The sequence below is a fragment of the Amycolatopsis sp. NPDC026612 genome (assembly GCF_040638285.1).
Taxonomy (GTDB): domain Bacteria; phylum Actinomycetota; class Actinomycetes; order Mycobacteriales; family Pseudonocardiaceae; genus Amycolatopsis.
On record NZ_JBEZYB010000025.1, the window covers coordinates 1 to 57,523 of the forward strand.

The window sequence follows — 57,523 nt, forward strand, 5'->3', positions numbered from 1 at the left end:
GGCCCCCGGGTACCGGATCCGGTCCCGCTTCTCCCCCGACCGCCGCACCGACGAGCGGTGGTGGGCGGGGGCGATCTCCCACCGGTCGCGCCGGGGCCCGGCCGGGCCCCGGCGGTCCCGCAGCGGGACCACCACGTCCGTCAGCGCCTCCGGGTCCGCCGCCGGCAGGCTGAGCGTGGTGGCCTGATGACCGGCGTACTCCTCGGCGGCGAGGCCGACGTAGTCGCCGGGACCGCGGATCACGCGGACGCCCAGCAGCCCCGGCTCGGCGGCCGGCCACAGCCGCGGGATGTCCGCCTCGGCCAGCACCAGCCGCACGCGGTGGCCCGCGGCGACCTGGTAACACGTCGGGTCCAGCCGGACCTCGACGACTTCGTCGCGCCGCGCCAGGTCCACCGTGCCCGCCGAGACGAGCAGCGACCGGTCCTGCTCGTCGACGTCGGTCACCTTGAGCACGCACCGGGCCGCGGTGGTGCCGGGTCCGAGCCGCAGCCGCACGGCCGGGCGCCCGGCGATCACCAGCGGCTCCGGCAGTGGCGCGCTGGTGAACGCGAGCGTCCGGGCGTCGTCGTCGTGCTGGTCCAGTGGGTAGCCGAACCGGTCGGTCGGGTGCTTCGTGAGGCCGCTCAGCGCACCCACCGTCGGGTCGCCCCGGCCGGTGACCGTGGCGACCGCCGACGGCCGGCCACCCGGCTTGGACCGGTAGAGGTGCCCGGACCGGGACGCGACGAAGACGTGGTCGGCCTTCTTGTCCGGCGGGAACTGCTCGGCCCGGACCCACCGGGCACCCGCACCCTGGACGAAGAACGTCGCGGTCCGCTCGGAACTGCCGGCCCGGGGGGCCCGGCCGTGCAGCCAGCGGTCCCACCAGGCGCAGGCGAGCACGGCCGACGGGAACGGCCCGACCGGCGCGACGTCCGGGAACGTGTGCAGCCACGGCCCGGCGATCAGCTGCTTGGGGGCCCGGATCTGCTGGTAGGCGGCGATCATCGCGTCGCAGAACAGGTCCCGCCACCCCGCGACGCACAGCGACGGCACGGTGATCCGCCGCGCGTCGATCCGGCGTTCCGCCCACACCGGGTGGCCCGGTGGGTGTTCCCAGGCGTCGGCGAACCACGGCTCGAACTTCTCCAGCCGTTCCTTCCAGAGGCTTTCGTAGTTCTCCCGGTCGGCCTCGCGCAGCGGGGGCAGCAGGGCGCAGAAGATGTTGTACAGGCTCAGGTGCCCGAACATCCCGATCCCGCCGCGCTGGCCCGCCGGGTGCACGAGGTCGCGTTCGACGTCGGTCCAGCCCATCACCGGGAAGATCGCCTTGAGCGCTGGCGGGCGCTCGGCCGCGACCGCCAGCGTCATCAGCCCGCCGTGCGACAGGCCCCACATGCCGACCCGGCCGGTGCACCACGGCTGCGCGGCCGCCCATTCCACCACCGACACGCCGTCGGCGACCTCGCCCGGGCTGAGCAGCGGCCGGGGCGTGCCCTCGGACGTCCCGATGCCGAAGCTGTCCACGTACAGGACCGCGTAGCCGCGTTCGGCGAAGTAGCGCAGGTACCGGCTCGCCGCGATACCGCCGAGGCCGTCCTTGCGTCCGGTGTGGAGGGTCACCAGCGCCGGCACCCGGTTCGCCGTCTTCGGCAGGTAGAGGTCGGCGCCGAGGGCCAGCCCCGGTTCGCTCGACGGGATGCGCACGTCGCCGAGGAACTCCACGTCGTGGCGGGGTGGGCGGGAGCCCGGCAACCGCACCGGTGGCCGCATCACCGCAGCTCCCCGGGCTGGCGCGGGCGGGTCCAGCGCAGCGTGGCCCCGCCCCAGCTCATGCCGCCGCCGAAGGCGACGAGCAGGACGATGTCGTCGTCGAACAGCCGTCCGGCGCGGACGGCGTCGTCGAGGGTGATCGGGACCGAGGCCGCGCCGGTGTTGCCGTACCGCTCGACGGTCAGGTGCATCTGCTCCGGCCGCAGGTCCAGCGTCTTCGCCAGGTCCTGCAGCATCCGGCCGTTCGCCTGGTGCGGCACGATGAGGTCGATCTCCGACACCTCGAGTTCCGCCGCCTTCGCGACGTCGACGACGAGGTCGGGCAGCACCCGCGAGGCGAGGTCCCGGACCTGCCTGCCGCGCATGGCGAAGTAGTGCTCGCCCGCGGCGACGGTTTCCGCGCTCGCCGGCCGACGGCTCCCGCCGCCAGGCACGGTGACGAAGTCGGCGGTCGTGCCGTCGGACCCCAGCGCGCTCGAGAGCAGGCCGCGGCCGTTGCCGCGCTTGCCGAGCACGACGGCACCGGCGCCGTCGCCGAAGAGCACGCAGGTGCGCCGGTCCTCGTAGTCCAGGATGCGCGAGTACGTGTCCGCGCCGATGACGAGGGCGTTGCGCGGCAACGGATCCGCTTCGAGCAACGCGTGCGCCGTGACCAGCGCGTAGACGAAGCCGCTGCACACGGAATCGACGTCGAAGGCTGCGGCGCGCATCGCACCGAGGTTGGCCTGCACGGCGCAGGCCGTGGCCGGGATCGGCTGGTCCGGTGTCGAGGTCGCGACGATCAGCAGGTCGATGTCGGTCGCGACCAGGTTCGCCGCGCGCAGGGCGTGTTCCGCGGCCCGCGTCGCCAGGTCGGACGTCGCTTCTTCCGGCGCGGCGACACGGCGTTCGGCGATGCCCGTCTTGTCGTGGATCCACTGCTCGCCGAGGCCGAGGCGGCGGCCGAGTTCGGCACTGGTGAGGACGGTCTCCGGCAGGTACGAGCCGGTACCGAGAATGGCGGTGTTCATGGGGTGACGCCTTTCTATTCCGCGAACTTCGTCCGGTCGCACCAGACGAAGACGGCGCCGTCTTCCGGTACTCCGTGGCTGGCGGTTTCGGGGACGAAGTGCTCGTAGCCCGCCCGGTACGGGATCTTCAACCGGGTGTCCGAGAGGTCGGTGAAGCGGACGAGCACGGTCTCGGGCATTCCGTCGGGTGCTCCCTTCAAGGTCACTTTCACGGTCGGCTCGGCTGAGCCCATGGCCGGTTTCACCTCTCCGTCATCCGACGCGCCGGTGGTAGGCGCGGATCGCCAGGGGGAAGAACACGAGCAGCACGCCGGCCGACCAGGCCAGCGCCCCGGTGAGCGCGCCCGTGACCGGGCCGCCGTTGAGCAGGCCCCGCACGACGTCCACGAGCAGGCTGACCGGGTTGACGGCGGACCAGGCGCGCAGCCAGCCGGGCATGGTCCCCGCCGGCACGAAGACGTTGCTCGCGAACACCAGCGGCATGAACAGCGCGACGGCGCTGCCCTGCACCGCGTCGCGGTCCCGCAGCACCATGCCGAGGAACACGGTGACCCAGCAGAAGCACAGCCCGGCGGTCACCAGGACCGCCGTCGCGGCCAGCACTTCCGGCGCGCCGGTCCGCACGCGGTAGCCCAGGACCGCGCCCGCGGCCAGCAGCACCGCGATCGCGACCAGGTAGCGGACCGCGCCGGCGAGCACCACCCCGGTCAGCGGCGCCGACCGGGCGATCGGCATGCTCCGGAACCGGTCGAACACGCCGCTGCCCGCATCGCTGTTGAGACCGACCCCGGCCGAGAGGGTGGCCATCAGCACACTCGGCACCATCAGTCCCGGCACCAGGTCCTGCAGGTAGGCACCCGGGCTGCCGGCGACGGCGCCGCCGAACAGGTACCCGAACATGACCAGGAACAGCAGGGGCTGCACGGTCACGTCGACCAGGTGCTCCGGGTTGCGGCGGATCTTGAGCACGCCGCGCCCGGCCAGGATCAGCCCGTGCCGCACGGCGTCCGCGGGACCGACCCGGCCGCTCATCCGGCGCTCCCTTCCCGCGCCGCTGGGGCCGGCACGTCGTCCGGTGGCCGCTCGGCCGGTTTCCCCGTCAGTGCGAGGAAGACCTCGTCCAGGCTGGGCAGCCGCAGGGCCAGTTCCGCCACGGCCAGGCCCGCCTGGTCGAGCTTGCGGACCAGGGTGGACAGCACCATCGGGTCGGCGGCCGGTGCGGTGAGCAGCCCGGTGCCGAAGTCCCGGGCGGGGGTGGTGCCGGTCAGCTTGCCCAGGATGCGCGCGGTGGCGTCCATGTCGTGGGCGAGCGCGGGCCGCACGTGCACGGTGTGGCCGCCGGCCCGGCGCTTGAGCTCGTCCGGGGTGCCGTCGGCGACGACGCGGCCGGCGTCGAACACCGTGATGCGGTTCGCGAGCCGGTCGGCCTCCTCCAGGTACTGGGTGGTGAGCAGGACGGTGACGCCGTCGGCCACCAGTTCCCGCACGACCTGCCAGAGCTCCCGCCGGACGTACGGGTCGAGCCCGGTGGTCGGCTCGTCGAGGCAGAGCACCCGCGGCCGGCCGATCAGGCTGGCCGCGAGGTCCAGGCGGCGGCGCATGCCACCGGAGTACGTCGCCGCGGGCCGGGCGGCGGCCTCCCCGAGCTCGAAGCGCTCGAGCAGGTCCGCCGCCCGGTCCCGCGCCGCGGGGCGGGACAGTCCCAGCAGGCGGCCGAGCAGCACCAGGTTCTCCGTGCCCGTCAGGTCCCCGTCGACCGACGCGTACTGGCCGGTGAGCCCGAGCAGAGCGCGAACCCGCGCCGGTTCCCGCTCCACGTCGAGGCCGCCGACCCGGACCAGGCCGCGGTCGGGCCGCAGGAGCGTGGCCAGTACCCGGACCATGGTCGTCTTCCCGGCGCCGTTCGGCCCGAGCACGCCGACCACCGTGCCCGCCGGGACGGCGAAACTGACCCCGTCGAGCGCGGTGGCCCGCCCGAACCGCTTGACCAGATTCTCGACCCGGATCATCGGTGGCACTTTTCCTCCCTTGTGCGTGCTCGTTTCCGGCCGGGACGCGAACGACGGTGGAAACAGACTCCCGTAACCCGCCCGTCCGGCCCGATGTCCATGATTCCCGGGTGGCGCGGATCGGGACATCCGAAAACCGAAGAAGTTGCCCCGAACCGCGCCGGCCCGGCAGGGGAAACAAAATCGGGTGCCGGCCCCGAACGGCCGGCACCCGATCGATCAGGCGCCCGGATTACGGGTGGACGTCACCGCCGGAGCGTTTCCGACGGGCGTTCGCCGAACCGCTGCTGGTACCGGGCGGCGAAATGGCCCGCGTGCAGGAAGCCCCATTCCGCGGCCACCTCGGTCACCGTGACGGCGTCGGACTGCGCCGCCCGCAGCTGGTCGCGCACCCCGCGCAGCCGGATCTCGCGCAGGTACTCCATCGGGCCCATCTTGAGGTGCTTGCGGAACCCCAGCTGCAGCGACCGCTCGGTGACGTCCGCCTCCCGGGCCAGGCTCGCCGTCGTGTGGCGCGACCTCGGGTGGTTGTCGATCCACTCCAGCGCGATGCTGACCGCGCGGGTCGGTGCGGCCGGGACCTCGCCGTCGAGCATCCGGGTGTAATTGCTGGGCTGTCCCATCAGCAGCGCGGTGGCCAGGGTGCGCTCGAACATGTCCGCGACCGCGTACCGCTCGATCAGGGATCCCGGACGATCGAGCTCGGTCAGGAGCATGCGCAGGCCCCGCCACCAGCTCCGGCCGTTGCCCGAGTCCACGGCCAGCACGGGGGCGAACCGCAGCGGACGGCGCAGCGGCGCGCCGAGCAGTTCGCTCAGCCTGGCCTCCATGCCGGCCCGCTCCAGCCGCACCACCAGCTGGGCGCAGTCACCCGGCCAGCGCAGGACCACCGGATCCGCCGGCGAGAGCACCGCGGCGGTCGTGGTGGTCAGCTGCACCCGGTCGCTCCCGAACCGGGCCTCGGCCTCGCCGGCGAGCGGGACGAACACCGTGAAGAACGTTTCGGCGGGCCCGGCTTCGAAACGCACTGGTCCGCCGTAGCGGATGACGCTCATCGACAGGTCGCGCAACCGCACGTAATGCATTCGCGCGTCGAGCCGGGTATCACCACCGAGCACCCGCAGGGTGTGCGGCGCCAAAACCCGGCTCACCTCGTCGCGCACATGATTCGGGTCACAAGAACGGAAGAGCTCGTAACGCGTGAGCGGCAATCCCGACGCGGAGCCGTCTTCCCAGGACAACACGGACCTCCGTCCATTCTTCAATGATTTTCCGGGCCGGAAGCCGCGCCGGTGCGCCTTCCTCATGCATTCTGGGCACCCACGTGACCGGCGGACTCCGCCGGAAGGGTGAACCGCTGATTCACCGTTCACGCTGGGCTCACGAAACGACGGCCGGGGCCCGGGATGCGGGACCGCGCCGGCCGGGAATCATGGTATGAGGACCGCCGTCGCGGCCACATCGGTCGAAAGAACGAATATCCGCCCCGTTCACACGAGGCCGAGATCGCGGGCGAGGGCGGCGAGCTGGGTCCGGCTGCGCAGGTCGAGCCGGGCCAGCATCCGGGACACGTGGGTCTTGATCGTCGACTGGCTCAGCCCCAGTTCCGCCGCCACCTCCAGGTTCGAGCAACCTTGGGCGACGAGCCGCAGCACGCTCAGTTCCCGTTCGGTCAGGGGAATCCGCGTGCGTTCCGGCAGCCGATGCCATGCACGGGCGCGGAATTCGCCGAGCAGCTTCCCGGCCGCGGCCGGGGCCAGCCAGCCCCCGCCGGCCGCGACGGCCCGGACGACCGCGGCCCACGAGACGCCGCCGGCGGCATCGACGACATAGCCCCGGACGCCGGCCTTCGCGGCCGGTAGCACGTCTTCCGGGTCGTACGCGTCGGCCAGGAGCACGACAGCGGGTGGCCGCTCGCCGCGCGCGATGTCCCCGGCGACACTGACGCCTTCGGCGTTCAGCACACCCCGGTCGAGCACGACCACCGACGGCGCGAAGTCCTCCAGCGCGGTCACGATGTCACTCCAGGTTTCCGGAGCCTGGCAACGGGCCTCGATGTCCCCCTCCTCGGCGAGCTGCCGCCGGATCCGGCGGGAACGACGGGCGCAGGACAGGATCAGCAGGACGCGGATCACGATCGCGGCGACCCGCTTCCCCCGCCTCGCCGGCGCCTTCTCGAGTAATGGTACAGACCAATGGTCCTGGTCAAACCGCGTCACCTCCGGGATCGAGCCGGCCCGGGCGCCCGAACAAGCCCCGGCCGACGACTCCGGAAAGTAGCGCAGCGGCAACGTAGCGCACCAGCGGCACACCGTGGATCTTCGTCCCGTTCCCGCACATCACCGGTTCGCCGCAACGGCGCTGGACGTTGCGCCCGGTGCCACGGGTCAGCTGCCGTGGAAGACCTGCCCGACGATGATCGCGACGGTGATCCCACCGCGCTGATCAGGACCAGCACCACGATCAGCCCCCACGGAACCGGCGCCGCGACCGCACACTCGCGTGCGGTTCGGGGTCCGCCGGCGGGCGCGGTGGTGGCGGTGGCGGTGCTTTCGGCGGCGGCAGGCTGTGACTGCCCGGCACTTGACGCGCCTGCTGCCGTGGGACCGCCGCCGTGGACGCCGGAGTGGCCGGGACCGACCAGCGGGGACGTGGCCCGCTGTGCGCGCCCGACGGCCGCCGCTGCGCCACCGGGCCCGGCGGCGGGCTGGGGCTCGGCGCGAGTGCGTTCAGGGCTCGGGCCCAGCAGGCGGACAGGACGCCGTCGACGGTCCACGCCGGGGCTTGGGCGCGGTAGCGGTGCAGGACCTTGCGCAGGCTGGGGGCTGGGCCAGGGCGACGTCGATGCCGTTGCCCGCCAGGTCCTTGCCCGGCGGCAGCTCGATCGCCCCGGTCGCGGCGAGCACGACGAGGCCCGGATGAAGCTGTCCCCGCCGCCGGGGAGGCCGGCGAAGGCCTTCTTGACCGCGTAGACCCCGGCCTTGACCTGCTCGCCGGGATTGGGGAGCCCGGCGAGCGCGTGGATCGCCGCGGGATCGCCCTCGACCAGCCACGGGCCGTTCGGCGGGACCGCCAGCCCGCCGATCGCGTGCGGGGCGCCGTGGGCCCAGCCGGCCAGCAGGTCGTGCACCTTCGCCTCGGCGCCGGAGAGACCGTGCGCGGCGGTCCCGGTGCCCGGTTGCACCCGCACGAGCATCTACGCCGCCCCTTCCGCGCACAGTGCTGCACCGCCCGGTGCCTGCTCGTGATCGACGGTACGAGCATGTGCTCGGGTGGGGCTGGACCGGCTGCTCGGTCACCTTTGCGGCCCGCAGACGGGCCTGCCGACCCCCGTCGAGAACTTCAGCGAACGGCCGGCTTCGGCGCGGAATGTCGAGCCGTTGTCGTGGCTGTACGCCTCGCCGCCACCCGGGTAGGGCGCGGAGTCGTTGTACGCCAGGCCGTAGCACCCGGTGGTGGTCGCCGAGCGGACCATCAGCCCGTAGCGCTGTCCGGCCGTGACGGTGACGCCCGGAGCCACCGAGACGTCGCGGGGCGACCACCCGATCGCCGATGCGGGCACCACGGTCGAACTGAGGGCGGCGCCGGTCGGCTGGAACGCGTCGTTCGCCCGGTAGACACCGACTTCCAGGCCGGCGTTCGGGTTGCCGGCCTGGAAACTCGTGTACGACACGCGGGACAGCGTTCCGGTGCGGCTGGGTACGAACGTCTGGAACCGGGCGACGCCCGAGCCGACGTCGCAGTAGGTGCGGAAGCCGGACACCCCGTCGGCCTGGTCGGTGTCCGGCGGTGGGGTCTGGTGCCCCGCCGCCCCGGTGGCCAGGTTCAGGGAGAAGGAGTTCCGGCACGTCAACGGGGCGATCGCCCCCGCGGCGGTGAACTCCAGCGGGGCCCAGTAGTAGTTCGCGAGGGCTTCGTTGCGCTGTGCGTTGTTCCAGAGGTCGCCGGCGTAGAGGTAGGTGGTGCCCGAGGTCGTCGGGATCGTCGAGACGAACGCGGGCTGGCCGCCGCACGAGTTCTCGCTGATCTTCACCGGCGCCGACCACGGCCCCAGCGGGCTCGGGGCCGTCCGGTAGGAGGTGCCGGTCCCCGGGCAGTAGCCGCAGTTCGGATCGGAGTAGGTCAGGTAGTAGACGCCGCCCCGTTCGAACAGCGCCGGCGCCTCGGTCCGGATCTGCCCGAGCCGGGTGTACTGGCCGGTGCCGGTGAGGTAGGTCGCGGAAAGGCGCTCCACGACGATGTCCCCGTTGCTGCGCCAGTCCGTGTAGGCGAGGTAGCCGGTGCCGTCGGAGTCGACGAAGAGGTCGTGGTCGCCGTTGTTGACCCCGCCTGCCGGGGCGTCGTTGTTCACCGCGAGCGCCGGCACCGGCGCCTCGGTGAACGGCCCGGCCGGGTTCGGGCTGGTGAGCACCCGGAACCCGACGCTGTTGTCGTAGACGTTGACCCAGAGCACGTACTTCCTGCTGTGCGCGTCGTAGCCGACGTGCGGCCGGAAACATCCGTAGGTGGCGCCGTTGCACCGCTTCTGCCACACGCCGGTGGCGTCGAAGAGCCGGCCCCGGTCGGTCCAGTGCACGAGGTCCGGCGAGGTGTACACCTTGAACCCGCAGAACGGCGAAGTCGTCGCCTGCCAGGCGAAACCGCAGTCGTAACTGGTGCCGTACAGGTAGTACGTCCCTCCGAAGAGGGCGATTTCGCCGTCGTGCGCGTCGACGGCGTTGCCTTCGGTGTCGAACCGGACGACCTGGTTGCCCTGCGCGTCGAAGGTGGTGACCGTCGTGGTGTACGGGTGCGGGTGCGCCGCCGCGGCGGGCTGCGTCGCCGCGAGGGCGACGGCCAAGACGAGGATGATCGCGTGAACCAGGCGCCAAATTCTCATGCTGTCGGCCTCCTTGCCGAACATGAAACGTTTCAAGACCGTGGTGCGCTCACCGTAACGTCCTTGCCGTGCTCAGCGCGACGCTCTGCCGCGGACCTGTCCGGTTCCTGACTCGCGACGCGGCGCCAGGCTCTGGTAGAACGCGCGGTGCCGATCGGCGGCCGCGGCCCAGGTGTAGCGCCGGGCCAAGGCCCGGCCGGGCGCCGGGTCGGCGTCGTCGAGCGCGGCCCGCAGTTCCCGGGCGAAGCCGGGTGGGCCGGCGGCGAACCGTGCGGCGCCGCCGAAGACCTCGCGCAGCACGGGCAGGTCGCGGGTCACCACCGGCACCCCGGCGGCGAGGGCCTCCATCGCGGCCAGCCCGAAACCCTCCTTCGTGGACGGGAAGGCGAACACCGCCGCCGAAGCCACCAGCGAGGGCAGCTCGTCGTGCGCAACCGGGCCGAGCACCACCGGGGAGACGCCCAGCTCGGCGGCGCGCTCTTCCCAGCGCGTCCGGTAGCCGCGGTAGTCGAAGAGCGTCTCGCCGCCGGCGATCAGCAGGCGGACGTCCGGCTCGGCCAGCAGCGCGTAGGCCTCCAGGAGGTCGAGCGAGCCCTTGCGCGGCTCGATCCCGCCCACCGCCAGCACGTACCGGCCGCGCTCCGCGGTGCGCGGCGCGGTCGCGAACCGGGCGTAGTCGACGCCGTTGGGGATCACGGCCGCCTCGATGCCCCAGCCGTCCCGTACTTCGGTGGCGACGGACGCGGACACGCAGACGTGCGCGTACGGCCGGACGATCGCGCGCTCGTGGCACGCGGCCAGCTCGGGCGTGGTGAACGTGTCGAGGTGGTGGATCGTGCGGACGCACCGGCCGGCGGCGTTCGCGCTGATGCAGTCCTGCGCGTGCACGACGTCGTAGGCGTCCGGGGTGAAGGCGGCGCGCAGCACGGCGATCGACCGCAGGATCCGGTCGCCGACGGACTCGTCCGCGACGTCGGGGAACGGGACGATCGCCAGCCGCACCCGCGGGTCGACCGGCCGGAAGAACCCCGCGTCGCCACCGCGCCCCAGCGTCCACACGGTGACGTCCTCGCCGAGTTCCGCCAGCGCCTCGGCCAGCGCGAGGGTGTGCACGACCCCGCCGCGGGGTTTCGTCGAGTAGCTCAGCAGGGCGATGCGCATCAAGCCTCCCGGTACACCGACGGTTTTCGTTCCCCGAGGTGGTGCAGCACGCGGCGGGCGTTGGCGAGCTCCTGCCCGACGTCCAGCGCGGCCACCGCGATGCCCGCCTTCGACCACGTCCGGGCGAGGATCTCGCCGCCGGGCCCGACGACCTTCGCCTGGCCGAGGAACCGCATCCCGCCCATCGCGCCGGTCTGGTTGGACGACACGAGCACGACCTGGTTCTCCGCGGCCCGGGCCTGGTCGTAGAGGTCGAACAGCCGGGACTGCCGGTCCTGCGCCATCCGCGGCGCGCGATTGGTGATGCTCGTCGGCCACGCGCTCAGGCAGGCGACGATGTCCGCGCCGTCGACGGCCAGGGACCGGGCCGATTCCGGGAACGTCTTGTCGTAGTCGATCAGCATGCCCAGCCGCCCGACCGGCGTGTCGAACGCGGCGAACTCGTCACCCGCCTCGTAGGCGACGCTCTCCCCCGGCGGCTGGTGGACCTTGCGATGCCGCCCGAGGACGCCGTCGCCGGTCACGCACATCGCGGAGTTGTAGCGGCGCGGCCCGTCGGCCTCGCAGTAGCCTACGCAGACGACCATCTCCGCGGCCAGCGACCGGATGGCCTTCAGCTCCGCGCAGTCCGGGTCGAGCGCCGGCGGCAGCGCGTCCGGGTCCGGATGGCGCAGGTCGGCGAGGTAGCCGCCGAGCGCGGCGTCCGGCAGCACCAGCAGGTTCACCCCGGACGAGCGCGCGTGGTCGATCAGCGTCGCGATGCGCTGCAGGTCGAAGTCGAGGTCGCGGCCGAAGTGCGCGGCGACGGCGGCGATCCGGATCTGCCCCATTCACGGGACACTAACCGGGTAGGCGTCGGGCCGTCGGTCCGCCAGGTGCCCCATCGACCGCCGGGCCGTGGCCAGCGCCGCCGGGACGTCGAACTCGGCGATCGCCATGCCCTCGGCGACGCCGGTGTCGGCGACGATTTCGCCGCCGGGGTCGACGATCTTCGCGCCGGCGACGAACCGGAGGTCGCCGAAGGTGCCGGACTGGTTCGCCGAGAGCCAGACGACCTGGTTCTCCAGCGCGCGGGCCCGGTCGAACAGGTCGAACCGGCGCTTCCAGCGGTCGTCGGCGAGGTCGGCGGCCGGGTTGGTCCGGCTGCCCGGCCAGGCGCTCATGCAGACGACGATCTCGGCGCCGTCGAGCGCGAGCGCCCGCGCCGACTCGGGGAACGCCTTGTCGTAGCAGATCATCATGCCGAGGCGCCCGACCGGCGTGTCGAAGGCGGCGAACCCGCGGCCGGCGCCGTAGCTGGCGTTCTCGGCCAGCGGCTGGTGGACCTTGCGGTGGTGGCCGAGGACGCCGTCGCCGGTGACGCACACCGCGGAGTTGTAGCGACGGCCGCCGCTCAGCTCGCAGTACCCCGCGGTGACCACGAGCTCCCCCGCCAGTGCGGCCAGCCGTTTCAGCTCGGGTCCGTCGGCGGCCAGCGCCGGGGGTCCTTCGGCGCCGCCGTCGAGGTTGGCGAGGTAGCCACCGAGCGCCGCCTCGGGCAGGGCGAGCAGCCTCACGCCCTCGGCCTTCGCCTCGCCGATCAGCTTCTCGATGCGGGCGAAGTCGCCGTCGAGGTCGCGGTCGAACGGCGCGGCGACCGCGGCCATCCTGATTGTCGTCATGAGTTCCCCAATCCGGTGACGCCGCCGTCGATGGCGGGCGTCCGTTCGCCGTCGGGCCAGCGCAGCGTGACGCCGGTGCCCTCGACCAGTTCGCCGCAGTCCGCGGTGACCGCCGGGCCCGCGGGCGCGGACGTGCCGGTGGTGAGCATCGCGAAGCCGGGGAAGCAGGTCAGCCAGTCCCCTGTGGACGCTCCCTGCGGCCTTGGCACCTTCTCGACGTCCAGCACCGCGCCGCAGCCGGAGGCCTCGGCGAGCATGCCGAGGGTGCCCGCGATCCCGGCCATCGAGACGTCCTTGGCCGCGGCCGGTCTCGTCTTGGCGACCGAGCCGAGCAGCTCGCGCAGTTCCGGCGTGCGGCGGAAGCTCGTCGAGTCCCACTGGCGTCCGGTGTAGCCGGGCCGCCAGCCGCCGCCGAGGTCGGCGGTGAGCCAGACGCGCTGCCCGGGACGCCCGCCGCCGCCGGGCACCGGGTCGGTGGTCCGGCCCAGCGCCGTGACCGACAGCGAAGCCGGGACGCCGAACTGGGTGTGCCCGCCGAGCACCGGCACGCCGTACGCCTCGCTCGCCTTGCGCAGTCCATTGAGGACGCGGGCGGCGAAGGACGCGTCGCGGGCGCCGAGTGCGTCGAGCAACCCGATCGGGGTGGCGCCCATCGCGGCCAGGTCGTTGAGGTTGACCAGCACCGAGCACCAGCCCGCCCATTCCGGGTCGCGCTCGACCATCGACGGGATGATCGCGTCGCACGCCGCCACGACGTCGGTGCCGGGCAGCGGGACGCCGTCGTCGCCGACGAAGCCGGGCACCCCGGTCAGCCCGCGCAGCAGCGGGCCGAGCGCGGCCTTCGTCGAGCGGGCCAGCGCGGCGATCCGGCCGATCGGCCACCGCATCAGCACGTGCTCGCGGCCGGCGACGGGCACCGGGCGCACCCGCTGCCAGCCGAGCCGGGTGAACAGGCGCTCGGTGCGGGTCTGCACGGTCGCCTCGAACCGCAGCGCGCCCTCGGTCTCGGCCCGGGCGCAGGCGGCGTGGACGAGCGCGGAGCCGGTACCCGGTGGCGATCCGAGGGCGACGACCAGGCGGCCGCCCCGCCACCAGCCGAGGTCGGGGCCGTCGGTGACCGGGCCGAGCCGGACGCCGCCGAGCACGGTGCCCGCGGTGTCCCTGGCGACCAGCACGACGGTCCGGGGGTCGGTGTCGTGGTCGTCGAGGTCGTGCCGGGCGAAGAGCCCCTGCCGCGCCACGAACGCCTCGTGGCGCAACGCGCGGTACGCCGTCAGTCCGTTTTGGTCGGCTTCGGCGATGGAAAACGCCGGGCGCGCCGCGACGCTGCGGACGTCGCCGAGCAGCGCCAGGATGTCGTCGTCCACGTCAGCCTCCCGCCGCGCTGAGCAGGCCGCAGGCACCGCAGGCCGCACAGCCCGCCCCCTGCTCGGCCCCGGTCATCCCGGCCGCACGCAGCAACGCGGCGATCCGGGCGGTGACGCCGGCGACCAGCGCCGGTGCCGGGGCGACCGCGCCGTCCCGCCGGGCGAGCGTGCCGAGCATCGGCCGCAGCGGCACGGCGAACGGGTACACACCCATTTCGATGAGCCGGCCGGCACCCTCCACAAGGGAGTCCGGGTCCTCGCCCAGGCCGATCAGCAGGTACGTCGAGACGCGGTTGCGGCCGAACACCCGGACCGCCTCGGCCCACGCCGCCTCGTACTCCGCCAGCGGCACGGCCGACTTCCCCGGCATCCAGCGCCGCCGGACGTCGTCGTCGAGTGACTCGACGTGGATGCCGATCGACGTCGCCCCGGCCGCACGCAGGTCGGTGAGCACGCCGAGGTCGCCCGGCGGCTCGATCTGCACCTGGATCGGCAGGCCGGGGACGGCGTCGAGCACCGCCCGGACGCACCGGACCAGGTGCCGGGCACCCCGGTCGGGCCCGGACGTCGTGCCCGTCGTCATGACCATCTGCCGGACGCCGTCGAGCCGGACGGCCGCCTCGGCGACCTCCGCGAGCTGCTGCGGCGTCTTCGCGGCCACTGTGGACCCCGACCGCAGCGACTCCTCGATGGTGCAGAACCGGCAGCGCTGGTCCTCGGCGTACCGGACGCACGTCTGGACGACGGTCGTCGCGAGCACGTCCTTTCCGTGCAGCAGCGCGATCTTCCGGTACGGTACACCGTCTGAAGTGGACAGATCGTAGAACCGCGGCCGGAGCACCGGTTCGACGCTCAGGCCAAGGTCGATCGTTTCGCGAAAGATGCGCCCGTCCCGGACATCGTACGGGCTTTCGGGGTTCAGCGGCAGCGTGGCGTTGACACCGTCGACCACGAGGTGGCCGTCGTCGCTCGGCCCGGCGCCCTTGCTTCGCTGGACGGGTGCGTCCACGCGCACCCCGCGGACGGCGATGTCGGCGCGGGTCTCCAGATCTTCTTCGATGCCAACGCGCACGGACCGCTCCCTAGAACATGTAGGTGGAGTTGATGATCGCGCCCTTGCGCGCGTAGTGGATCAGGGCGTCCTGCACGTCCAGGGGGTGCGTCGGGATGACGCCTTCGATGAGGTCCTCCTCGCGGGCGCCGTGCAGCGACAGGCCGAAGCGGCAGCAGTAGACCTTGCCGCCTTCGCCGATGAACGTCTTGAGCTGGTCGTTGATGTTCAGCTCACCCGGGAACGCGGCGTTGCCGGTGGTCGGGAAGCCGCGGGTGGCCAGGCAGTTCAGCGAGCCCGGCCCGTAGAAGTAGATCGCGGCTTCGAAACCCTTCCGCAGCGCGCGGGTGGCCTGCAGGATCGCGACGAAACTCACCGACGATTCGTGCGCGATGCCGTGCACCAGGGTGAAGTAGCTCTGGCCGGGTTCGGCCTGGTAGTCCGGGAAGACCTTGGTCCCGCCGTACAGGTTGGAGCCCTGCGGCAGCGACGGGTGCGGGATCTCGTCAAGGCTGGTCTTCTCGGTGTCGGTCAGCTCTGCCATGGGGTCAGTTCCCTTTCTTCGGTCCGTACAGCACGTCGAACGTGCCGCGGAAAACCAGGTCGGCGAGCTCGCCGTCGCCGGCCGCGGCGGCCAGCTTGGCGAGTTCGCCCTCGTGATCGCCCCACGGCTCGTCGGAGGCGAACAGCACGCGGTCGTGGCCGAGGCCCCGGCGTGAGATCTCCTCGACGAGCCAGCGCGGGGTGAAGCCGATCGCCCAGGACAGGTCGGTGTAAACCTGCTTGCCGGCGGCGATCCAGTCGAAGAAGCGGCCGCCGACGAGCTTGATGTGCCCGCTCATCCCGCCGCCGAAGTGGACGAGGTGCAGCTTGACGTCGTCGGCATAGGTGTCGACGAGCTTGCCGACCTCGTCGATGTCCGAGGCCGCACCGGGTGAGGTGTGCACGTGCACGACGAGGTCGTGCTCCCGGGCGCCGGCGAAGATCCGGTCCAGCTGCGGCTTGCACGCCGGGTCGGACGCCCGGCCGCCGAGCAGGAAGCTGAGCTTCAGCGCTCGCACGCCTTCTTCACCCGCCAGCTTCAGCGCTTCTTCGGTGCGGCCGGCGTCTTCGGCCCTCGGTGACACCCAGAGCGCGGCGCTGATCCGGTCGTCCCCGGCCGCCGCCTCGACGCAGAGTTCGTTGAAGGAGAACGCGATGGCCGGGTCCGGGACGCCGTAGTTGGGGATCACCAGCGCGCGTTCGGTGCCTTCACGGTCCAAATCGGACAGCAGCTCGCCGATCGTCGCGCGGCTGCCGATCGCGGGCGCGACCGGCGGGCCGCCGTAGAAGGGGTACGCGGGCAGCACGCCCAGGTGCCGGTGGGCGTCGTTCGTCCACCGCATCAGGCCACCGTCCGCGGCGCGACCCAGTCGTCGTCGGCCGGGTAGGTGCTCACCGGCGTACCGGAGAGCCACCGGACGTCGCCACCACGGCCGACGTCGGTGATCCGCCGGGCCAGGTACTCCGCGTCGGCGGCGACGCCGCAGAACCGCCCGGAACCCCAGGTGTGCTGCCAGGGCAGGCCGAGGAAGTACAGGCCGGGGCAGCTGGTGACGCCGCGGTGGTGGGTCGGGTAGCCCTTGCCGTCGAACACCGGGACGTCGATCCACCGGTGGTCGCGGCCGAACCCGGTGCTCCACACGACCGCGGAAAGCGCTTCCACGTCGAGGGTGCGCGCGCCGTCCGGCGGTTGCCAGACCGGCTTGTAGCGCTCCTCGCGTGGCGCCGCGATCCTGCGCCGGGCGATGAACCCGTCAATCGAATCCTTGATTCCTTCGGACACCGCGTCCGCCGCGTCGAGGTTGCGACGCAGGTCACCGGCGAAGTTCAATTGTCCATTTCGGACAGTGGTCAGCCGTCCGTAGAGCTGCATGCCTTCGGTGGCAAACGCGCGCAGGTCGATGTCGTGGCCGCCGTCACGGCCGGTGACGTAGTGGTTGGCCCGGAATCGCACGGCGTCCGCGTCGGCGAACTCGTCGATCCCCCGGCCGTAGTGGCCCATCTCGTCGAGCCAGGCGACGACGTCGCGGCCGCGGTAGCGCCGGGCGACCCGCGGCGCCGACCCGACGGCCAGGTGCACCCGCCGCCCGGCCAGGTGCAGGTCCTCGGCGATCTGGCAGCCGGACTGCCCGGTGCCGACGACCAGGACCTCGCCGTCCGGCAGCTGCGCCGGGTTGCGGTACTCGGCCGAGTGCAGCTGGACGACGTGCTCGGGCAGGCGTTCGGCCAGCCGCGGCTTGAGCGGCACCTGGTACGGGCCGGTGGCCAGCACGACGTGATCGGCGGTCAGCTCACCGGCCGACGTCGTGAGCCGGAACCCACCGCCGGGCAGCTGCCGCAGCCGCGTTGCTTCGACGCCCTCGCACAGCGGGACGTCGGAGGCCTTCACGTACGCCTCGAGGTAGGCGACGATCTCGTCCCGGACCATGAACCCGTCCGGATCCTCGCCCGCGTAGGGGAAACCGGGCAGCCGGCATTGCCAGTTCGGCGTGACCAGGCAGAAACTGTCCCAGCGGCGGGTCCGCCATTCGTGCCCCGCGCGCTCGCGTTCGAGCACCAGGTGCCCGACCCCGGCCGTGGTCAGGCAGTGGGACATCGACAGTCCCGCCTGGCCGCCGCCGACCACGATCACCGGCCGATGCAGGCCGTCGAGCTGGAAGTTCATGCCGATCAGTGCACCGGCGAACCATTTCCGGACGGTTTCATCCGGAACATCGAGGTGTTACCAGGCCGGCACCGCGCGACAAATTTTCGCCGGCCTCGGTTAACACCGGTGCGGTTACGCCGGCGCCCGGCTACCGCTCATCCGCAGGAGACGAGCAGGTCTGCCACGCGGGCGTCGCGGGTGCCGAGGGGCGCGAGGTGGAAGCGGTGCTCGATGGTGGCCATGATCGAGGTCGTGTCGTGGGAGGTGTGGTCCACGCTGAACGGACGGCGCAGTTGCGGCGAGATCAGCAGCGCGGGGATCCGGGTACCCGGCCCCCACCGGTCCGCGACGGCGTGCCGTCCGGCCGGCGGTGCCACGTGGTCCCACTGGCCGCCGAACTCGTCGTAGGTGACCACGACCAGCGTGTGCTCGGCGTCCGGGCCGTTCTCGACGGCCTGGAGCAGGTCGACGAGGTGGCGGCTGCCGGCGTCCTCGCTGGCGTAGCCCGGGTGCTCGTTCTCCTCACCGACCGGCTTGACGAAACTCACCGGCTTGAGGTGCCCCGACTTGGCGGCGCTGATGAACTCGGTCTCATCACGCAGGTGGGCGGCGCGGGCCGGCGTGCCGGGTGCCAAGTCGGCGTAGTAGTTGAACGGCTGGTGGTGGTACTGGAAGGTGGCGTCGGGGCAGTTCGGGTAGACGGCGCCGGTCGCGGTGCGCGGGCTGGTGCAGGTGCCCGGCGTGGTGCCGTTGGTCCAGCCCGGGCCGCCGACGTTGCCGTTGGCGTTGTCCCAGCCACCGGAGTACCAGGCCCAGTCCACCTGCGCGGCCGACAAGCGGTCGCCGATGGTCGGGGTGGTCTGCGGCGGCAGCCGCCGGGACACCGGGGTCCCCGGCTGGTAGGGCTGGTACGGCGGCTGGACGGTGTTGACCGCGTAGTCGCCGCACACCGTCCCGGGCGGCGGCGCGCCCACGGTCGCGGGCACGGCACAGCTGCCGTCGGCGGCCGCGGCCTGGGTCAACGCCCGATCGGCCGTGCCGGGGGTCGCGGGGTGCAGCGGGGTGCTCGCCGGGAAGCCGTCCGGGCCCACGATCGAGTGCAGGTCGTCGGCACCCCCGTCGCGCACCGCCCCGGGCCAGGTCGGCGTGTTCGGGGTGATCAGCCACTGGTGGTTGAGGAACGACCCGCCGAACGCACCCTGGAAGAAGTGGTCGGCGACGACGTAGTCCGGCGCGTGCCGGCCGTGCAGGTACTCGTAGATCGGCAGGCCACGGGTGTCGTAGTGGCCCATGGTCAGCCCCACCGCGTCACTCCCGGCGACGTAGCGGTCCATCGCCCCGCCGTGGATCTGGTACTGCTCGTTGTAGAACCGGTGCACCAGATCGCGGGTGCAGCCGCCGGGCAGCCCCTGTCCCTTGGGCACGCCGTTGGGCAGGAACACGCCCGGAGCCGGGCACGTGGTGTCGGCGGGCCGGATGTAGCGGTCGATCTCGAAGGGACGGTTGGCGAACGCCGAGCTGACCGCCGTCGTCCCGATCGTGCCGCTGCAGGTGACCGGCAACGGCGGCGACGTGAGGTTGACGTCGTTCTGCGGCAGGCACGGCAACGCGCTGCCGTCCGCCGCCACCTGGGCCTGCGGCCGCGACCGCTGGAGACCGTCGACGCCTTCCCAGCCGCCGAAGAGGTTGTCGAAGCTGTGGTTCTCTTCGTAGATCACCACGATGTGGTCGATCCCCCGGCCGGCGTGACCCCGGCGGTCCGGTTGGGCACTGGCCGTGACCGCACTCGCGAGCAGTGCCGGCAACGCCGCGGCAACGACAGCGCCGCGCAGAATCATCCGGGACCCCATAACGCACCTCCAAGGACGGACCGCCAAGCAGCCTCGTCCACGAAAGCCCGGCACACAAGGGCCGGCCGCGCCGACAAGCCGCGGGGTAGCACCACGGGCCGGCCGTTCTTCGTCGTCCCCGGTGGACGCCGTCAGTGCAGTGCTGCCTGGACCTGGGCGGCGCGGGCCTGCGCCCCGGGCAGCGCCGGGGCGCAGAACTCCGTCACCATCGCCAGGAGCCGGGCGGACGACGCCGCGGGCGTAGCGGTCACGTCCGGGGTGGACTCGACGGTGATCCGGCGGGTGCCGGTCTCGTCGCTCATGCTCCAGGTGCTGTACCCGGGCACGTCGCCGCCGTGGCCCCAGACGTCGGGGGCGCCGGGACCGCAGATCGCGGCGAGGGAGATGCGCATCAGGCCCAGGCCGTAGCTGAGCACGCCGCCTTGGCCCGGCCACGGGACCGTGGTCTTCATCTGGGCGAGCAGGCCGGCCGGCAGCACCTCGCCGCCCAGCAGGGCGTGGAAGAAGCGGTTCAGGTCGGTGGCGCTCGAGATGATGTTTCCGGCGCCGAAGTAGCGGCTGAGGTTGTAGACGGTGACGTCCGTCAGCGCGTGCGGTGCCGGGTAGAGCTGCTCGTAACCGTGCAGGGCCGGGTCCGGCACCAGCGGGAAGTCCCGCGGCAGGAAGGTTTCGGCCAGGTGCAGCGGGCCGGTGATCCAGTCGGCGAGGACCTGCTCGAACCGCCGGCCGGTGAGCTTTTCCACCAGCAGCGCCAGCACGTTGTAGCCGGTGTTGGAGTACGACCAGCCGGTGCCCGGCGGGAACAGCAGGGGTTGCCCGGTGCTGTCGTGGATCGCCTCGACCTCGCCGAAGTGCACGAAGCGTTCGGTGTCCAGCTCCGGCAGGGTCGTCCAGGTGTACTGCGGGGCCAGGTCCCGGGGCAGGCCACTGGTGTGCTGCAGCAACTGGCGGACGGTGATCGGCTCCGGGTAGGGCAGCAGACCGGGCAGGTACTTCGAGATCGGCTCGTCCAGCCCCAGCCTGCCCTTCGCGGCGAGCTTCAGCACGAGCGTCGCCGTGAAGGTCTTGGACACGCTGCCGATGCGGAACCGCCCGCCGGTGTCCGGCTTCGCGCCGGTGGTGACGTCGCCGACCCCGGCCCGTCCCCGCCACCGGCCTGCCGGATCCGCCGCGACCGCGATCGTCCCCACGTTCCCGGCCCGCACGGCCGCGTCCAGCGCCGCCTGACGCGGATCCGGTTCCGCGGCCGCGGAACCGGTACCGGCCAGGACGAGCACGGCGCAAGCAGCGGATACGACCAGTCGACGCATGATTCCCCCCGGAGTGCGGTCTCCGCGGAACAGTAGCGCAGGACCGCCGCGCCGGGCACGGGTTTCGGCCGGCTCGATCGCGGCCACACCGGCCAGCCGGACCGGTGGGGCCGTGACCACGTGACTAGGCCGTGATCGGCTTGTCCAGCACCGCCTTCACGTGGCTGAAGTTGTCGATCGAGTAGTGGCCGTGGTAGCGCCCCATGCCGCTCTCGCCGACCCCGCCGAAGGGCAGGCCGGGCGCGCCCAGCTGGACGATCGCGGTGCCGAACACCAGCCCGCCCGACGACGTTTCGGCCTGCAGCCGGGCTTTCGTCTCGTCCGAGCCGGTGAAGGCGTAGAGCGCGAGCGGCTTGTCGCGGCCGGTGATGAACGCGATCGCGGCGTCGAGGTTCGGCACGTCGATGATCGGCAGGATCGGGCCGAAGATCTCCTGCTGCATCACCGGCGCGTCCGGCTCGACGCCGGTCAGCACCGTCGGCGCGATGTACTTGTCTTCCCGGTCGTGCTGCCCGCCGACCACCGCGTGCCCGGACGCCAGGAGGCCGGCCAGCCGGTCGAAGTGGCGTTCGTTGATGATCCGGCCGTACGCCGGGCTCGTGGCCGGGTCGTCGCCGTACATCGAGCGGATCGTGGTGTCGAGGTGCTTCGCCAGCTCCGCCCCGGTGCCACCGACGGCGAGCACGTAGTCCGGCGCGACGCAGGTCTGGCCGGCGTTGGCGAACTTCCCGTAGGCCAGCCGCTGCGCGGCGACCTCGAGGTCGGCGCCCGGCTCGACCACCGCCGGACTCTTGCCGCCGAGCTCCAGCGTCACCGGCGTGAGGTGCTTGGCGGCCGCGGTCATGACGATCCGGCCGACCGCCCCGTTGCCGGTGTAGAAGATGTGGTCGAACTTCTGCTCCAGCAGCGCCGTCGTCTCCGGAATGGCGCCCTCGACGACCGTGACGCCTTCGAGGTGGTCCGGCACGTGCGCCGCGATCGCCGCGGAGACGGCCGGGGACATCTCGCTGGGCTTCAGCACCGCGACGTTGCCCGCGGCCAGCGCGCCGACCAGCGGGGCGAGGATGAGCTGCAGCGGGTAGTTCCACGGTCCGACGATCAGCACCAGGCCCAGCGGGTCGCGCACGACCCGGCCCTGCGCCGGCAGCAGCCGCGACGGCAGTTCGGCACCTTCCGGTGACAGCCAGGCGTCGAGGTTGTCCAGCGTGTGGTCGATTTCGCCGATCACCAGGTCGAGCTCCGCGCGCTGTGCCTCGACGGCGTTCTTGCGCAGGTCCGTGTAGAGCGCGTCGAGGAACGCCGGGGCCTGCTCGGTGAGCATCGTCTTGAGGGCGGTCAGCTGGGCGCGGCGCCAGGCCACGGGCCGGGTGACGCCGCTGGTGAAGAGTCCGCGGAGTTCGCCGACGACGGCGGAAGCGTCGAACGCGCTGGTAGTCATGCCGCGAGCCTATCCGCCCGGACCGGATGGGGCCGGTCGTGAACTCCACCGTCCGGGTCACCGGTCTCGAAAGGACGGTCACTCCGGTCCTTTTCGGACATCCGAATGCGCGGCCGGGGCAATTGTCCTTCGCCCATCGCGGAACGACCCGGCTTCAGTCCCGCACGGGCCACTCGAGGACCTCCAGCAGGACTTCGTCGGGTGCCCCGTCGACCGGGCCCCGCACGGGCGGCGCGCCGGGCCTGCCCCAGTCGCCCGGGGCGAATCGCGCGCCGATGGTGTGCATCTGCTCGTCGGTCAGGTCGATGGAAACCACGTCCTGGTGGGTCCCGGTGGCGTGGTGGCCGACGAGCCGCTCCGGCGCGGCCGAGCCGCTCGGCACCCCTTTCCAGAGCCAGCCGCGCTGACGGGACAGGATGAGGGCACCGCTGGCCCGTTCCCAGGCGAGCGGGACCTTCGACCAGGAGTCGGGAGAATCGGTTCGGTCCGGCATGCCGCGCACCTTCTCGTGTCACACGAACGTGACAGCAAAGGGAATTCCCAGCTTCACCTGATCGAGTCATGCGGACCGACGGCGAGCGGGGCGGACCGCGCTGCCGCTCGACGCCGCCGTTGCTGCAGTCGGGTTGTCTCCGCGAACCCGGGCTCACCCGTCCACTCTGGACGGTCGCGCCCGCGAACGTCACCGATCAGGCAGCGATCGCCCCGCCGCCGACGGTCCGCGCCGACCGGGCCCGGCTCCGTCCGGACGGCACGGACCCTCGGCTCGCCCTGCCGGGTTGACTTTGCTGACACCTCGATGCATAGTTACGACCATTAACAGAGCGATGGATACTCACCGAGCGCCGAGGAGCCGACCATGAGCGAGACCACCACCCCCGCTGAAGCCACCCTGACCGTCACCGAGGTGGTCGTGCCGGGCAAGGTCGAGCCGTCCGGCCTGCGCGTGGTCCGGCGCACGCTGTCCGCGCCCGCCGCCGGTCAGGCGTTGGTGCGCGTCGAATCGACCGCCGTGTCGGCGGCCGAAAGCGCGATGCGCCGGGGCCGCTACTACGGGCAGCCCGCCTTCCCGTTCGTGCCCGGCTACGACCTGGTCGGCGTCGTCGAGGCCGTCGGGCCGGGTGTGGACCGTGCACTGGTCGGCCGCCGGGTCGCCGCCCTGACCAAGACGGGCAGCTGGGCCACGGCGGTCCTGCTGACCGCCGCCGACCTGGTCGAGGTGCCCGAGGGGATCGACCCGGACGACGCCGAGACGCTGATCGTCAACGGCTTGACCGCGTACCAGATGCTGCACCGCAGCGCGAAGGTGCAGGCCGGGCAGACCGTGCTCGTGCTGGGCGCCAGCGGCGGCGTGGGCACGATCCTGTCCCAGCTCGCCCGGCACGCGGGTGCCCGGGTGCTCGGCACCGCCAGTCCGCGCCACCACGATGCTCTGCGGGCGATGGGCGTGGAACCGATCGACTACCGGGTTCCCGATCTCGCCGCGCGGGTCCGGGAGCTGTCCCCCGGCGGCGTGGACGCGGTGTTCGACCACCGCGGCGGCGAGAGCGTCCCCGTCTCCTACGGTCTGCTCAACCGCACCGGCACGCTGGTCTGCTACAGCATCGCGAGCAAGATCGACGAAACCGGCCCGGTTCTGCCGGGATTCCTGCGGCTCCTCGGCAAACTCGCCCTGTGGGAGTACCTGCCCACGCGCAGGCACGCGAGCTTCTACAACGTCTGGACGGGCGCGGGCAAGCCCGGCACCGCCAAGCGCACGGCCTTCCAGGACCGCACCCGCGCCGACCTGACGTACTTGTTCGGGCTGCTGCGCGAGGGCGTCGTGCACGCGAAGATCGCCGCACGCTTCCCGCTGACGGAGGTGGCCGCGGCGCTGGAGCTCAACGAGTCGTCCGCCAGGACCGCGCTCGGCAAGATCATCCTCGTTCCCTGACCCGCAAGGAAACCGTCATCGTGAAGATCACCGTCACCGGCGCCACCGGCCTCATCGGCAGCAAGCTCGTCGCCCGCCTGCGACACCGGGGCGACGAGGTCACCACCCTGTCCCGGTCCGCAGGCAGCGACCCGCGGACGTGGCAGTGGGATCCGCTCGCCGGACCCGCGCCGGCCGGTGCCCTCGCCGGCCGGGACGCCGTCGTCCACCTCGCCGGCGAACCGATCGGACGACGGCTGACCGACGAGGTCAAGGAGCGCATCCGGCAGTCGCGTGTCCTGGGCACCCGCCACCTCGTCGAAGGACTCCGGGAGGTGCCCGAGGCCGAGCGCCCCCGGGTGCTCGCCTCCAGTTCGGGGGTCGCCTACTACGGGCCGCACGGCGCCGAAGAAGTGCCCGAGACGACCCCGGCGGGGCACACGTTCCTCGCCGAGGTCTCCGAGCAGTGGGAAGCGGAAGCCACCCGGGCCGAGGCGTCGGGCGTGAGGGTGGTGCGCATGCGCACCGGCGTCGTCCTCGACGCCCACGGCGGCACGCTGAATTCGCTGCTCGCCACCTACCGGATCGGCATGGGCGGCCCGATCGCCGGCGGCGCGTTCTTCGTGCCGTGGATCCACATCGACGACATCGTCGGCCTGTACGTCAAGGCGATCGACGACGCGTCGTGGAGCGGCGCCTACAACGGCACGGCGCCCGCGCCGGTCAGCCAACGGGAGTTCTCGAAGGCCATCGGCCGGGCCGTGCACCGGCCCGCCATCGTGCCGACGCCCGGATTCGCGCTGAAGCTGGCCCTCGGCGAAATGGCCGGCATGATCACCACCGGCCAGCGCGCCGTCCCCCTCCGCGCGCTCGAGGGCGGGTACACGTACGCGCACCCGGACCTCGACGCGGCCTTGGCCGACACCCTGAGCTGACGCCGGCTCAGCCCGCGACGGCACGGAGAACCGGCTGGACGGCGAACGGCCGGTAGCCGGCCACGGCGGGCAGGTCGAAGTGGTCGAACCGGCCGGACCGCAGATCCCAGCGCACCAGCCGGCTCCCGCCCCCGCGCTCGTGGGTGAACACCAGCGTCGCCGGGGTCTCCCAGAACGGGGCCGACGGGATCGCCGTGCTCAGGTCGCAGCCTTCCGGCAACGGGTGTTCCGCCGGTTCGCCGTCGTCGAGGAGCCAGATCGACGGCGGCGCGTACTGGAACGCGTAGAGCAGCTCACCGCCCGGGGCGAGCTGATACTGCCGGTCGGCGGGCACCGGGGTCCGGGTGCCCGCCGGGCGGTGGTGGAAGACGCCACCGGTGCCGCGTTCCAGCGCCGCACCCGAGAGCGGGTCGACCTGCCAGAGCCCGGGCGCCAGCGGCTCGGGGTCGGTACCCGGCCGCCAGCGGAACGTGCGGGCGGTGAGCTGGTCGCCGTCGGTGTAGTACAGCGCGCCGTCGACGACGGCGAGCGCCCGGCGGGTCAGCTCGTCGGTCCGGGGCAGGCTCGCGACCTCGCCGGTGGTGACGTCCAGCAGGTGCGGCCGGTCCCACGACCGGCGCCCGACGTGGTGCTCGACCCCGGCCATGAACCGCCCGTCCGCGCTGCGCACCGGGTTCGTCCCGAGGTCGACCGGCAGCCGCTCGGTGGTGCCGTCCCACCGCACCAGCGTCCCCGGGCCGCCGGACGTCGACACCGTGATCCCCGCCGTCGTCTCGTGGGCGCGATAGCGGTACCGGTCCGGGACGTGGCCGAGCACCACCGGCTCGCCCGCCCGCCACACGATGACCTCACCGTTTCCGCCGATGACCCCGGCCCGCGGCGGCGCTCCCGGGATCGTGGCCGGGTGCGCCGTGCGCGACGGCACCACCACCGGCACGGGCGTCGGCACCCGCTCCGGCTGCCGCCGTGGCTGCGCCGCGATGCCCTCGCCGACCCGCTGCACCAGCCGGTCCGCCACGGCGTAGGCCACCAAGCCGGGAACGTCGGCCGGCGCGATGAGCAGGCGCTCGGCGAGGTCGTCGGCCGGCGCGGGGTCGCCCCAGGCCGCGACGCTGGTGAGATCCGCCGCGACCCAGGTGTACCGGGCACTGGCGGCCGCCCGCTCCACCTGCGCGGCGAGACCTTCCGGCAGGGAGAGCCGGTCCGCCGCGAGCGGCGGGTGGTCGGCGAGGCGGTGCGCGTCGCCCTCCGCGACGAGCACGCCGGCGGCGACCAGCAGCGCGACCGCGTCCCGCTGGGTCACCGGCCGTTCGACACCGAGCTGCGCGCAGATCGCCGCGTCCGGCGGATCGCCCTGCAGGGGCTCGTCGAGCCACGAGTCCGGCCGGGGCGGCCCGTACCCGGCCGCGGTCCAGGCGGCCGACATCACGCCGTAGCCGAGCACCTGCTGCCACCCCGCATCGGGCGCGAAGAGCGCCGGCCGGGTCCGCCGCACCCAGCGGGGCAACCCGGGGGCGGCGGACGGCCAGAACTGCACCAGCCAGACGTCGCCCTCCTCCCCCGCCGCGGCCGCGCGGCGGGCGATCCGGGCCCGGAACAGCCCGCGCCGGCCGAGCTCCAGCGTCCCGTCGTGCTCGCCGCCGGTGAGGAAGCCCAGGGCGACCCGGCCGCTGCGGCTGTGGAACGGCGACTCGACGACGTCCTCCCAGTCGTCGAGCACGACCGGCGGCGGCGCGTCGTGGGCTTCGAGCCGCACCGACTGGAACGGGTCGCCGGCGTGGCCGTGCACCCAGCCGTCCCCGGCCGTCGCGACCGTCCCGGACAGGGCCTCGGTCGCCAGCTCACCGAGCAGTTCGTTCCCCAGCGGATCCAAGCCGTCCGCCGCGTAGCGGTCGCGGACCACCAAAGTCCCGTACTCCGGCAGGTACTCGTCCTCTTCCAAGATCCCCAGCAACGTCACGCCGCGACCGTAGCGAAACCCACCGACAGTTCTCGACGGCCTGCGGGTCCCGGCCGGACCCGCCTCAGGTGGCCAGCGCCTCGGTCGGGGGCAGCCGGGACGCTCGCACGGCCGGGTGGATTCCGGCGACCACACCGGCGACCAGCGCGGCGCCCACCCCACCGGCGACCCCGGTCAGGGGTACGACCGTCGGCCAGCCCCGCGACACCGCGTAGTCCACCGTGACGAGCAGCCCGACGGCGACGCCGGCCAGGCCGCCCAGCAGGCACAACGCGACCGACTCCGCGAGGAACTGCCCGCGGATGTGCCGCCTGGTCGCGCCCAGCGCGCGCCGCAGCCCGATCTCGCGAGTGCGCTCCAACACCGAAATGATCATCGTGTTGGCCACCCCGACGGCACCGACCAGCAGCGCCACCGCGGCGAGCCCGAGCAGCAGCCCCGAGAACGTCGTGTCGGAGATCTGCTTGGCCTTCAAGGCATCCGACGGCCTGCTGACGAGGATCTTGCCGGGATTGGCCGGGAACATCGTCTGCGCGAGGACGCCGCGGACGGCGTCGATCCGGGCCTCGTCCACCCGCACGTAGAGCACGGTGGGGTGGTCGTCGAACTTCAGGTAGCCGATCGCCGCTTGCCGTCCGACGAGCACCGACCGTTCGATCTCCGGCGCGAGCGGACTGGGGGCGAGCACCCCGACGACCGTGAAGGCGCGCTCGCCGAGCCACACTTCGGGTTGCCGCCCGCCCGGCTCGAGCGAGGTGATCCCGAGCCGGGTCGCGGCGACCGCGCCGAGCACGACCGTCGGGAACGCGGCGTTGGCCGGGCCGAGGAAGGTGCCGGACGCGACGTGCGCGCCGATGACCGGCAGCAGGTCGCCCTCCGCGGCGAGCACGGTCAGCCCGGAGCCCTCCGCGGCCGGGATGGCCCGCGAGCGCCGGACCTGCGCGTGGGTGTTGGCGACCTGGCTGACCGCCTGCACGGGCGGTATCCGCGCGGTCATCTTCGCCGCCACGGCCGGCACCGGCGGCAGCGTCCGCCCGTCGTCGCCGATCACGGCCTCCGCGCGCAGCAGGTTGGTGCCCAGCGCGGAAAGCTGGTCGCTGAGAGCCTGCTGCCCGGACGTCGAGATGCCGATGACCACGATCATCGTCGCGATCCCGATGCCGATGCCCAGCGAGGACAGCACGGCGCGCAGCGGGCGGGTCCGGGGACCGAGCAGGCCGAGCAGCAGAATGTCGCCGGGACCGAGCCGGACGCCCGGCCGCGTCACGACGGCACCACGCCGGCGAGCCGGGTCGTGTCGGACCGGATCCGGCCGTCGAGGATCTCCACCCGCCGCGGCATGGCGGCCGCGATTTCCCGTTCGTGGGTGATCACGGCGATGGTGGTGCCGCCGTCGTGCAGATCGCGCAGCAGGTCCAGCACCGCGGCGCTGGTGCCGGTGTCCAGTGCGCCGGTCGGCTCGTCGGCCAGCACCAGCGACGGCGCGTTGACCAGCGCCCGGGCGATGGCCACGCGCTGCTTCTCCCCGCCGGAGAGCTGGTACGGCCGATGGGTGCGGCGGTGGGCCAGCCCGACCCGGTCGAGCGCCGCCTCGGCGAGCGGCCGCCGCCGCCGGCGCGGCACGCCCGCGTAGAGCAGGCCGGTGGCGACGTTCTCGGTGGCCGTCAGGCCGTCGGCGAGGTGGAAGTGCTGGAACACGAAACCGATCTCCTGGGCGCGCAACGCCGAGAGCGCCCGGTCGGGCAGCACCGTGACGTCCTGCCCGGCGAGCTCGATCGAGCCGCCGGTGGGCCGGTCCAGGGTGCCCATCAGGTTGAGCAGCGTCGACTTGCCGGAGCCCGACGGGCCGACGATGGCCAGCATTTCGCCGGGTTCGATGGTGAGCGACACGTCGGTCAGGGCACGGACGCCGCCGGGATACTCCTTGCCGGCGTTGCGGATCGCGAGCACCGGCGTCACGACACGGTCACCACCTGCTGCCCCTCGGCGAGCCCGTCCCCGGCCACCTCGACCCGGCCGTCGGCGAACATGCCGGTCCGCACGGCGACGAGCTTCGTGCGGCCGTCGGCGACGACCTGCACCGCGTACCCGCCTTCCTGCAACGCGACCAGCGCGCCGACCGGCACGGCGAGCACGTCGTCGTGGTGCGCGAGGGTGACCACGACGCCGACGCTGCCGGAGTCCATCGTGGACACCTTGCTCTGGTCGTCGACGGCGATGGTCACGGACTGGCCGGGTGCGGCCCCGCCGGTGCCGCCGCCGGGCGACCCGGCGGCGCCCGCGGCCGGGTCGGCGTCGGTCGCCGTGACCGTGCCGGGGGTCCGGGATCCGTCCGGCAGCGTGAGGTCCACCTTGCTGCCGGTCTTGAGCAGGGCGACGTCGACCTGCGTGGGGTCGACCGGCGCGGTGACCTGCCGGGTGGTGCCGGTCAGGCCGAGCAGCTCCGCCGTCGCCGGTGCGCCCGGCTGCGCCTTCTGCGCGTCGACGCGGACCTCGCCGCTCAGCACGGCGACGTCCCCCATCCCGAGCGCACCGGTTTCGTCGAGCTTGTTCTTGCGCTGCCACGCCTTCAACGCCGTTGCCGTGCCGCCGGTGTAGGCATCGCCGGTGGGCGCGGTGCGGTAGCCCAGCGCCCGCAGGTTCGCGTTGACCTCACGGACGTCGGGTCCGGGCGTCGCCGTGGGGTCGATCGTCCGGTAGAGCGGCAGGTCGCCGACGAAGAGCACGACCGGCTGCGCGTCGACCGTGTAGAGCCGGCCGCCGCGGTGCACCACCGTGCCGACCGCGGGCAGCCAGGTCAGCGTGCCCGCTTTCCGTCCGGTGTAGACGGTGGCTTTGCCGTAGCCGAGGGAGCCGTTGAGCGTCACCGACGTCGTCAAGGTCGTCTTGACGACGGTCGTGGTCGCCGGCGGCGCGGGCTGCGCGGCGGCCGTGGGCGGCGCGGGCCGGGTGACGAAGACGTACCCGGTCGCCCCGCCGGCGGCCAGGACCGCCACGGCACCGATACCCGTGAGGACGCGTTTCCTCACTTGCCGATGCCCTTGGCCGCGACTTCCTTCTCGCACACCGGAGCGAGGTCCATGCCCTTGGAGATGGACGGGGCGTCATTCTGCGGTCCCCCCAAGCTGAAGCCCATCCGGTCGCCCTGCGGCGGTTCCTCGTCGACGTACCGCACGCCCTTGCCCCGCAGGCACTGCACGACCGCGTGCACGAAGTCGGCGGCGTGCGGGTTGGAGCTGTCCAGTTCCCACGGCGGCAGCGGGTGCTTGGACAGGCACGCCGCCTCCGCCCGCTCCTCCGCCTGCTGATCCGTCTCGCCCGGCACCGGGGCCGGGGCCGGCTGGCCCGAGCCGGAGCCGGAGATGACCTTCCGGCCCTTGGGGGAACCGTTCTGCGTGAGGCAGGCCGCGTACGGCGCGTTCAAGGCGTCCAGGTCGTCGTTGCTCATGTCGAGGCGTTCGCGGGGGCGGCCGCTGTCCGGCTCCGCCGACGGCGCGGCGGTGGTGGTCTTGCCGGCGCCCGGGGCGCCCGGGGCCTCCGGCGTGGACAGCGTGGCGACCTGGCCGGACGGCGGAGCCGGGTTCGAACACGCCGCAAGCGCGACCAGAGCGGACGCGGCGGCGAGGCATCGGAGGAGGTGCACGCGACCCACCGTGCCCGACGACTGTGAAGAACCTGTGCGAACGCCGTGAACGATCTTTCACCGGTCCGCGGGCGCGGGCATCCGCAGCGTGAAGGTGCTGCCCTCGCCAAGGGTGCTGGTGACGGTGACGTCCCCGCCGTGGGCCTCGGCGAGCTTGCGCACGATGGCCAGCCCCAGGCCGCTGCCGCCGGTCCGCCGGGTGCGTGATTTGTCGGCCCGCCAGAACCGGTCGAACACGTGCGGCAGGTCCTCGGGCGCGATGCCGGCGCCGGTGTCGGTCACGGTGATCAGCACGTCCGGGCCTGCCCGGTGGCCGCGCAGGCGGATCCGCTCGTCCGGCGGGGTGTGGCGGACGGCGTTGGTCAGCAGGTTGCCGACGATCTGGTGCAGCCGCACCGGATCGGCCTCCACGAGAAGGTCGTCGGGCACGTCCGCGTCGACGCGGTCGCCGTGCGCCGCCGCGATGTGCCGCAGCAGGTCCGTCGCGTTCACCTCGACGCGGTCCAGCCGCAGCATGCCCGCGTCGGCCAGTGCGAGATCGCGCAGGTCGTCGACCAGGTGGTGCAGGACCGAGGTTTCCTGCAGCAGCGAGGAAACCAGTTCGTCGTCGAGGTCGGCGACGCCGTCCTGGGCGGCGATCAGCCAGCCGCGGATGGTGCCCAGCGGCGTGCGCAGTTCGTGCGAGACGTCGCCGATCAGCTCGCGGCGCTGCTCCTCGGTGCGGGCGGTGTGCTCGGCCATCTCGTTGAACGCGTCCGCGAGTTCGGCGATCTCCCAGCGGGCCCGCACCTGCGCCCGTGCGGCGCCGTCACCGGCGCGCATCCGCCGCGTCGCCGCGGTGAGCGCGCGGACCGGGCGGATCACCCGGTTCGCCAGCAGCATCGCCACCCCGACCGTCAGCACCAGCACGATCGCGGTCACGCCGGCGATGCGCAGCAGCCCGGCCGAGTCCAGCCCGACGCCGACCTGCCTGCTGCTCTCCGCGGCGGTGACCTGGACGTGTGCGATCGGTGCCACGTACGGGCGCAACACCTGGCGCCGCGCCTCCACCAGGCAGCCGGCGATCTGCGGGTCCGCCAACCCGGCAGCCGGGCGGACCTCGCCGCGGGCGTCCAGCACGACGGTGGCGTCCTTGGCCGGCGGCAGGCACGTCTTCATCGCGTGCGTGATCCGCTCCAGGGCCGCCTGCTCGGTGGGCATCGGGGTCACCTGCGGGGTGTCCTGGTAGCCGATCGGCCAGCCGGCGGCGGCCAGGACCTTCGCGCACGACGACCGCTCCCCGTCCTGGGCGAGGCGCAGGTACGGGCGCCCGCTGGGCACCTCGATGATCGTTCCGCCGGGCAGGCACTTCAGGTCGTCCTCGATGCGGGCTTCGAGGTCCGCGTGTTCCTGCGTGGTCAGCTGGAACGGGCCGACCACCGCCGGGTCGATGCCGTCGGGGAACCGCGCGCCACCCGTCGCGGTGTCCACGGCCAGCGGGTCGATCTGCACCGACGGGCCGGTGGCCACCGGCCCGTCCGGGCCCGGCGAACTGGCGATAGGCGCGCCGCCGACGGGCGTGAGGACGAGCCGGGTGCCGGTGTACCCGGCCATCTCCACGAGCGTGGGCTGCACCGCGTGCCAGTCGGCGTGCTTGGCCGCGTAGTTCTCCAGGCTGCTGTAGACCTGGCCGGCGGCCCGGTCCACGACACCCTGCTGTTCGGCGATGGAGCCCGTCGTGCCCTGCACCGCCAGCCACGCCGTCGCCGCGACCGCCCCGGCGGCGACCAGCACCGTGCCGGCCAGGAGCCGGACCCGCAGGCCCGCCCTAGCCACCGTGGGCGATCTTGTAGCCGACGCCGTACACCGTGTGCAGGTATTCGGGCCGTCGAGGGTCGTCCTCGATCTTGCGGCGCAGGTTCTTCAGGTGCGCGTCGGCGGTCCGCTCGGTGACGAACGTGTCCTGGCCGTGCGCCCGGTTCAGCAGCTGCCGCCGGCTGAGCACGCGTCCGGGCTCGGCCATCAGCGCCTCCAGGATCCGGAACTCCGCCGGCGTGCAGTCGATCGGCCGGTCGTGCAGCCGCACGGTGTGCCGGATCTGGTCGAGCAGCAGCGCACCGACCCGCAGCGGCAGCACCGGCCGCCGATCCGGGGGGCCGGCGCGGCGCAGCAGCGACCGCACCCGCGCCATCAGCTCCCTCGGGTCGTACGGCTTGGTCACGTAGTCGTCGGCACCCAGGTCGAAGCCGGCGAGCTTGTCCTCGGCGGTCGACCGCGCCGTGACCAGCAGCACCGGCACGTCGGAATCCCGCCGCAGGGACCGCACGACGTCGAGACCGTCCAAGCCGGGCATCATCACGTCGAGGATGAGCAGGTCCGGCTGCCGCAGGCCCGCCTGGTCGAGCGCCTCCCGGCCGTCGTGCACCACCAGCACCGAGTGCGCCTCCCGGCGCAGGTACCGGCGCAGCAGCTCGGCCTGCTTGACGTCGTCCTCGGCGACCAGCACGAACGCGCACATCCCAGCCTCCCGCACGGCCACTGGTCGGCGATCCTAGGGCATCTCGCCGCCGGTGCCCGAGCACGGAGGCCCGCACCGGTGCCGGACCGGTGCGGGCCTCCGTGCTCAGGTCACCGCGTCAGGCGGTCGGCGGGGTCCAGTCGGCGGGCAGGCCGGACTGCGCCAGCAGGGTGGCCAGGCTGTAGTAGTCCCGGTCGCTGACGATCAGGCCCTGCCGCAGCTCGAGGATCGTCGTGGCGGGGATCGCGAACGGGGCCGGCGCGCCGTGGATCTGTCCCGCGTAGACCGTCTCGATGGCGATGTGGTCGCCGCCGCGGAACGACTCCTTGACCGTGACGTGCACGTTCGCGATCAACAGGTCGGTGCGCTGCTTCCAGGAGGCGACGCCGTCCCGGCCCGTCGAGACCACGTTGACGCCGAAGTCGGTGTAGGTGGCGTCGGTGGTGAACAGCTTCGCCAGCGCCTGCGGGTCGGTCCCGCCCCACGCCGACGCCCAGGCCGCCACGATGCCGGGGCCCCCGTGCCCGGGTTGACGGTGGTCGGCGAACGCGCTGCCGCTGACGGCGGTGAGACCGAGGACGGCGGCGGCGAGAACGGCCAGGACGCGCTTCACTGCGGAGATCTTCATGGTGGTTTCCTCACTGTGGTGAACGGGACTGTGGTGAACGGGACTGTGGTGACGGCTAGCGCCGCGGCGCGCCGGAAGAGCGGTCGAGCAGCAGGCGCACCGGCTGCGTGACGTGCAGGAGGAAGCCGCCGAGGAGCAGCTGCCACAGCACGAAGGGATAGATGGCGGTGCGTTCGAAGATGCCGGGCGGCAGGAGCGTGAAGGTCGCGAGCCAGATCACCGCGGCGACGAGGCCCACTCCGCCGAGGACGACGCCGGCGCGACCCACGGCCGCCGGGATCCCGAGCCGTGGCCACTGCCGGCCGAGGAGGACGGCCGAGGTGTTGGTACCCAGGATGGCCACCGTGGCACCGAGGTAGTGCAGCCACAGCGTGCCGTCCGCCGAAGTCGCCGGCGAACTGTGCACGATGCCGACCAGCGCGAACCCCGCGGCGATGGCCACGCCGAGGCCGCGCACGAGGACCCGGGACCGGTGCGGCAGGACCCGTCCGAGCAGCCAGGAGGCGGCTCCGACGAGGAGCCCCTGGACGACGAACGCCGTGTTCATCAGGGTGTGGGACGGGGAGCAAACCACCCGGTCGCCGTAGGGGCCGCAGTGCGGGTTGCCCAGGTCGCTCACGAAGTTTGCGCCGTAGCTGTAGCCCGGCGTCGTCCACGCGGCGGCGGCGACGGTTTCGCCGATCAGGAACACCAGCGCACCCAGGACGAGAGCGATCGCGGCGGCGGCGAGCGCGACGGCGGCGCTGCGGGTGGCGGTGGCGGATCTGTCGGGCATCGACGTTTTCCTTGCTCGAGGCAGAAAGCAGACGTTCAGGGCACCAAGATGATCTTGCCGACGGCGGTCCGGCCGGAGCTTTCGGACAGCTCCAGGGCCGCGGCCGCCTCGGCCAGCGGGAAGCGGGCGGCGATCTTCGCCGTGAGCACAAGCACCACCTCGGTGACGGCGGTGGCGGTGTTCTCGGTCACGACGGACTCCTCGACCTCGGCGACTGCTTGTCGCTCTGTTAATGGTCGTAACTATGCATTGGCGTGTCATACTGAGTCAACCCATAACTCGAAATGAGGTGCTCGTGATGCCCGAGCAGCAGCTGACCCGACGTGACCGGTACCGGCGCCGGACCGTCGCCGAGATCAAGGAAGCGGCCATGGCCCAGGTGCGTTCCGGCGGACCGGAGGCGCTGTCGCTGGCCGCGGTCGCGCGCACCATGGCGATGTCGGCCCCCGCGCTGTACCGCTACTTCGCCGGCCGCGACGAACTGCTCGCCGAACTGGCCGTCGACGCGCACCTGGCACTGGCCCGCACCCTCGAGGCCGCCGCGGCGGGCGCCACCACGCCCGCGGCGCGGCTGCGGGCGGTCGCCGTCGCGTACCGGGAATGGGCACTGGCCCAGCCCCACGCCTATCGCCTGGCCTGCGAGTCCCCCCACGGCTGCGTCGCCTCGGCCGCGCAGCGGAGCATGAACGTGCTCCTCGACATCGTGGCCGAAGCCGGCGCTCCCCCCGATGCGGTGATCCCGGCCCCGCTGCGCGCGCAGCTGCACCGCTGGAACGACGGCGCGGGCCGGCGCGGGCACCCGGCCGGCGTGCGGCACTTCGGGCTGGTCTGGTGGAGCAGGCTGCACGGACTGATCAGCCTGGAACTGGCGCAGCACACGGTGGGCATCGGGATCGATCCCGGCCTGCTCTACCGCAGCGAGGTCGAAACCATGGTGGACAGCCTGCGGCACGGCGTGACGGCCGGGTCGTCACGTTAGGGCACAGAGCGTGGTGACGGACCGGCAACAGTGCGACGGTCCGTTAGGATGCGGCGATGACCGGAGAACCGCCGAAGCCGAGCCGGCGTGAACGGCTGCGGGCCCAGACGCTGCAGGAGATCGAGGACAACTCGTTCGCGATCATCGACGCCGACGGCGTCCACGCGCTGTCGATCGCGGCACTGGCCCGGAGCATGGCGATGTCCGCGCCGGCGGTCTACCGCTACTTCCCGTCACGGGACGCGCTGGTGATCCATCTGATCACCCTGTCCTACCGGCAGCTCACCGACGCCATGGCGCAGGCGCTGCAGGGCAGCAGGCGAGCACCGCGCGCGCGGATCGGGCTGCTGGTCACGGCCTACCGCGACTGGGCACTGCGGCACCGGCGGCGCTACGGGATGCTCTTCGGCGAACGCGGCGGGGACCTGCCCGCCGACGGGGGCGGGCCGACCCCGCTCGACCAGGCGATGGCGCTGCTGATCGACCTGCTGACCGCCGTCGGAGACGGCTCGCCCGCGGACGGCACCACTGGCGACCGCGTGCTTGACGGGCAGCTGGGCAAGTGGGCGCGGTCGCAGGAGCGGCCGGACACGAGCGCGCGGGCGGCCCGCGTCGCCCTCATGGTCTGGACGCGGGTGCACGGGATCGTCGGCCTCGAACTCACCGGCATGTTCGACGACCGGGGCATCGACGCCCAGCGGCTGATCGACCTGGAGATCGACGACGCCGTCCGTGCACTCTCGGCCCCCGCGTAGGCCGGACCACCCTCACAACGCGGAGCGGAACACGTGGTCGCCGGAGCCGACGCGGAAGACCGCGTAGCCGGTGCGCAGACCCTCGAACCTGGCCTCCGGCGGCGCCTGCACGGCGCGGCCGTCCCGCGCCGGAACGAAGATTTCGGCCGTCGCTCCCGCAGGCACCCCGGTGCGCAGGGTGAAGCGGCCGTGTTCGCGGGTCCAGGCCGAACTCACCCGGCCCAGCGGCGAGTCGACGTGCGCGGACGCGTTCGTCAGGTCCCCGACCGGGTAGGGCTGGATCTTGACCGCGGTGTAGCCGGGCGCCGCCGGCCGGATCCCCGCGACGCGCTGGTAGAGCCAGTCGTCGACGGTGCCGAGGAAGGCGTGGTCGTGCGAACGTGAGGTGGCGGGCCACTCCTCCCACATCGTGGTGGCGCCGAGCGCCGTGAACCAGTACCCCCAGCCGGGGTACGCCGGATTCGTGGCCACCTGGTAGGCGAGGTCGCCGTACCCGGCGTCGGTGAGCGCCGGGAGGATCAGCTTCGTCCCCAGCGCGCCGGTGTTCAGGTGGACCCCGCGGGCCTTGATGTCGTCGACGAGGTGGGCGACGACCCCCGGGCGGTCCGCCGCGGGGACGATGCCGAGGCTCAGCGGCAGCAGGTTGGCGGTCTGGCGGTAGCCGGCCGCGCGGTCGTCGTAGTAGGCGCCGGCGGACTTGTCCAAGAACGTCGCGTTGAGCGCGTTCGCGATCGTGGCCGCCAGGTTTTCGAAGTGCTCGGCGTCGTCGTCGTGGCCGAGGGCGTGCGCGATCCGGGCCATCGCCGTGGCGGTCTGGTGGAGGTAGGCGGTGCCTGCGAGGCGGGTGCCCTCGGGCGGGAACGCGGCGCCGGGGGCGAGCCAGTCGCCGTAGCTGAAGCCCGTGTAGATGTGGCCGGTCTTGGCGATGTCCTGCTCGTAGTGGCCGAGCCAGGCCTTCATCGCGGCGTAGTTCTCGGCGAGCGGGCGCGTGTCGCCGTAGTACCAGTAGAGATCCCAGTTGATCAGCACGAAGCTCGCCGACCAGACCGGGTCGGCCACCTGCTTGCCGCCCACGGTCGCGGGCACGGTCTGGCCGATCGTCCCGTCCGGGTTCTGGTCGTCGCGGTGCGCGCGCATCCAGTTCTCGTAGAAGTCCCGCATGTCGAAGTGGGCGATCGCGGAGTCGGCCGACAGGTGCGCGTCCGCGGTGTAGGGCCGCTTCTCGTACATCGGGGTGTCGGTCGGGACGGAGTGCAGGTTGTTCAGGATCGTGTTCGCTTCGGCGTCGTCGTAGCGGTTGAGCAGGGAACTCGAGCTGGTGAATCCGCCGGTGGTGGCGACCGCCGTGTGGACGCGCTCCGGGGTGACCGATTCGACGGTGACGCCCGCCGGCGCGGCGATCTGGACGTACCGGAAGCCCGCGTAGCTGTAGCTGGGCCGGTAGGTCTCCAGACCCTTGCCGTTCAGGGTGTACGAGTACGACTGCAGCTGCATGCCGAACCCGCCGGTGTTGTCGGCGGTGCCGTCCGGCCGCAGCTTCTCGCCGTAAGTGATCTTCACCTGGGCGCCGGTGGGGCCGCGCACGGCGATCCGCGCCCAGCCCGCCGTGGTGGTGCCGACGTCGTAGACGTGCACACCCGCAGTGGGCGTGGTGACCGCGGTGACCGGCAGCCGGTCGGTCACCTTGACCGGCGGGAACGCCTCGGCGCGGAGCGTGCCCGCCGGAGCGGACACCGCTGCCGCCTGCCGCCAGCCGGCGTCGTCGAACCCGGGGCGGTTCCAGCCCGGCTGCTCCAGCCGCGCGTCGTAGGACTCCCCGAACCAGAGCGACTCCGTGCGGGTGGGCCCGTCGGCGACCTTCCAGCCGCTGCCGCTGGTGATCTGCTGGGTGCTGCCGTCCTGGTAGGTGATGTCGAGCTCGAGCTTCAGCTTCGGCTCGCTGTGCCACGGCGAAGCCACCCACTCGTCAGGGTTCGTCATCGCGTAGTACCCGCGTCCCAGGCTCACACCCACCGCGTTCCGGCCCGCTCGCACGGCATCGGTGACGTCGTAGGTCACGTAGAGAGCGGTCCTGTCGTAGACGGTGAACGCCGGGTCGAGCTCGTGGTCGCCGATCCGGCCGCCGTTGAGGTACAGCTTGTGGTAGCCGAGGCCGGCGACGTACGCGCGAGCGGACCGGATCGGCTTGTCCGCGGTGAACTCCTTGCGCAGCAAGGGTTCCGGCGGGGGCGGGGTGGTGACCGAGCTCCCCCACGGGCCGGCCCCGTACGCGGCCGCGACCAGCGCCTGCGGCCAGGCCGTGTCGTCGAAGCCGGGCTGCTGCCAGCCGGCCGCGGCGGTGTCGGCGGATTTCCAGGCACCGTCGGTGCCGAGGTCGGCCGGGGCGCCCGCGCCTTCGAAGTGCAGCTTGCCCAGGAACCCGGCCGGACCCGGCGCGGCGTTGGTCGCCTGGGCGGCGATCACGTTGCGGCCGGGACGCAGGGCGGCCGCGATGTCCACGACGGTCGCCGTCCGCCAGGAATCGGCCACGGGTGGCGAAGCCGCGATCTGCTGTCCGTTGACGTACACGGTGAAGCTGTCGTCGGCGGTGAGGTCGAGCCGGGCCGCGGTGAGCTGCTCGCCGGCGGGCAGCTCGAAGGTGCGCCGGAAGTACCGCGTCCCGGCCGGCGCCGAGTCGGCCGGATTGCCTTGCGGGTACCAGATCCAGCTCGCCCCGGCGAACGACGGCGGCGCCGAAGCCGCCGGCGCGCCGATCCAATCACCCCGGAACTGGCCTGGCGCCAGGAACGCTGTCTCGAACGACGCGGGCTCACTCCACCGCGCAGCGCGCTGGGCGGCGTCCCAGACCTGGACCCGCCAGAAGTAGCGAGTGCGCGCTCGCAGAGCGGGCCCGGCGTAGGGAACGTCGAAGGTTTGCGACGACCGCACTTCGCCGCTGTCCCAGACGTTCGCCGGCCCGGTGCGCTCGGTCGACACCGCGATCCGGTACGCCGACTGGCGGGCACTCCCCCTGGCGTCCAGGACCCAGCCCAGGCGCGGCCGGGCCACGTCGACGCCGAGCGGCTCGGCTTGGTGCTCGACCTGCAGCCCGCCGGCCGGCAGGCCCCCGAGGGGAGCCGCCGGGTAGGCCCCGGCGGGCGTCACCCCCAGGACCAGCAGGATCAGCGAGGCCGACGAAGTCGTCGTCAGGCGCGAGACCATCGCGTTCCCTCTCTCCGTTGACAGGTCGGCGTCACCGATATGAATCGTTTTAATCACGGCGGCGGGCGACATAGTAGGCAGAACGACTTCCCGATGACAAGATGCCAGGCCTGTTATGACAATCGGCGCCAGGTGGACAACATCACTGCCGCTGCTTGACGAAGACGACGCGAGACACGTACGGTATTTGATTGAATCGTTTCAATCGCCGGTTGATTCCTTTCCCCATCGAGCAAGGAGAAGTGCGATGAGCGAGCGTGAAACAACGGCCGAAGGCGATTCGAGGTTGTCCCGGCGGCACGTGCTCGCGCTCGCGTCGGCCGCGGTGATCATCGGAACGGCCGGAGGGTGGCCGGTGGCCGCCGCCGCGCCCGGCCCCGGGGATCCGGCGAAGCGGTTCGCCGAGCCGCGCCCGGACTCGCGGCCCACCGTGCTGTGGTTCTGGAACGGCACCGTCACCACGGACCTCGTGGCCGCCGGGCTGGCTGACCTGCGCGGCAAAGGCATCCACGAGGTGTTGGTGTTCCCGTTCGAAACCGCGGCGCTGAAGCCGGCGTTCTTCACCGAGGACTGGTTCACGCTCCTCGAATTCACCCTGCGCGAAGCCCAGCGCCACGGCATGCACCTGTGGCTGTTCAACGACGACTACTTCCCGAGCGGCCGCGCCGGCGGCCTCGTCGTCGACGGCGGGAAGGTCGGCGACCGGATCTACCAGCCGCGTCCGGACCTGCGGCTCAAGGGCGTCGGGCACCAGGTCCTGACCGTCACCGGCGGCGTTCCGGTGCCCCTGGTGAGCCGGGGGCTCTCGGTGGCGGACGGCCGGTTGCTGGTCGACGCCGCCGCCCGCGACGGCGTGACGCTGCTGCGCGAGGGCGCGCACTGGCAGGACTACGACGTCGTCGCGGAGGTCCGCGTCGACAGCGCCACGGCCGGACTGATGGTCCGCAGCGCCGACGAGGGCAACGGCGTCCTCGCCGACCTGCGCTCCGACGGTGCCGTGGACGTCTGGCAGCAGACCGGCGGCGCGTTCAGCCTGGTCCGGAGCGGTTCGCCGGTGCCGGGATTCGACGCGGCCGCGGAGCACGAGCTGGTGGTGCGCGTCCGGGGGACGACGTTGACGGTGTCGCTCGACGGCACTGCCCAGGCTCCGGCCGACGTGCGGTACGCCACCGGCCGGGTCGGCGTGCGCGCGGTCGCGACCCAGCGGTCGTCCTGGAACAGCCTGACCGTGCGCGATCCGGACGGCCGGGTGCTGTACGCCGAAACGTTCGACAGCGCGGCCGCACTCGACGCCTTCGACCTGCCCGCGACCGGCGTGCCACTGGTCGCCGCGGCCGCCCGGCCGGAGTCGTCGGCCGACCCCGCTTCGCTGGTGGACCTGACCGGGCCGGCCCGCGCGGGCGCCACGTGGACCCCGCCGGCCGGGCGCTGGCGGCTGGACCTGTTCACCGTCCGGCCGCTGAGCACCCCCACCGGCAGCGGCCGCGCCTACCTCGACCTGCTCGACGACGAGGCGGTGCGGCTGTTCGTGGACGCCGTGCCGGGTGAGTACGTGCGCCGGTTCCCGTGGGCGGCCGGGGCGGTCCTGCGCGGCTTCGCCGACGACGAGCCCTACCTGGCCTCGGCCGACGGCCCCTTCAACACCGTCCCCTGGTCCCCCACGCTGGACGCGGAATTGCGCGTGCTCGGCACGACACCGGGAATCGCGCTGACCGCGGTGCACGACAACGAGCTCGGCCCGGCCGGTCTCCGGCTGCGCGGACTCTTCTGGCGCGCCGTCAGCAACCGGTTCGCGGCCGCGTACTACCGGACCCAGGGCCGCTGGATGGCCGAGCACGGCCTGAAGCTGATCTCGAACCCGCTGTGGGACGAGTACGGTCCGGGCGAGCAGCTGCGCAGCTCCGGCAACCTGAACACCAACAACCAGTGGGCGCAGGTCCCGGGCACCGACCTGATCTTCGACCACTACCAGCGCGGCTACCACCGGACGCTGTCCCGGTGGCCGGCCAGCACCGCGCACCAGCTCGGGCTGGAGCGGGTGTACCTGGAGGCGATGGGCGCCACCGGCTGGGCGGTCACGCCGGCGCTGGTCCGCGAGGTCGTCGGGGCCTTCGCCGTGCGCGGGGTCAACCACACGCTGCTGCACGCGCGGTTCAGCGACGAGAACCAGATCGTCTACCCTCCCCCGTTCCAGCCGGCCAACCCCTGGTGGCCGGTGTCCACGCCGCTGAACGACTGGATCGGCAGGCTGATGGAAGCGTGCCGCGCACCCGGCCGGGCCCGGACCGCGCTGCTCCAGCCGCAACGCGCGGTCGAGTCCACTCAGGACACTCCCGCGATGGCCGCCCTCGACACGGCGTTCCTGACCACGGCGCACGCGCTGGAGGACGTCCAGGTCGACTTCGACTTCCTTGACGAAGGCGCGCTCGACGCCGACCCCGCCCTGGTGGCGCACGCCCGGCCGACCGGCTCGGAGCTGGTCGTGGGCCGGCAGGCCTACCGGATCGTCGTGGTGCCGCAGACGCCCGTCCTGGCGATCGGCTCGGTCCGGACCCTGATCCGCTTCGCCCGCGGCGGGGGCACGGTGATCGCCGTCGGCGAGCTGCCGGGCCGCGAAGCCGGCGGGAACGACCCTGGCCTGCGCGCCGCGCTGAACGAGCTGTTCACCGCACGCTCGGCGCTCCGGGTGGCCGACCCGGCGGCGGCTGCGGCGGCGACGGCCACCGCCGGTGGCGCGGCGGCGGTGCTGGAGCCACGCCACGACGACGTCCGGGTGCTCCGCCTCGACGGCGACGGTGGCGCGACGTTCGTGGTGCTCAACGAGCGCGGCGAGGCCGTGGACCTGACCGCGACGTTCCCGGCGACCGGCGTACCCGAGGTGTGGGACCCCGACACGGCCGGCGTGGCACCGGCGGGTGTGTGGCGGCGCGCGCCGTTCGGGGACGAGCCCCGCGGAGGCACGGCGGTGGTGCTGCGGCTGGAGCCGAAGGCGACGCTGCTGGTCGTGTTCCGCGCCGGGCCGGAACCCGCGCACGCGGTGTCCGCGTCGGCGCCGGTGGACCGCGTGCGGCTCGACGGCCGGGCCGCGACCGCCACGGTGCGGGTCACCGGGCCGGGACCGGTCACGGTGACCGCGACCGGCGGCGGGCGGGCGTTCTCCGGCACCGCAACGGTTTCCGACCCGCTCACCGCCGTCCCGCTCGGCGGCGACTGGGCGTTCCGCTTCGACCGGGCCGGGGCACCGGTGAGCACGCGCCCCCTCGGTTCCTGGACCGAGCTGGACGCGACGTACTCCGGTTCGGCCTGGTACGAAAGAGAATTCGACGTGCCCGCGGCGACCTTGGCCGGCCGCCGGTGGAGTCTCGACCTCGGCGAGGTCCACGAGGTGGCCGAACTCGAGGTCAACGGCCGGCCGTTCGAGTCACGGCTGTGGCCGCCGTACCGGTTCGACGTGACGGCCGTCCTGCGGCCCGGCCGCAACCGGATCCGCGTCCGGGTCACCAACACCGGCGCCAACACGCGCGGCCAGGCGGTCACGTCCGGCCTGCTCGGCCCGGTGACCCTGCGCCCCCACCGGCTCGTCGACGTGGCCCTGACCGCACGGTAGCCACCGGTCCGGCTCTCCGCGCCGAGGTGGCGCCCGCACCGCGATCACCTCCGCGGACGCCACCTCGGCGCCGCTGTCCGGCGGGTGGCGAGGTCGAACTCGCCGGGGCGCCGGACCGGCGCTGTGCGGGAGGGGCCGCCTACTCGGTCGTGCTCACCGGCACCAGCGTGGCCGGCGGCCTCCTGCCGAGCGCCGGCGCATCGTCCGATCAGGCCGCTTCGGCCAGCGCGGCCATCCGGTCGAGCGTGCGGCGCATGGCGCCGCGTGCCACCCGGCGGCCCAGGACGACGACCGCGCGCAGCGGCTCTTCGCTCAGGTCCCAGGTCTCGCGGACCAGGGTGGTGTCGCCGTCCGGCTCGAACTCGTACCGCCAGATCCGGCCACCGAAGACGAGGCGCCACTTGGCGGAGTCCTCGTGCGGACGGCTCTGCCAGGCGAACCGCGCACCGGGCACGGCCTCGATCACGGTGCTCGTCATGACGTACTTGCCGCCGAAGTCCATTTTCATGCTGAACCGGTCACCGACGCCGAGCGGCCGCACGGGTGAGCTGATGTCCATCGCGCCGACCAGGGAGCCTGATCCGTCGATGGTCCGGTGCTGCTCCGGATCGGCGACCATGGCGTAAAGCCGGTCGGCGGGGGCGGTGATGTGGCGCTCGACGGATTCGACCCAGCGGCTCATGCCCGCGAGCCTAACGGTCTCCCGGCCCCACGCGTCACAGCGCTGTTCCCACCGTCCGGTGGTCGGGCAACCGGAAATTGTCGGCATCGTTGCCGGTGTCTCGCAGCGCGAGCCGGCGTCCCAAGCCGGTCGAAAGGAACCGGTCGCGCAGCCAGATCGCCGCCCCGTGGGCGGGGACGAGCATCTTGACCGCCTTGCCCGCGCCCGCCTGACCGCGTTGCGCGTACGGGCGAAGACTGCTTTCGTACCGCGCGAACGCGGTCTCGAAGTCGACTCCGGCGGCCGCTATCTCGTGCGCCAGCACGTAGGCGCCCACGACAGCGGTGCCCGTTCCCATCCCGGTCAAGGTCGCTCCGCAGGCCGCGTCGCCCAGCAACACCACTCGCCCGTTCCGCCAGCGGGGGACGTCGACGCGGGCGATGGTGTCGCAGTACACGTCCGTGGCGTCCGCCAGGCCGTCCAAAAGCGACGGTACGAGCCAACCGTGCCCGGCGAACTTCTGCCGCAGTTCGTGCAGCTGTGCCTCGGGATCCAGCGGGGCGGTCTCCGCCGCGTACAGGCACAGCACGTTGGTCCGGGACGGGTCCTCCGCGTCGGGGAAGACGCTGACCAGGGTCCCGGGAGCGTTGTGGACCAGGGTCTCGCCGTGCAGGTCCGCCACCGCCGGGACGTCCCAGCCGGCGATGCGGTAGCCCAAGCCGGTGACGTAGTCCTCCTCCGGCCCGAAGGCGATCCTCCGCACTCCGGAGTGCATGCCGTCCGCACCGATCACGAGGTCGAACCGCCGCGCGGAGCCGTGCAGGAAAGTCACCTCGACGCCGTCCGCGTCCTCGGCGATGCTCGTTATCCTGTCGCCGAAGACGTATTCGACGTGTTCCCGGCTTCGCTCGTAGAGCAACCGGGACAGCGTTGAACGCGGAATCTCCAGGTCTCCCCCGGTGAATTCCGGCGGCATCGTCAGAATGGTTTCACCGGACCGGCGGACGAAGCGGGTAGTCCGGCCGCCGGTCCGGCTGCCGCGAACGGCCTCGAGAACGCCCATCCGCCGCAGCACCTCGAGGTGGGTCGCCCCGCGGAAATCGACGGCATAACCGCCGCGACGCAAGGCCGGGGCGGCCTCCACCACCGTGGTCTCGCAGCCGGAGCGGCCCAGCCAGTGGGCGAGGGCCGGGCCCGCCACACTGGCACCCGATATCAAGATTCGTTTCGGCATGCGCCGAGCATGGCAACGCGGGGCGAGCGCATCCACGGACTGCCGATCCGGGGCTACGGCGCACTCCCGGCGACGACCGTCCGGAGCCGGCCGGTCCGGCGGCGGCGCTAGCCTGGGAGCATGACGCGGCACCCACCGGAGCGGCACGTGTCCCCCGGCCTGCGGATGGACCGGCCGGCCCTCGGTGACTTCCTGCGCCGACGCCGGGAAACCCTCACCCCGGCGGACGTCGGCCTGGCCGCCGGCCGCCGGCGCCGCACCCCCGGGCTGCGCCGGGAGGAGGTCGCTCAGCTGAGCGCGATGTCGGCCAACTACTACGAGCGGCTGGAGCAGGCTCGCGGCCCGCAGCCGTCCGTGTCGGTGCTCAGTGCGCTGGCCCGGGCGCTTCGCCTCACCGGCGACGAGACCGGGCACCTCTACACCCTCGCCGGGCACGCCCCGCCCCGGCGCCCGTTCCCCCGATCCTCGGCGGCCGATCCCAGCCTGCTCACCGCGCTCCAGTCGCTGGGGCCCACGACGATCGGCCTGATCACCGACGACCTCGGCGCCGTGCTGGCCCAGAACCCGCTCAGCGCCCTGATCCACGGCTCCTTCGCCGGCCGGCCCGGCCTCGACCGGAACATCGTCTGGCGCTGGTTCACCGATCAGGCCTGGCGCGACTCCGTCGCTCCTCCCGAAGAGCAGGAGCAGACCAGCCAGGCCTACGCGGCCGACCTGCGCCTGGCCGTCGGCACGCGGGCCGCGGACCAGGCCTCCGCGCAGTTCATCGGCCGGCTGCGGGCGGCCAGCGCCTCGTTCACCGAGTTGTGGGAGCGCCACGAGGTCGGTTTGCTGCGGCCGGGCCCGAAGATCGTCCTGCACGCGCGGACCCGGCTCGAGCTGCGCTGCGCCGTGCTCCCGGGCCAGGAACCGGGCCAGCGGCTGGTGCTGTTCCGGGCCGACCCCGGCGGCCGGACGGACCGGGCGCTGGCGGCGATCCGGCCGGCCGGACGGCCGGCGCCTCAGTGGCGCTCGTGGGGGTAGTCCGGTGCGCGGTGCTGGAAGGACAGGATCGCGGGGTTGCGGATCGTGCCGTCCTGGATCTCCACCGCCCGCCGGACGGTTTCGTGGCGATCCCATGTGGAGGGTCCGGACAGGATCGCCCGCAGGTGCGGCAGCAGGGCTTCGCTGATCTCCCAGGTGGCCGAGTTCCACAGGTAGGACGGGCTGTGGTCGACGGCGTAGTAGGTGACGCCGTCGCCGACCGGGAAGGTCGGCTCGGCGAACGTCGTGGGCCGGGCCCAGCTGAAGCCCATGCCTTCGTCGCAGGAGACGTCGACGATGAGGCTGCCGGGGGCGAAGGCCGCGAGGTCCTCGTCGATGAGGAAGGTCAGGGGCGCGGCGGTGTCCTGCAGCACGCAGTTGACGACGATGTCGTGCTCGGCGAGGAACCCGGCCAGCGGTACCCGGCCGTGGTCGGTGACCGCGTGGCTGCGGCGGAGATCGCCCGGGTTGTTCGCGTCGTGGTCGATGTGCACCATCGTCGCGGAATGGATCGGTGAGCTGACCGCACTGAGGCCACGCGCGGTCAGGACGTCGACGTCGTGGATGCCGTGGGCGTTCAGCGCGGTCACCGAGCCCCGCGCCGTCGCGCCGAAGCCGATCACCACCGCCCGCAGCCGGCGGCCGTAGTCGCCGGTCGACCCGATCAGCTGCAGGGCGTGCAGAACCGAGCAGTAACCGGCCAGTTCGTTGTTCTTGTGGAAGACGTGCAGGCCGAACGAGCCGTCGCGGCGCCAGTGGTTCATCGCCTCGAAGGCGATCACGGTCAGCCGCCGGTCGATGGCCAGCTGGGTCAGCTCGACGTCCTGCACGCAGTGCGGCCAGCCCCACAGCACCTGACCGGCCCGCAGTTCGGCGACGTCCTCCCGCAGCGGCTTGGCCAGCAGGACGACGTCGCACTCGGCGAAGAGCTGCTCACGCGTGCGCAGCCCCGCGACGGCGGCCGCCAGGCTCTCGTCGGGCACGCCGAAGGGTTCGCCGTACCCGTGCTCGAGGTAGATGCTCTTCCGGAGATCGGCGTCGATCCGGTCGAGGTGGTGGGGGTGGATCGGCAGCCGCCGTTCGTTCTCTTTTCGCGAACGCGCGACAACGCCGAGACTGAGCTGGTGCACGGGTGCCCCTTTGGTAGGACCCAGTCTTAACACACCCAGCGCAGTCATCGTCTACGCTGAGTGATGTCCGACAGTGTTTCGCGCCCCCGCCGTGCCGTCGGCCGGTGTTCCTACGAGCCGAGGCGCCGGATGAGGTCGGCGGCCGCGGCGCAGGCCTCGTCGGTCACGACGTGCTCGGTCCCCGGCTCGATGGCCAGGTCCAGGCGCGCCCCGGCCGCCTCGAAGAGCCTGCCGGTTTCCACGACCCGGTACGCCGGGACCCAGGGGTCGTCCTCGATGCTCCGCAGCAGCACCGGCAGGCCGTCGAGCTCGGCGCCGGTGCGGGGTTCGATCGGGTCGGGCCCGATGAATCCGCCGGTCAACAGCACCGCGGCGCCGAGCGGGCGGGGGCGGGTGAGCAGCAGGTGCGCCAGCAGGCAGGCGCCCTGCGAGAACCCCAGCAGCACCAGGTCGGCGGCGGCCGTTCCGGCGTCGAGGAGCGTGTCGATCCGGGTCTCGATCGCCGCGAGAGCCTCGTCGAGGTGGGGCTGGTTCCCGGCGATCGGCTGCAGGAACGGCAGCGGGTACCAGCTGCCGCCCGCCGCGGCCGGCGCGACGAACCGCGCCGGCAGCGGACCGAGCCGCCCGGCGATCGCGTGCATGACCTCGGGCTCCTGCCCGCGGCCGTGCACGGCGAGCACCACGACGGACGCGTCGGCCGGTCCCCAGGTCAGGACCCGCTGACCGAGGTGGGGGTTCACCTCAGCCGTCGATCGGCTCGAGCGCCGCGAGCAGTTCGTCGCGGCGGTCCTCGAACTGCTCGGGCAGCTGGAAGCGCTGCCCCAGCTCGTGCGGTGATTCGTCGCAGTCCCAGCCGCCGTCGGCGTGGGTGACCGCCAGTTCGAACAGGGCTCCGGCCGGAGACCGGACGTAGACGCTCTTGAAGTACTTGCGGTCCTTCAGTTCCGAGATGTCGGTGTAGCCGCGGCCCTCGACCTCGAACTTCAGCTCGTCCTGGTTCTGCAGGGTGTCGGCGTTCCAGGCGAAGTGGTGGTGGGTGCCGGCCCCGTAGTGCCACGTCCCCTGCTCGTCCCTGCGGTTGACCGTGATCTCGAGGTGGTTGCCGTGGGCCTGCTTCCCGAGCTGCACCGCGATCCGGTCGCCGTCCTCGACGAGCCCCTCCTGGGCGTAGAACGTGTCGTTGGCGAACTCGACCGTGCGATCGGGCGTCGTCACGTGCACCCCGAGACCGTGCAGCCCGTGGATCGCGTACTCCGGCGGGACGCCGTGGCCGGCGTGGCCGACGCGGTCGTCACCCTCGTTCGCGACGAACACGTACTCGATGCCGCACGGGTGCTCGAACGCCAGCCGCCGCCGGCCGAAGACCTCCAGGTCGCGCACCTCGACGTCGTGCTCGGTCAGCCGCCGGTGCCAGTGGTCGAGGCTGCCTTCGGGGACCGACAGCAGCACCTCCCGGCTCTGGTTGGTGCCGCGCCTGCCGGACAGCCCGGCCTGCGCCCAGGGGAAGGTCGTGACCACGCTGGACGGGTCGCCGTTCGCGTTCGCGTAGTACAGGTGGTAGATCGGCAGCGAACCGTCGAAGAGCACGGTGCGCTTGATGAACCTCATGCCCAGCACCTTGACGTGGAAGTCGACGTCCTCCTGGGCCCGGCCGACCGACAGCGTGATGTGGTGGGAACCTTCGATGTAGGCCATGCGGGCGTCTCCTCGTCGAGCTGCGACCACTTCCGGCGCCACGCTACGAGCGCCCGGCCGCCCGGGCATCGGCGAAAAGTGCACGCCGATGTCGCGGATGTGCACAGCCGGGGCCGCGGCGTACCCTGACCGCGTTGCCCACGAGCCCCGGGAGCGGCCATGGCCGGTTCGACGAGCCTGCTGCCCACCGGCCGCGCCGTGCCCCGCACGGCCGCCAAAGTCGGCCCCGGCGTCTGGGAACAGCAGGTCAACACCGGTGTGTCGCTCCACTTCAGCTTCGAATTCGACGACCCCGGGGCCTTCGCCGGTTCCATCTCCCACCGGTCGGTGGGCGAGCTCGGCATGTTCGGCGTCGCGTGCCGCCGGCACACCGTGCACCGCCGTCCCGACGACCTGACACTCGCCGGCGACGCCTCCTTCCTGCTGACCCTGCAGCTCGCCGGGACCAAACAGGTCACCCAGGACGGCCGGTCCGCGACGCTGCGCGCCGGGGAGTTCGCGCTCTACGACTCGGAACGGCCGCTGACCCTCGACGTCAGCGACGGCTACCGGTCCGTGAACGTGCGGTTCCGCAAGGCGACGGTCGGTGCCCACGACGCGGAGGCGTTCTCCCACCTGGTGGCGCGGAAGTTCTCCACCGACCACGGCATCGCCCCCGTGGTGTGGTCGGCGATCCTCAGCCTGGGCTCGCTGGCCCCGGGACACCAGTCCGCCGGAATCCTCGTGGCGGGCAACGTGCTCGACATGACGGCGGCCATGCTGCGCGCGCACACCGGAGGCACCGGCCCGCTCGAACGCGACGACCGGGTCCGGCGCCGCCGGGCCGTGCTGGCCCACATCGACGAACGACTGTCCGATCCGGACCTGCGCGTCGACACGATCGCGGCGGCGTGCTTCGTTTCCGTGCGTCACCTGCACGCGCTGTTCGACGACACCGGCCACACGGTGACCGGCTGGATCCGCCACCGCCGCGTGGAAGCCTGCAAGCGCGACCTCGCGAACCCGGCCGCCCGTTCCGTCCCGGTCGCGGCGATCGGCGCCCGGTGGGGGCTCGGCGGGCCGTCCCACTTCGGGCAGGTGTTCAAGAACTCCGCCGGCGTGACGCCGGCGGAGTTCCGCCGGCAAGCGCTCGCCTGACGGCACCGGTGCGCCGCGGGATCAGGTGACGGTGAAGCTCGCGGCCGACAGGCGCAGGCCGTCGATGCGGAAGGTCGTGTACGACAGTCCGTGGCCGAACTCGTAGAGCGGGCCGGACTCCAGGTCGAGGTACTTCGACGTGTACTTGTTGGCCGGGTCGGCCGGGCGTCCGGTGTTCTCGTGGTTGTAGTAGATCGGGATCTGGCCGACCGCGCGCGGGAAGTTCACCGGCAGCTTGCCGCCCGGGTTCACCGTGCCCAACAGGCCCGCGCCGTGTGGCAGGAGGCCCATCGGCTGTATCGGCGGCAGGGACGTGACAAGGACGCCGAACAAGTGCGGCAGCACCTCGACAAGCCCGCCGGAGGCCGCCACGGCCACCCATCCGGGTGAAGTCCTAGCCTCGGGCCGAGGGCCCCGGCGAAGTCGAATGACCCAGTCGACCCGCGCGAGGACGCAAGCCGGCGAATCCGCGCGACTTGCCGGTCGCCGATGAAGCCAACTCAATGCCCGCAGCGGCCAACTCACCGGGAACGCGGGCGAGTTGGCCAGTCCGGGCGGCGAGTTGGCCGGACGCGACGGCGTGAAGTCGCCAACCGCACCGTGCGACGCGTCGACCCGCAGCGGGCACGGCTCTCTCGCGCGATCGGCCCGTGCCTCGGGACGGCGGCCATTGCTGCCGAATGGCCTGCTCCATCTGCCGTGCGACTTCGCGGAAGTGCAGCGTCCGGGCTTTGTCGAAATTCAACCGGTTCGCCGCGCAGTTCATTAATCGTTTTTCGCGAACCCAACCGCACTCCGCCACTCGGATCAGAGCCGTACCTGGGACGTTACGACCGTTTCCGCATCGGGACCATACCGTGACCGGGACCGGTGGCCCGGAATGAAACGTCCGGGCAGGATGCGGCGATTAGTACAGCGGGTGACCACCCCGCTACGCGAATCGGAGTAGCCGGCTGCGCTACCCGCACGAGAGCTGGTTACCCGGTTCGCGATGGGGGAACCAGGCCATTCCTGGCGGACGGGGACAAGATGCGCCGGACATTCGTCGTCGCCGACTTCGGTCGTCCTGCGGGGTACGAAGACCGGCTCAAACGGGTGCTCCACGATCTGCACGACGGCCTGGGACCGACACTCACGGCCGCGGTGCTCGGGCTCCGCGCGGCCCGGGACCTGATCGGCCGGGACCGGGCCGGCGCCGAACACCTCATGGCGCGGCTCGAGGACGAGCTCTACGGCGCGATCACCGACCTGCGCCGCATCGTGGCCGACGCGCGGCCCCCGGCGCTCGACGACGCCGGGCTCGTCCTGGCCGTGCGGCGCTACGCCGCCACCCTCACCGCCCGGGTCCCCGCGGAACACGGCCCGCTGCGCGTCGAGGTCGCGGTCCGCGGTGAGCTGCCCCCGCTGTCGGCGGAGGTCGAGGTGACCGCGTACCGGATCATCCGCGAGGCGCTGGTGAACGTCGCCCGCCACTCCGGGGCCCGGGAGTGCACCGTGCACCTCTGGCCGCTGGACGGCGATCTGCACGTGGAGGTCGTCGACGACGGGGTGGGCACCGACGGCGAGGCGTTGCCCACCGTCGGCGGAACGGGGCTGCGTTCGATGCGGGAACGCGCGGGCGACCTCGGCGGCGGCTGCCGGGTCGAGCCGGTGTCCTCCGGTGGCACGCGGATTGCCGCGTGGCTGCCGCTGGCCGCGGGGAAGTGAAGCGATGTTCGGCACGCTGCGCGTCCTCGTGGTCGACGACCACCCCGTCTTCCGGGCGGCGCTCTGCGCGATGCTCGACGCCACCGAGGGGATGGAGGTCGCCGGCGAGGCGGCCGACGGTCTGAGCGCGGTCGCCGACGCGGGCCGGCTGGAACCCGACGTCGTGCTGATGGACCTGAACCTCCCCGACCTCGACGGTGTCGAGGCGACGCGGCGGATCGTGAGCGCGAACCCGCACACCGGCGTGCTCATGCTGACCATGTTCGAGAACGAGGCCGCGGTGTTCGCGGCCATGCGCGCGGGCGCCCGCGGCTACCTGCTCAAGGGGGCGCGCAACGAGCAGATCATCCGCGCGGTCGGGGTGATCGGCGACGGCGAAGCCATCTTCAGCCCGGCGATCGCCACCCGGGTGCTGTCCCTGCTGGGCACGGCGACCCCGCGCGACGAGTCGTTCCCGAGGCTCACGCTGCGCGAAAAGGAAATCATGCTGCTCATCGCGCAGGGCATGGGGAACGCGTCCATCGCCGAGGAGCTGGTGCTGAGCCAGAAGACCGTGCGCAACCACGTGTCCCACATCTTCCGCAAACTCCGGGTCACCGACCGCGCCCAGGCCATCGCCAAGGCCAAAGAGGCCGGCATTGCCCGATCGGACTAAGGAAAGCGGGACATATCGGGACTCCATGTCCCTGGTCGGCAAGCCTCCGCACCACGATCCTTGGGGGTGGAGCGAACCGACGTCGCTCGAGGGAGGGGCTTCACCGATGATGATCACCGACCAGGTTCCGGTGCTTCTGCACGCCACCGACACCATCACCCACGCGGGCGTCACGGCCGCGCTGCGTTCACGGCCCGAAATCCGCTTCGCCGACGAGGACTCCACCGAGCCGGCCGTGGTGCTGGTCATCGTCGAGCGGCTGAACGAAGAGGCCCGGCAGCTGCTGCGCAGCCTCCAGCGCGCCGGCCACGCGGGCGTCGTCCTGGTCGCCGGGGAGGTGGAGGACTCGGAGCTGCTCGACGTCGTGGGCGACGGCGTGTCGGCGATCATCCGCCGGGCCGACGCCACCCCGGACACCCTGGTGCGGCTCGTCAAGGCCGCGGCGATCGGCGAAGGCGCGTTGCCGCCCGACCTGCTCGGCCGCCTGCTGTCCCGGGTGTCCCGGTTGCAGCGGGACGTGCTGCACCCGAACGGGTGGGACCTCGCCGGGATGTCGCAGCGGGAAACCCGGGTGCTGCGGCTGGTCGCCGACGGGTTCGAGACCAAGGAGATCGCCGACCAGCTGAGCTACTCCGAGCGGACGGTGAAGTCGATCCTGCACGACATCACCAACCGCTTCCAGCTCCGCAACCGCGCCCACGCGGTGGCGTTCGCCATGCGTGAAGGGCTGATTTAGCACGGCTACTCGACCCGGCCGGAGAAGGAGACCGACGGGGTGCAGTGGCCGTGGTCGCCCGGGTTCTGGCAGCTGACCGCGAGCACGATCTTCTCCCCCGGCTGGAACCGCCAGGCTTGCAGCCAGTGGTGGTCGAGGTCGCGGAAGTTCGCGAGGCCGACCTCCAGCAGGACGTTCTTGGTGCCGCCGGAATCCCGCAGCAGGCGCAGGGTTCCGGCGTCGCCGCGCGGGTTCTGCAGCACCAGGTCGGTGATCACCAGCGTCTTGCTCTCGTCCGGCATGGTGTAGGGGAACTCGGCGAACCGGTTGACGTTCGCGTCGATCTTCGCGTCCGCGGCCACCCGGAAGTCCGTCGGCGTCCCGTCGGCCGCGGCGGTCGAGACGCGGGGCGGCGGTGTCCCGGGACCGCCGCCGGGGCCCGCCGGGGCGGCGCCCGGCGGGGTCAGGCCGACGGCCTTCATCGCCTGTTCGGAGTTCTGCTTGGCCTGGTCGGCGTTCTTCTTCGCCTGATCGGCCCCGGTACCGGCGTCCTGCGCGGCCTTCACGATTTCCTGGTTCTGTTCCTGGGCGGCCTCGCGGGCGGCCGACTTCACCGCGGGCCGCAGCACGGTGAACCACAGCGTCACGAGGGCGAGCAGCAGGACGAGGAGTGCGGCGAGCGCGGGCAGCAGCCACTTCGGCAGCAGCTGCCGCTGCACCATGGTGCCTTCGGTCTTGAGCGGCTCGGCCCCGTCGGCGACGACGAACACCTGGAAGCGGTGCCGGACGGCCTGCCCCCGCAGGAACCGCTTCCGCGGCCGGGTGCGCATCCGGACGAACGCCGCCGTGCCCGGCGCCAGGTCGGCCCGGTTCCGCTCGAGCCGGAAGTCCAGCTCGTCCTCCGGGTCGAGCGGGCTCAGTTCCACCGTCACCGGCCGGTTGCCGTGGTTGTCGACGGCGACCTCGAAGTCGGCCTTGGAACTGCCCTCCACCTTGGCCGGCACCAGCTCGGCGGTCACCTCGGTGAAGGCGCCGACCTCGACGGTGCCCTCCTCGACGACCGAGCCGGCGGGGTCCTCGCTCGAGAACACCCGGACGCCGAACGGGATCGCCCCGGCGGGGACGTCGGAGGACCGCGGCGGCGCGAACCGCACGGTGACCGTCCCCGTCTCCCCCGGCATGAGGTTGACCGTCGCCGGTTCCGCGGTGGCCCAGCCACTCACGGCCCCGACCACGTCGATCGTGAACTGGTCGACGACCTGCCCGGCGTTCCGGATGGTCACCGAGCAGCTCGTCTCCTCGCCCGGTACCGCGGCCAGGCCGGCCTCGGACAGCGTCGCCGTTGCTCCCATGCCCGGAAGTCTCCGCTCCCGGCCGCGGGTCCGGCACCAGCGGACGGGTGTGCGGCCGTGCGCCGGTGGTTGCCCGTACGGGCAGTGGTTCCGGCCCCGCTCCGGCCGGTCAGCCGCGGGTGATGAACGGCGGTTGTTCCGTGCGGAGCACCACCAGGATCGGGTTCGACTGCACCGTCCCGAACTTCGGGCCGCTCGCCGAGGTGACCGACAGCGTGCGCGGCCCGATCAGGTCGTGGTGGAAGATCAGGAACTGCGCCTCGAACTTCCCGTCCACGCCCACGGTGACCAGTCCCGGTGTCTCGGAGATGCCCGCCGACCAGGCCAGCCGGACCGTCGCGCCCGGCGGGAAGTCCGTGCCCGTCACGCGCGGGACGAAGCCCAGCGGGCCGACGCCCGGATCCACCGTCACCACCGGCTGCCGGATCACCACGCGCGCACTCGCCGTGTTGTCCCTCGTGTCGGAGTCCGGTCCGCTCGTGCCGACCGTGCCGGACACCGGCGCGTCGACGGCGGCCTTGGCCGCCAGCGAGATCCGGACCTCGACGGTCTGGCCGGGGGCCAGCGTCCCGAGCGCACAGCTGCCGCCACCGGGCGCGCACCCCGGCGAAACCGACGTCGCGGGCAGCTGCGGCGGCAGCTGGGTGACCAGGCGGACGGCCGGCATCGGTGCCCCGGAACCGTTGTGCACCAGGAAGGTCAGCACGACGTCGTCGCCGCCGGTGAACAGCGGCACCGCCGACACCGCCAGCCCCACCGACAACGACCCCGGGGTGATCGGGGGCAGCGGCTTGTCGGCGACGGTGACGACGGCCGTGGCGGAGTCGTCCCGCGCGTCGGCGTCCCGGCCCGTCGTGGTGACCGTGCCGGTCGCGGCCTGCGGCCCGGCGGTGACCCCGGCGGCGCTGAACCGCACCCGCGCCTGGCCACCGGGCGCGAGCGCGCCGAAGGTGCAGACCAGGTCCGGCGTGCAGGTGCCGGCAGTGGTGATCGGCGCCTGCGGCCGCAGCCCGGCGGTCAGCCGAACGAACAGCCCGACCCCGGGCGACGCGGCGGCCCCGTGGTTGGTGACCACGAACTCGAACGTCGTGAGCCCGCCGAACGGGATCGTGGCCGGGACGGCGGTGGCGGTCACGCCGACGTCCGCGATCCGCTGGAACGCCGGTTGCGCGGCGCCGCCCGGTCCGGCGATCAGGGGCACGGGCGTGCCCCCGGCCGCGGGCACGACCTGGATGGCCGGCCGGGATTCGCCGCGCGCGCTGTCGAAGGCGACCAGTGTGCCGTCCGGTGACCAGGCCGGGTTGTCCACGGATCCGTCGTTCTGCACCAGGACCCGCCCGGGTCCGCCGTCGGCGGGCGCCACGCAGATCAACCGGTTGTCGTTCTGGAACGCGAGGGCGGCGCCGTCCGGCGAAACGTCCGCCGAGCCCTGCTCGCCGGCGCCGCACGGCGTCCCGAACGACGGCGAGAGGTCCCGCTGGGTTCCCGCGGCGACGCTGTCCGGCCCCGGGGTGAGCGCGACCTGCCACAGTTCCTGCCGGAACTCCCCGCCCGGGTCGACGGCCATGGCGGCGGTCTCGGTGGCGGTGCCGTTCCGCCCGGTCGCCGTGCACGTCACGGTGGTGGCACCGACCGGGAACAGGCTGCCGGACGACGGGGTGCAGAACGGCGTGAGCGGGGTTTCGAAGTCGGAGTCGATCGCGGTCGCCGGGTAGTCGATCACCGTCGGCGCGGTCCCGGTCACGGTCTTGTCGTGCACCGTGATCAGCGGCAGCCGCGGATCCTTGACCCGCACGGTGACGTCCTCGGTGTAGCCGGACCGGGCGGTGGGTTCGCCGTCCAGGCGGAAGTCCACCTCGCAGTGCAGGACCGAACCGATCGGCGCGGCCGGGGAAACCGTGACGGTTTCGGCGAAGTGGGCGTCGGTCCCGCCGGGTACCTGCTGCGACCCTTCGGGGCTGAAGGTCAGCGTCAGCCCCGAGTCGCAGTACGGCACCGGGAGCACCTTCACCGACAGGTCCCCGAGCCCCTTCACGACCGCGGCGCTGATGTCGGCCGCGTTCGTGCTCGGGGTCAGCACGCCGTCGGTGGCGGTCACCACCTGGGTCGCCTGGCCGCCCTGGCTGTCCAGGCCGCCGCCGGTGTTCGCGGCGGGTACCGCCACGACCCGGATGCCCTTCGCCTGCAGCTCCTTGATCGCGTCGGTGAGGTGCACACCCTTCGTGTGGTCCTTGTCGCCGCTCGGATCGTGGCTGGGCGCGTCGCCCACCAGCACGATGATCTTGCTGTTCTTCTCCTCGAAGCTGATGGCCCCGGTGGCGATCCGGTGCAGGGCGAAGATCCAGTCTTCTGGGGCGTCGATTCCGCCGCCGCCGGCGTTGATCCTGGTGAACGCATTTTCGACCGCGCCGAGGTCCGTCGTCAGACCCTGCTGGACCTGGAACGCCCGTCCGTTCGGATTGTCGGTGTCGGCCGGGTCGTCGCGGTCGCCGAACGCCGCCGCCGCGAACCGGGCGTTCGGCTGCTGCTTGGCCACCGTTTTCATGACGTCGTCCAGGTTGGCCTTCATCTGCGCGATCACCCCGCCCATCGACCCCGTCTGGTCCATGAGGAGCACGATGTCCGGGTTGGCCGGGACCCGGTCGGTCTGCACCGTCTTGGAGACCGAGCCCGAGGTGCCCTGGCCGACCGGCATATCGACCACCGACGGGTCCACTCTGGACGGTCCGGGCGGCACGGCACGGGCGGCCGCCCTGGTCAGTGTGATCTTGGTGCCGTCGGCCGACCACACCGGCTGCGAGTCCCGGGCCCGCAGGTACGGCGGCATCGGAATCTCGCCGAGGATCCGGCCGTCCGCGACCCGCGCGATCCGCACGGCGTCGACGCGGTGTTCGTTGCGGATGGTGGAGTAGGTGAACGCGATCATCGTGGCGTCCGGCGACCAGGCCGGGTGCTGCTCGCCCTTGGTTCCGTCCACCGGACCGGTCAGCGCGCGGGGAGCGCTGCCGTCGGCGTTCGCCACGAAGACCTCGGTGTCCGGGGACTCGCCGGTGCCGGCCTGGGTGTAGGCCAGCAGCGCGCCGTCTGCGGAGAACGCGGGATCGAACTCGTCGGTGTCCGGCCGGTCGGTGATGTCCCGGCG

General features: G+C 72.6%; 50 protein-coding genes (1 of these 50 cut by a window edge). 11 read left to right on the top strand and 39 right to left on the bottom strand.

What is annotated here, in order from left to right:
* The 20 genes from AB0F15_RS22775 to AB0F15_RS22870 all read right to left on the bottom strand — a co-directional run.
* A partial coding sequence (locus AB0F15_RS22775) for a CocE/NonD family hydrolase (RefSeq protein WP_360273812.1) occupies positions 1–1,755 on the bottom strand: 1,755 nt, incomplete at its 3' end.
* The gene (locus AB0F15_RS22780; RefSeq protein WP_360273547.1) at positions 1,755–2,765 is read right to left on the bottom strand and encodes a beta-ketoacyl-ACP synthase III; all 1,011 of its coding nucleotides are present in this window, start codon (positions 2,763–2,765) and stop codon (positions 1,755–1,757) included. The genes AB0F15_RS22775 and AB0F15_RS22780, both read right to left, overlap by 1 nt.
* Before the next feature lie 14 nt (positions 2,766–2,779).
* Positions 2,780–2,998, bottom strand: coding sequence for a DUF5988 family protein (locus tag AB0F15_RS22785; RefSeq protein WP_360273550.1), 219 nt, complete (start codon positions 2,996–2,998; stop codon positions 2,780–2,782).
* A gap of 19 nt (positions 2,999–3,017) precedes the next feature.
* Positions 3,018–3,797, bottom strand: a complete 780-nt coding sequence (locus AB0F15_RS22790) for an ABC transporter permease (protein ID WP_360273552.1) — start codon at positions 3,795–3,797, stop codon at positions 3,018–3,020.
* Positions 3,794–4,783, bottom strand: a complete 990-nt coding sequence (locus AB0F15_RS22795) for an ATP-binding cassette domain-containing protein (RefSeq protein WP_360273554.1) — start codon at positions 4,781–4,783, stop codon at positions 3,794–3,796. The genes AB0F15_RS22790 and AB0F15_RS22795 overlap by 4 nt, the downstream gene beginning before the upstream one ends.
* Positions 4,784–5,019: 236 nt before the next feature.
* Positions 5,020–5,937, bottom strand: a complete 918-nt coding sequence (locus AB0F15_RS22800) for an AraC family transcriptional regulator (RefSeq protein WP_360273557.1) — start codon at positions 5,935–5,937, stop codon at positions 5,020–5,022.
* A gap of 327 nt (positions 5,938–6,264) precedes the next feature.
* Positions 6,265–6,909, bottom strand: coding sequence for a response regulator transcription factor (locus AB0F15_RS22805; protein WP_360273560.1), 645 nt, complete (start codon positions 6,907–6,909; stop codon positions 6,265–6,267).
* Between the two features lie 1,160 nt (positions 6,910–8,069).
* On the bottom strand, positions 8,070–9,653 hold the full coding sequence (locus tag AB0F15_RS22810) for a family 43 glycosylhydrolase (RefSeq protein ID WP_360273562.1): 1,584 nt from the start codon (positions 9,651–9,653) through the stop codon (positions 8,070–8,072).
* Positions 9,654–9,725: 72 nt separating this feature from the next.
* Positions 9,726–10,814 (bottom strand): MSMEG_0565 family glycosyltransferase, encoded by a 1,089-nt coding sequence (locus AB0F15_RS22815; protein ID WP_360273565.1) that lies wholly within the window; start codon positions 10,812–10,814, stop codon positions 9,726–9,728.
* On the bottom strand, positions 10,814–11,644 hold the full coding sequence (locus AB0F15_RS22820; RefSeq protein ID WP_360273568.1) for a carbon-nitrogen hydrolase family protein: 831 nt from the start codon (positions 11,642–11,644) through the stop codon (positions 10,814–10,816). The genes AB0F15_RS22815 and AB0F15_RS22820 overlap by 1 nt, the downstream gene beginning before the upstream one ends.
* Positions 11,645–12,475 carry a carbon-nitrogen hydrolase family protein gene (locus AB0F15_RS22825; protein WP_360273570.1) on the bottom strand — a complete coding sequence of 277 codons (831 nt, stop codon included), beginning with the start codon at positions 12,473–12,475 and terminating at the stop codon, positions 11,645–11,647.
* On the bottom strand, positions 12,472–13,842 hold the full coding sequence (locus AB0F15_RS22830) for an MSMEG_0567/sll0787 family protein (protein WP_360273573.1): 1,371 nt from the start codon (positions 13,840–13,842) through the stop codon (positions 12,472–12,474). The genes AB0F15_RS22825 and AB0F15_RS22830 overlap by 4 nt, the downstream gene beginning before the upstream one ends.
* Position 13,843: 1 nt before the next feature.
* On the bottom strand, positions 13,844–14,914 hold the full coding sequence (locus AB0F15_RS22835; protein WP_360273576.1) for an MSMEG_0568 family radical SAM protein: 1,071 nt from the start codon (positions 14,912–14,914) through the stop codon (positions 13,844–13,846).
* 10 nt (positions 14,915–14,924) lie between these two features.
* Positions 14,925–15,437, bottom strand: coding sequence for an MSMEG_0572/Sll0783 family nitrogen starvation response protein (locus AB0F15_RS22840; RefSeq protein WP_360273579.1), 513 nt, complete (start codon positions 15,435–15,437; stop codon positions 14,925–14,927).
* Between the two features lie 4 nt (positions 15,438–15,441).
* Complete coding sequence (locus AB0F15_RS22845; protein ID WP_360273582.1) at positions 15,442–16,278, bottom strand: amidohydrolase family protein; 837 nt, start codon at positions 16,276–16,278, stop codon at positions 15,442–15,444.
* Positions 16,278–17,600, bottom strand: coding sequence for an MSMEG_0569 family flavin-dependent oxidoreductase (locus AB0F15_RS22850; RefSeq protein WP_360273585.1), 1,323 nt, complete (start codon positions 17,598–17,600; stop codon positions 16,278–16,280). The genes AB0F15_RS22845 and AB0F15_RS22850 overlap by 1 nt, the downstream gene beginning before the upstream one ends.
* A 137-nt stretch (positions 17,601–17,737) precedes the next feature.
* A complete protein-coding gene (gene acpA, locus AB0F15_RS22855; RefSeq protein ID WP_360273588.1) occupies positions 17,738–19,420 on the bottom strand; it encodes an acid phosphatase in 1,683 nt (560 codons plus the stop codon).
* A 143-nt stretch (positions 19,421–19,563) separates the two neighbouring features.
* A complete protein-coding gene (locus tag AB0F15_RS22860; RefSeq protein ID WP_360273590.1) occupies positions 19,564–20,742 on the bottom strand; it encodes a serine hydrolase domain-containing protein in 1,179 nt (392 codons plus the stop codon).
* A gap of 124 nt (positions 20,743–20,866) precedes the next feature.
* On the bottom strand, positions 20,867–22,180 hold the full coding sequence (locus AB0F15_RS22865; RefSeq protein WP_360273593.1) for an aldehyde dehydrogenase family protein: 1,314 nt from the start codon (positions 22,178–22,180) through the stop codon (positions 20,867–20,869).
* A 154-nt stretch (positions 22,181–22,334) separates the two neighbouring features.
* Positions 22,335–22,673, bottom strand: a complete 339-nt coding sequence (locus tag AB0F15_RS22870) for a hypothetical protein (RefSeq protein ID WP_360273595.1) — start codon at positions 22,671–22,673, stop codon at positions 22,335–22,337.
* Between the two features lie 68 nt (positions 22,674–22,741).
* Between AB0F15_RS22870 and AB0F15_RS22875 the strand changes: the two genes are divergently transcribed.
* From AB0F15_RS22875 to AB0F15_RS22885, 3 genes are all read left to right on the top strand, one after another.
* Positions 22,742–22,963: a hypothetical protein gene (locus AB0F15_RS22875; RefSeq protein WP_360273598.1), complete on the top strand. Its 222-nt coding sequence runs from the start codon at positions 22,742–22,744 to the stop codon at positions 22,961–22,963.
* A 76-nt stretch (positions 22,964–23,039) separates the two neighbouring features.
* Positions 23,040–24,113: a medium chain dehydrogenase/reductase family protein gene (locus AB0F15_RS22880; protein WP_360273601.1), complete on the top strand. Its 1,074-nt coding sequence runs from the start codon at positions 23,040–23,042 to the stop codon at positions 24,111–24,113.
* 20 nt (positions 24,114–24,133) lie between these two features.
* On the top strand, positions 24,134–25,027 hold the full coding sequence (locus AB0F15_RS22885) for a TIGR01777 family oxidoreductase (RefSeq protein ID WP_360273604.1): 894 nt from the start codon (positions 24,134–24,136) through the stop codon (positions 25,025–25,027).
* 7 nt (positions 25,028–25,034) lie between these two features.
* On the opposite strand, the gene AB0F15_RS22890 is transcribed toward AB0F15_RS22885, so the two are convergent.
* From AB0F15_RS22890 to AB0F15_RS22935, 10 genes are all read right to left on the bottom strand, one after another.
* Entirely contained in the window at positions 25,035–26,987 is a 1,953-nt protein-coding gene (locus tag AB0F15_RS22890; RefSeq protein WP_360273606.1) for a hypothetical protein, read from the bottom strand.
* A 64-nt stretch (positions 26,988–27,051) separates the two neighbouring features.
* Complete coding sequence (locus tag AB0F15_RS22895) at positions 27,052–28,254, bottom strand: ABC transporter permease (protein WP_360273609.1); 1,203 nt, start codon at positions 28,252–28,254, stop codon at positions 27,052–27,054.
* Positions 28,251–28,946, bottom strand: coding sequence for an ABC transporter ATP-binding protein (locus AB0F15_RS22900; protein WP_360273612.1), 696 nt, complete (start codon positions 28,944–28,946; stop codon positions 28,251–28,253). The genes AB0F15_RS22895 and AB0F15_RS22900 overlap by 4 nt, the downstream gene beginning before the upstream one ends.
* Positions 28,943–30,016, bottom strand: coding sequence for a peptidoglycan-binding protein (locus AB0F15_RS22905; RefSeq protein WP_360273615.1), 1,074 nt, complete (start codon positions 30,014–30,016; stop codon positions 28,943–28,945). Before AB0F15_RS22905 ends, AB0F15_RS22900 begins: the two co-directional genes overlap by 4 nt.
* Positions 30,013–30,630, bottom strand: a complete 618-nt coding sequence (locus AB0F15_RS22910) for a hypothetical protein (RefSeq protein WP_360273618.1) — start codon at positions 30,628–30,630, stop codon at positions 30,013–30,015. The genes AB0F15_RS22905 and AB0F15_RS22910 overlap by 4 nt, the downstream gene beginning before the upstream one ends.
* 57 nt (positions 30,631–30,687) lie before the next feature.
* The gene (locus tag AB0F15_RS22915; RefSeq protein WP_360273621.1) at positions 30,688–32,445 is read right to left on the bottom strand and encodes a HAMP domain-containing sensor histidine kinase; all 1,758 of its coding nucleotides are present in this window, start codon (positions 32,443–32,445) and stop codon (positions 30,688–30,690) included.
* Complete coding sequence (locus AB0F15_RS22920; protein ID WP_360273624.1) at positions 32,438–33,127, bottom strand: response regulator transcription factor; 690 nt, start codon at positions 33,125–33,127, stop codon at positions 32,438–32,440. Before AB0F15_RS22920 ends, AB0F15_RS22915 begins: the two co-directional genes overlap by 8 nt.
* A gap of 118 nt (positions 33,128–33,245) precedes the next feature.
* Positions 33,246–33,755 carry a nuclear transport factor 2 family protein gene (locus tag AB0F15_RS22925; RefSeq protein WP_360273627.1) on the bottom strand — a complete coding sequence of 170 codons (510 nt, stop codon included), beginning with the start codon at positions 33,753–33,755 and terminating at the stop codon, positions 33,246–33,248.
* A 55-nt stretch (positions 33,756–33,810) separates the two neighbouring features.
* Positions 33,811–34,530, bottom strand: a complete 720-nt coding sequence (locus tag AB0F15_RS22930; protein ID WP_360273629.1) for a DUF998 domain-containing protein — start codon at positions 34,528–34,530, stop codon at positions 33,811–33,813.
* A 35-nt stretch (positions 34,531–34,565) separates the two neighbouring features.
* Entirely contained in the window at positions 34,566–34,721 is a 156-nt protein-coding gene (locus tag AB0F15_RS22935; RefSeq protein ID WP_360273632.1) for a hypothetical protein, read from the bottom strand.
* Between the two features lie 107 nt (positions 34,722–34,828).
* Between AB0F15_RS22935 and AB0F15_RS22940 the strand changes: the two genes are divergently transcribed.
* Positions 34,829–35,509 (top strand): TetR/AcrR family transcriptional regulator, encoded by a 681-nt coding sequence (locus AB0F15_RS22940; RefSeq protein WP_360273635.1) that lies wholly within the window; start codon positions 34,829–34,831, stop codon positions 35,507–35,509.
* 56 nt (positions 35,510–35,565) lie between these two features.
* A complete protein-coding gene (locus tag AB0F15_RS22945) occupies positions 35,566–36,264 on the top strand; it encodes a TetR/AcrR family transcriptional regulator (RefSeq protein WP_360273638.1) in 699 nt (232 codons plus the stop codon).
* 12 nt (positions 36,265–36,276) lie between these two features.
* On the opposite strand, the gene AB0F15_RS22950 is transcribed toward AB0F15_RS22945, so the two are convergent.
* Positions 36,277–39,465, bottom strand: a complete 3,189-nt coding sequence (locus tag AB0F15_RS22950; protein ID WP_360273641.1) for a family 78 glycoside hydrolase catalytic domain — start codon at positions 39,463–39,465, stop codon at positions 36,277–36,279.
* Positions 39,466–39,712: 247 nt separating this feature from the next.
* On the opposite strand from AB0F15_RS22950, the gene AB0F15_RS22955 reads away from it, so the two are divergent.
* Positions 39,713–43,072, top strand: coding sequence for a glycosylhydrolase-like jelly roll fold domain-containing protein (locus tag AB0F15_RS22955; protein ID WP_360273643.1), 3,360 nt, complete (start codon positions 39,713–39,715; stop codon positions 43,070–43,072).
* Between the two features lie 208 nt (positions 43,073–43,280).
* On the opposite strand, the gene AB0F15_RS22960 is transcribed toward AB0F15_RS22955, so the two are convergent.
* Together AB0F15_RS22960 and AB0F15_RS22965 are read right to left on the bottom strand one after the other, a co-directional pair.
* Positions 43,281–43,754, bottom strand: coding sequence for an SRPBCC family protein (locus AB0F15_RS22960; protein WP_360273646.1), 474 nt, complete (start codon positions 43,752–43,754; stop codon positions 43,281–43,283).
* Between the two features lie 34 nt (positions 43,755–43,788).
* Entirely contained in the window at positions 43,789–44,967 is a 1,179-nt protein-coding gene (locus AB0F15_RS22965) for an FAD-dependent monooxygenase (protein ID WP_360273649.1), read from the bottom strand.
* 120 nt (positions 44,968–45,087) lie between these two features.
* Here AB0F15_RS22965 and AB0F15_RS22970 point away from each other — a divergent pair, with 120 nt between their 5' ends.
* Complete coding sequence (locus AB0F15_RS22970) at positions 45,088–45,990, top strand: helix-turn-helix transcriptional regulator (protein WP_360273651.1); 903 nt, start codon at positions 45,088–45,090, stop codon at positions 45,988–45,990.
* On the opposite strand, the gene AB0F15_RS22975 is transcribed toward AB0F15_RS22970, so the two are convergent.
* The 3 genes from AB0F15_RS22975 to AB0F15_RS22985 form a co-directional block, all read right to left on the bottom strand.
* Positions 45,969–47,120, bottom strand: coding sequence for a N(5)-(carboxyethyl)ornithine synthase (locus AB0F15_RS22975; RefSeq protein WP_360273654.1), 1,152 nt, complete (start codon positions 47,118–47,120; stop codon positions 45,969–45,971). The genes AB0F15_RS22970 and AB0F15_RS22975 overlap by 22 nt on opposite strands.
* 110 nt (positions 47,121–47,230) lie before the next feature.
* Entirely contained in the window at positions 47,231–47,860 is a 630-nt protein-coding gene (locus tag AB0F15_RS22980) for a phospholipase (RefSeq protein ID WP_360273657.1), read from the bottom strand.
* 1 nt (position 47,861) lies between these two features.
* The gene (locus AB0F15_RS22985; protein ID WP_360273660.1) at positions 47,862–48,815 is read right to left on the bottom strand and encodes a VOC family protein; all 954 of its coding nucleotides are present in this window, start codon (positions 48,813–48,815) and stop codon (positions 47,862–47,864) included.
* Between the two features lie 159 nt (positions 48,816–48,974).
* Between AB0F15_RS22985 and AB0F15_RS22990 the strand changes: the two genes are divergently transcribed.
* On the top strand, positions 48,975–49,952 hold the full coding sequence (locus AB0F15_RS22990) for a helix-turn-helix domain-containing protein (RefSeq protein ID WP_360273663.1): 978 nt from the start codon (positions 48,975–48,977) through the stop codon (positions 49,950–49,952).
* A gap of 21 nt (positions 49,953–49,973) precedes the next feature.
* On the opposite strand, the gene AB0F15_RS22995 is transcribed toward AB0F15_RS22990, so the two are convergent.
* Positions 49,974–50,243, bottom strand: a complete 270-nt coding sequence (locus AB0F15_RS22995; protein ID WP_360273666.1) for a glycoside hydrolase family 3 C-terminal domain-containing protein — start codon at positions 50,241–50,243, stop codon at positions 49,974–49,976.
* Positions 50,244–50,981: 738 nt separating this feature from the next.
* On the opposite strand from AB0F15_RS22995, the gene AB0F15_RS23000 reads away from it, so the two are divergent.
* From AB0F15_RS23000 to AB0F15_RS23010, 3 genes are all read left to right on the top strand, one after another.
* A complete protein-coding gene (locus tag AB0F15_RS23000; protein ID WP_360273668.1) occupies positions 50,982–51,659 on the top strand; it encodes a sensor histidine kinase in 678 nt (225 codons plus the stop codon).
* A 4-nt stretch (positions 51,660–51,663) separates the two neighbouring features.
* Positions 51,664–52,314: a response regulator transcription factor gene (locus AB0F15_RS23005; RefSeq protein WP_360273671.1), complete on the top strand. Its 651-nt coding sequence runs from the start codon at positions 51,664–51,666 to the stop codon at positions 52,312–52,314.
* Between the two features lie 109 nt (positions 52,315–52,423).
* Positions 52,424–53,050, top strand: coding sequence for a response regulator transcription factor (locus AB0F15_RS23010; protein WP_360273815.1), 627 nt, complete (start codon positions 52,424–52,426; stop codon positions 53,048–53,050).
* Between the two features lie 5 nt (positions 53,051–53,055).
* Here AB0F15_RS23010 and AB0F15_RS23015 read toward each other — a convergent pair whose 3' ends face one another.
* Both AB0F15_RS23015 and AB0F15_RS23020 read right to left on the bottom strand, forming a co-directional pair.
* Entirely contained in the window at positions 53,056–54,381 is a 1,326-nt protein-coding gene (locus AB0F15_RS23015) for a hypothetical protein (RefSeq protein ID WP_360273674.1), read from the bottom strand.
* 109 nt (positions 54,382–54,490) lie between these two features.
* Positions 54,491–57,523, bottom strand: partial view of a VWA domain-containing protein gene (locus AB0F15_RS23020; protein WP_360273677.1) — the 3' portion only. Its footprint extends 990 nt past the window's final position; the window shows 3,033 of its 4,023 coding nt (coding positions 991–4,023); its start codon lies off the right edge, out of view — the gene reads right to left on this strand; its stop codon occupies positions 54,491–54,493.

Coding starts and splice junctions, on each gene's coding strand:
- AB0F15_RS22790 (WP_360273552.1), bottom strand. CDS start 3,797: ATGAGCGGCCGGGTCGGTCCCGCGGACGCCGTGCGGCACGGGCTGATC.
- AB0F15_RS22990 (WP_360273663.1), top strand. CDS start 48,975: ATGGCCGGTTCGACGAGCCTGCTGCCCACCGGCCGCGCCGTGCCCCGC.
- AB0F15_RS22815 (WP_360273565.1), bottom strand. CDS start 10,814: ATGCGCATCGCCCTGCTGAGCTACTCGACGAAACCCCGCGGCGGGGTC.
- AB0F15_RS22780 (WP_360273547.1), bottom strand. CDS start 2,765: ATGAACACCGCCATTCTCGGTACCGGCTCGTACCTGCCGGAGACCGTC.
- AB0F15_RS22930 (WP_360273629.1), bottom strand. CDS start 34,530: ATGCCCGACAGATCCGCCACCGCCACCCGCAGCGCCGCCGTCGCGCTC.
- AB0F15_RS22925 (WP_360273627.1), bottom strand. CDS start 33,755: ATGAAGATCTCCGCAGTGAAGCGCGTCCTGGCCGTTCTCGCCGCCGCC.
- AB0F15_RS22840 (WP_360273579.1), bottom strand. CDS start 15,437: ATGGCAGAGCTGACCGACACCGAGAAGACCAGCCTTGACGAGATCCCG.
- AB0F15_RS22810 (WP_360273562.1), bottom strand. CDS start 9,653: ATGAGAATTTGGCGCCTGGTTCACGCGATCATCCTCGTCTTGGCCGTC.
- AB0F15_RS22945 (WP_360273638.1), top strand. CDS start 35,566: ATGACCGGAGAACCGCCGAAGCCGAGCCGGCGTGAACGGCTGCGGGCC.
- AB0F15_RS22940 (WP_360273635.1), top strand. CDS start 34,829: ATGCCCGAGCAGCAGCTGACCCGACGTGACCGGTACCGGCGCCGGACC.
- AB0F15_RS22985 (WP_360273660.1), bottom strand. CDS start 48,815: ATGGCCTACATCGAAGGTTCCCACCACATCACGCTGTCGGTCGGCCGG.
- AB0F15_RS22865 (WP_360273593.1), bottom strand. CDS start 22,180: ATGACTACCAGCGCGTTCGACGCTTCCGCCGTCGTCGGCGAACTCCGC.
- AB0F15_RS22965 (WP_360273649.1), bottom strand. CDS start 44,967: ATGCCGAAACGAATCTTGATATCGGGTGCCAGTGTGGCGGGCCCGGCC.
- AB0F15_RS22960 (WP_360273646.1), bottom strand. CDS start 43,754: ATGAGCCGCTGGGTCGAATCCGTCGAGCGCCACATCACCGCCCCCGCC.
- AB0F15_RS23005 (WP_360273671.1), top strand. CDS start 51,664: ATGTTCGGCACGCTGCGCGTCCTCGTGGTCGACGACCACCCCGTCTTC.
- acpA (WP_360273588.1), bottom strand. CDS start 19,420: ATGATTCTGCGCGGCGCTGTCGTTGCCGCGGCGTTGCCGGCACTGCTC.
- AB0F15_RS22860 (WP_360273590.1), bottom strand. CDS start 20,742: ATGCGTCGACTGGTCGTATCCGCTGCTTGCGCCGTGCTCGTCCTGGCC.
- AB0F15_RS22820 (WP_360273568.1), bottom strand. CDS start 11,644: ATGGGGCAGATCCGGATCGCCGCCGTCGCCGCGCACTTCGGCCGCGAC.
- AB0F15_RS22950 (WP_360273641.1), bottom strand. CDS start 39,465: ATGGTCTCGCGCCTGACGACGACTTCGTCGGCCTCGCTGATCCTGCTG.
- AB0F15_RS22875 (WP_360273598.1), top strand. CDS start 22,742: ATGCGGACCGACGGCGAGCGGGGCGGACCGCGCTGCCGCTCGACGCCG.
- AB0F15_RS22785 (WP_360273550.1), bottom strand. CDS start 2,998: ATGGGCTCAGCCGAGCCGACCGTGAAAGTGACCTTGAAGGGAGCACCC.
- AB0F15_RS23000 (WP_360273668.1), top strand. CDS start 50,982: ATGCGCCGGACATTCGTCGTCGCCGACTTCGGTCGTCCTGCGGGGTAC.
- AB0F15_RS23015 (WP_360273674.1), bottom strand. CDS start 54,381: ATGGGAGCAACGGCGACGCTGTCCGAGGCCGGCCTGGCCGCGGTACCG.
- AB0F15_RS22845 (WP_360273582.1), bottom strand. CDS start 16,278: ATGCGGTGGACGAACGACGCCCACCGGCACCTGGGCGTGCTGCCCGCG.
- AB0F15_RS22870 (WP_360273595.1), bottom strand. CDS start 22,673: ATGCCGGACCGAACCGATTCTCCCGACTCCTGGTCGAAGGTCCCGCTC.
- AB0F15_RS22920 (WP_360273624.1), bottom strand. CDS start 33,127: ATGTGCGCGTTCGTGCTGGTCGCCGAGGACGACGTCAAGCAGGCCGAG.
- AB0F15_RS22880 (WP_360273601.1), top strand. CDS start 23,040: ATGAGCGAGACCACCACCCCCGCTGAAGCCACCCTGACCGTCACCGAG.
- AB0F15_RS22825 (WP_360273570.1), bottom strand. CDS start 12,475: ATGACGACAATCAGGATGGCCGCGGTCGCCGCGCCGTTCGACCGCGAC.
- AB0F15_RS22850 (WP_360273585.1), bottom strand. CDS start 17,600: ATGAACTTCCAGCTCGACGGCCTGCATCGGCCGGTGATCGTGGTCGGC.
- AB0F15_RS23010 (WP_360273815.1), top strand. CDS start 52,424: ATGATCACCGACCAGGTTCCGGTGCTTCTGCACGCCACCGACACCATC.
- AB0F15_RS22955 (WP_360273643.1), top strand. CDS start 39,713: ATGAGCGAGCGTGAAACAACGGCCGAAGGCGATTCGAGGTTGTCCCGG.
- AB0F15_RS22970 (WP_360273651.1), top strand. CDS start 45,088: ATGACGCGGCACCCACCGGAGCGGCACGTGTCCCCCGGCCTGCGGATG.
- AB0F15_RS22995 (WP_360273666.1), bottom strand. CDS start 50,243: ATGGGCCTCCTGCCACACGGCGCGGGCCTGTTGGGCACGGTGAACCCG.